The following is a 40,960-nucleotide window of genomic DNA, read 5'->3' as shown; positions in this document are numbered from 1 at the left end:
TAATGTATAATCTTTGCGAACAACAAAACCTTGTTCCGTGAGGCTATTTGTAATCTTATTCATAGCTACTTGTTCAATTCCGCCGATAATTTCTGACATTCCTAGTTTCATAATTAAAACTCTCCTATTCTAATTGTATCGAGTGATATTTCTGCTACTTCAAATAATACTATATTTTCCTCTTTGTTCTCGTGATATTCATTGAAATCGTTGTATACTTCTGGAGGCATATTAGTTGCATCAATTGTAACAAAATCAAATTCTTTGAGTTCCAATATAATAGCAGATCTTTTGATGATTAATCGATCATCTTTATATATTACTCCCGAGAATGAATCTACAATTGGTTTGCTAAGATTATCCACATCAGGTATAATTCCGGGACGCAATTGATGTACATAAACTACACATGATTGAAGCGGTCCCTTTTCAATTGGTAAATTATTATATAACTTAGCATACTTTTTATTGAATTCATCGCGAAATAATTGTTTATATTTTTCATGTGAAGCAGATTTGTTATGTGATAGAGGTTTTCGATTTGTTACATAAAAAATGTGCATAATAATCTCCAATGTTTCTAAAACTTTATGAAAAAAGCAAGCACCAATTTATTGAATGCTTGCTTTTTCGTGGTGGACCTGGTGGGATTCGAACCCATGACCTCCGCGTTGCGAACGCGGCGCTCTCCCAACTGAGCTACAAGCCCTTGTCAAATGTATGAAATTGTGGGGTGTGTAAGGATGTCCTTCGGGCTCCCAACTGAGCTACAGGCCCAAATTGCCGCCGTTTTTCAGACGGCAAGAGTTAATATACCACATAGCGAAGAAAAAATCAAGAGCGAATTTCAATTTTCAGCAAAAAAATCTCAATAACGGCGTTCCGGCATAGCCGGCCCGGGCAAATCCGCGCCGGAAATCCGCCCTATTCTTCCCAGTCGGGAATCATCCGCTTCGGATTTTCCCTTATTCCGCGCTTTTCAGCGCTTCAACCATATCTATTTTCCTGTTCTTACGCGCTACCATCCACCCGACAAGTATCGATACTCCGAACGTCAGCAAAATGGATACCGAATACGTCAACGGCCCGAGCATCAGCTTCAGTTCGTATTCGGACGCGAGCGCCGTCAGCAGCCATTGAAGCGTTCCCAGACCGGCTGGAAGTCCGAGTATCACACCGATAACGGTCAGCCAGACGTTCTGAGAAATCAGCAGGTGCCCGATCTTTTTGCTTCTGAAACCGAGCACCTTCAGCGTGGCGAGTTCTCTGGAGCGTTCGACGTAGCTCATTACGCCGAGGTTGTACAGCACCACTATGCCGAGTATGATCGCGGCAATGACGAGTATTAATACCATTCCGTCCATGATCTGAACGAAGCTTGAAAAGCTGTCCATAAGCTGGCGTTTGTCCTGCTTGCCGGAAATCAGTTCGGACGGCGGTATTTCGCTCGAGCTCTTTTCGGTATAAACGGCGGAAACGCCGTACACGATGCCGAGTTCGTCCGCGAGTCTGTTGGTCATGGTAACGCTCTCGGTCATAATAGAGCGGTTGTATCCGACGACCTTCACCCTGTACGTTTTTTCACCGCCGTAAGGCGAGAACTCGACGTACTCCCCTATCTTCGCTTTATCGGCAAGACGCAGGCAGAGATAAACGCCGTCGTCCCGCAGGTCTATCGGTTCGTTGTCTTCGTCGATAACGCTGAAGCGGCCTTTTTCGTTATGAACGATATCGAGCGTCGCGGTATCCCCGTCCATACTTATACCTGAATAGCTTTCCCAATCCGCATCGAGGTCGGATATAAGTCCGGCCGCTTCTTCAAGCCCCGCGTTCTCGACAATGTTGACCTTCGTGGCGTAGTGGGAAACGCCGTTATCGAGCAGATCGAGAAAGCCCGCCATGGTGTCGCGCATACCGAGACCGCCGACGAGAAGGATCATACATCCGATAATACCCACGAGAGTCATAGCGAAACGGCTCTTGTGGCGCATAAGATCGCGTACGTTCCATTTGGTCGCGAAGTTCATCCTGCCGAAGAACGGGAGCTTTTCAAGAAGCGACTTTTTCATTTTTCCGGGCGTATACGGACGCAGGGCGTCAGCCGCGGTGCCGCGCAGCTGCGCGCGCACCGAAAGAAAGCTTATCAGCGCAAGCAGCAGGACCGCGCACGCAATCACGGGATAGCAGAACGCCGGGGTATCCGCCGTCCAGTCCGGCATATCGAAGTACGTTCCCATCATTCCGTTTTCGCTCATTACCGCCTTGCATACGAAGTATCCGAGGACGGCGCCCAACGCCGAGGCCGCGAGTCCTATGAAAAGACCGTAAAACGAATAGTGCAGCAGGATGGTGCGGTTTTTGAAGCCGAGCGCCTTCAGTACTCCTATCTGAGTTTTTTCTTTTGTGGCGATACGGTGCATCGTCGTGACCATCGTAAGCACGGCGATCGCGAGGAACAGCACCGGAAGAATTGAGCCCATCGCTTTTCCCTCGTCCGCTTCTCCCATCGCCTCTTTATAGACGACGTGATCGTCCTTCGGAACGACCATAAGCGTTTTGCCGAGCTTTTCCCTGACCGCGTCCTCCAGCTCCGTTTTTTCCATACCGGAGCGCAGATTGATCTGCGAGAAGACCTTGTCCTTCGCCGCTTCGAGCATCTCGGCGGGCGCGTTCGCGGGAAGCTTTTTCAGCAAGATGCCGTCGAGCTCCGCGGGAGAGATATACGCGTACCCGAACGTCGTGAAATCGGGCATCACCTGATTGCTGTCGGCAAGACAGATCATATGCTCGCCGGCTTTTATGAGACCGACGACCTCGATATCGATCTCCGTTCCCTGAAACTCGAGGGTAAGAATATCCCCCTCCGCGATACCGTTCAGCCTTGCGAATTTGTCCGAGAGCCAGAGGCCTTCGCCGTTCGCGTCGTACTCCCTGCCGCTCATCAGCACGAAGGTCGAAACGGTGTAGTTTTCCGAAGAGCGCGCCCGCGATCATCGCGATGAACGGAAGCTTCGCTCCGCAGGGAATGAAGGTGGTCGTCATTATCGTCATACGGCGGTCGCGTTCGTTTTCGATCGTTCTGGACGCCATGATCCCGGGGATGCCGCAGCCGGTGCCGACGAGCATCGGGATAAAGGATTTGCCGGAGAGGCCGAATTTCCTGAATATACGGTCGAGAACGAAGGCGATACGCGCCATGTAGCCGCAGCCCTCGAGGAACGCGAGCAGCAGGAACAGAACGAGCATCTGCGGCACGAAGCCGAGCACCGCGCCGACGCCTGCGACGATACCGTTCTGAATAAGTCCGTAGAGCCACTCGGGAACGCGCGCGTTTCCGTCCGCGTCGAGCAGGACTTTGTCGAGCAGCCCGGGAATGCCGGGCACCCATACGCCGTCGTCCGCCGGATCGGGCTCCTCAAAGCCCTTTTCGCCGAAATACGCGACGGCTTCCTTAAAGGTCATGCCGTTGGTCGCTTCTTCGTCGGCGTCATCGGGCACGGAGTCGTAATAGACGGTCAGAGTCGAGACTTCAAGCGTTTCGTCGTCGGTGACCTCGGTCTCCGCGGACGCCTGATCCGTCGTGAAGCTCTTTATTTCGGCGGCGAGCGCGTCGGCGTCGAACTCTTCGTCTTCGAGATCGAATTCGAATCCGTAAGCGGCGAGCGCGTTCGCCGCGGCTTCGTAATTCTCCGATTTTTCCGCGTAGGCGCTGCTGCCGATTCCGAGCAGATGGTAGCCGTCGCCGAAGAGTCCGTCGTTCGCCCAGTCGGTCGCCGCGCTGCCAACCGTCACCATCGAGATATAGTAAACGAGGAACATGATGACCGCGAAGATCGGGAGTCCGAGCCATCTGTTGGTGACGATCTTGTCGATCTTGTCGCTCTTTGTGAACTTTCTCGCGGTCTTCTTTTTGTAACACCCCTTGATGACCTCGGCGATATATATGTATCTTTCGTTCGTGATGATGCTTTCCGCGTCGTCGTCAAGCTCGGCCTCCGCGGACTTTATGTCCTCCTCGATGTGCGCGAGCACGTCGGGCGCGAGGTTCAGCGATTCGAGAACTTTTTCATCGCGCTCGAAGATCTTGACGGCGTACCACCTCTGCTGCTCTTCCGGCAGGTCGTGGACGACCGCTTCTTCGATGTGCGCGAGCGCGTGCTCGACCGGTCCGGAGAAGCTGTGCTGCGGGATCGTTTTGCCGTTTTTCGCGGCTTCGATCGCCGCTTCGGCGGCTTCGGCTATGCCCGTTTCCTTCAAAGCGGAAATCTCGATGACCGGGCAGCCGATCTGGCGCGAAAGCTCGGCGACATTGATCTTGTCGCCTTCTTTTTTGACGACGTCCATCATATTGATCGCAACGACGACCGGTATGCCGAGCTCGGTCAGCTGCGTGGTAAGATAGAGGTTTCTCTCGAGGTTCGTGCCGTCGACGATGTTGAGTATCGCGTCGGGGCGCTCGCCGATAAGATAGTTTCTCGCGACGACCTCTTCCAGCGTGTAGGGAGAGAGCGAATAGATGCCCGGAAGGTCGGTGACGATAACGCCGTCGTGCTTCTTGAGCTTGCCTTCCTTCTTCTCGACCGTAACGCCCGGCCAGTTTCCGACGAACTGATTGGAACCGGTCAGCGCGTTGAAAAGCGTCGTTTTGCCGCTGTTCGGATTGCCCGCAAGGGCGATTCTTACGTCCATGATAAATGCTTCCTTTCTGCTCTGACGAGCTTTGAACGGTTAGCCAACGCTAACCGCCGGCTGAAAAAATAAGCAGTCTTTATTCCACTTCTATCATTTCCGCGTCTGCTTTACGGATAGACAGTTCGTAGTTCCTGACGGTGATCTCTATCGGATCGCCGAGCGGCGCGACCTTGCGCACGTATACGGGAGTGCGTCTGGTAATGCCCATATCCATGATGCGGCGCTTTACGGCGCCTTCGCCGTGGAGCTTGACGACGGTGGCGGTCTCCCCGATCTTTACGTCTCTGAGTGTTTTCACTTTGTATTCCTCCTTGTATAAAATACTAAACCATTATTTTACGCGCAAGCTCGTCGCTGATGGCTACGCGCGATTCTTTGACCTTAACGATGATGTTTTCGCCGAGAGAATTGACTATCAGCACCTCTCCCCCGACGTTGAAGCCGAGATTCTCGAGATGCAGCTTGACTTCCGGATTTCCGCCGATCCTTTTTATGATAAGCGGCTCCCCTTTTTCAGCTAAACAAAGCGGTATCATATTTCCCTCCGCGTTAGCAACTGCTAACTATTCGCCAAAAATATCGGTTAGCTTCCGCTAACCGTATAATATTATAGTTAGCGTCCGCTAACTTGTCAAGAGGTTTTTGGAACTTTTTTGAGTTTTTTATAATCTTTCGGATTCATCTTGAAAAATCGTGTTTTTTACGCTATAATAGTAAGCAGTCAATACCGACAAGCGAGGAGTGAAGAAGATGGCGATGCGCGAATCCGGCGAAATGTACCTCGAAACGATACTCGTATTATCACAAAAGAACGCGAACGTCCGCGCGGTCGACGTGGGAGAGCATATGGGCTTTTCCAAACCGTCCGTAAGCCGCGCTATGGGCCTGCTCAAAAAAGAAGGACACGTTGAAACCGACGCGCAGGGCTACATAAGGCTGACGGAATCGGGAAAAGCGATAGCTAAGAGGATATATGAGAGGCATACGCTCCTCAGCCGGCTGCTGATAAGTCTCGGAGTCGATGAAAAGACCGCGACCGAAGACGCCTGCCGCATCGAGCATTATCTCAGCGACGAAACCTTCGCCGCGATAAAGAAGCACGCGAGCGAATACGGCGGATAATAATCGCGATATGCAAAAACAAGCGTCCGAAGGGGTGCCTTTCATAAAGCAGGTTTTACCTGCCGAAAAAAACAAAAGGAGTACGAGCGTTTTGTTCGTACTCCTTTTCACGCGCCTTGCTTACAAGGTATAGTGTGTTACACCTTTCAGATGAACTGTCGGGCGACAATGAGCCTCCCTTTACACAAGGGAGCCTTTCTTTTTGGTCATCTATAACTTGTCAATTTTCCTGACAAGCACTGCTTTTGTGGACACAAAAGCCATTTGCTACATTTGGTTGATTGTTGTGCGTTTTATTCTCCAAAGCAGAGAAATGATAGAATATCGCTCTGTTGACTCTACTGTTGGTTTCGTGTATAATCTAGTCACAAGCTCCGGAACTTGAATTTTTTCGAGAGGTGAAAAATATGTACGAATGTAAGATTGCAGAAAAATTGGTGGAGCTCCGCACATCAAAGGGAGTAACACAAGAAGATGTGGCACAAAACCTATCTATTTCAAATAAAACGGTGTCCAAATGGGAGAATGGTGCCTCGACACCTGATCTCCCTACGGTTATAGAACTCGCAAAATATTATGGTGTCACTACTGACACGCTTCTCGGACTTTCCGAGGATAAAAAGCAAAGCACGACGGAAGAAATCCGCTCTTTGTTTGAAGGGCTTGATCGCCGCGAATCTGTGCTAAAAGCATTTGAAGCGGTAAGAGCACTTATTCCGGCTATGTATGGAACAGTTTCCCAATATAGTGATGATATATATGATAGAGAAAATGTTTTTCCGCCTGAGATATCGCATTTTTATCGTTCTAACATATCGCTTCATGAGTTTTTTGAGTTCGTAGCAAGCTCCGAAAATGCAAACGTGGCGGTAATGATGCTCCGCAACAAAGCTGATTTTGCATGGATGAACAATTCGAATAAGCAAAAAGAAATCGTTAAAATCTTCAAGTTCTTGTCGAGTGAAGATGCTTTGCCCGTTCTTTATTATGTTCATTCCACCGCATGCTCTGAAAGTTTCACGGCAGACTATATTGCAAAGAATACGGGCGTAAAGGAAGAACGAGTTTCCGAAATTCTCGATGAATTCTGTTCTGTAGGAGCATGCCATTGGGTAACAGCGCATCTTGCCGAAGGAGATGTGAGAGTGTATGAATGCCACGGAGACGGTCTTGTTCTCTCCTTAATTTCCTTGGCATTTGAAAGAATGTGCGGTAGAGAGTCCTACGAATACAACTTCAACGGAAGATGCAAAATGATCGGAGGTAAATAACTATGAGTTTATCAGCTAATATCAAAAGATTGCGTCTTGAAAAGGATATGACACAAGAACAGCTCGCTACAAAGCTCGGCGTATCTGCGCAAGCAGTATCCAAGTGGGAAACGAGCGAAACCTATCCAGACGGAGCACTTCTTGTGCCACTTGCCAACGAGCTTGAGGTATCTCTTGACGAGCTTTTCGGGAATGAATCGGTTACAATGGCAGATATTTCGTCCAAAATCGTGAAATTGATTCATGCAACAGAAGCAAATGAGCGTTTTAACGTTGCGCGTGATATCGGTTGGCAGATCGAGCGCGGTTTGTTTAACTGTCGTATGGAAATCGAAAAGAAGTATGATCCCAACGAAATCAAAAATCAGAAAAACGCATCCTATATTCTTGACGATAACGGATTTACAATCGTTTCTAATGGAATAGAACCTTTCTTCTCGGTATTTCCACAACCGACAGAGGGGTACGGACATTTTCTGAATGATAAGGACGACCTGCAAAAAATCTTTGCTGCACTGTCGCATACGGATACAATGAACGCTTTGATCTATTTGTATCATAAAACGGAGAATTATGTTTTTGAGAGCGCAGTGCTTGAGCGAGATTGCGAAATTGCAAGTGATCAAATCAATGCGGTAATAGATGATCTGTTGACGCTAAAGCTAATATGGAAACAGGAGCTTACAATTAACGGTAAAAAATGTGTTCTGTATTATTCTCGACCGAGCCACAAATTGCTTGCCGTATTGTTGATGACAAGAGAGATTGGCTATAAGGGAGCATACAGCCTACAATCACATATCAGAAATACGCCGTTTATTAAAGAATAATGAACCACCGCCGAGAGTAACCGTTTGGTCGCTTTCGGCGGTGGTTTTGTTTGGCTTATAAACCTGCTTTATCGCAGGTACGCCAAGGGCGCTTGTGTTTTGTTTTCGTTTTTGTTTAATCGGCTTCGCTCCCCCGCTCCGCTACAGCTTCGCGAGCTCGGAGGCGGTCTTCGCGGCGAGTGCGGCGTTGTTCAGCACGAGCTTGATGTTCGCTTCCAGACTGTCGCCGCCGGTGATGTCCTTTATCTTCGCGAGCAGGAACGGCGTCGTCGCTTTGCCGTGTATGCCGAGGGCTTCCGCTTCCTTCACCGCTTCGTCTATCGCGCCGTTGATGCAGTCGGGATCCATCGAGTATTCCTCGGGTATCGGGTTGGTGACGAGCATTCCCCCGCGAAGCCCCATATCCAGCTTCGCCTTGAACGCCGCGGCGAGCTCCGCCGGCGTATCGAGGCGGTAGTCCACGCCGAAGCCGCTCTTGCGCGTATAGAACGCGGGCAGTTCGTCAGTGCCGTAGCCGATGACGGGCACGCCCTTCGTCTCGAGGTATTCGAGCGTAAGGCCGAGGTCGAGAATGGATTTCGCGCCCGCGCATACGACCATGACGGGCGTTCCCGCGAGTTCCTCAAGGTCGGCGGAAATATCCATCGTCGTTTCCGCGCCCCTGTGTACGCCTCCGACGCCGCCGGTGGCGAAGACTTTTATCCCCGCCATCGCCGCGATTATCATCGTCGTAGCGACGGTGGTCGCGCCGTCCGCGCCCTTCGCAACGAGCACGGGCAGGTCGCGGCGGGACGCCTTCGTTACTCCCGCGCCGGTCTTGCCGAGGTATTCTATCTCTTCGGGAGAAAGCCCCGCCTTCAGCCGTCCGCCGATCACCGCTATCGTCGCGGGCACGGCGCCGTTGTCGCGGATCGTCTTCTCGACGGTAAGCGCCGTTTCAACGTTCTGCGGATACGGCATACCGTGCGATATTATAGTGGATTCGAGGGCGACGACGGGCTTGCCAGCGTCGAGCGCCGCCTTAACTTCGGGCGAGATATCGAGATATTTATTCATGGGAACTACCTCCGTTTGTTATTTCAGCTTCAATTCCTTTGCGGACATCGCGGCGCTGACGGCGGACGGGCTCTCAAGCGTGAGCTTCGCGGCGCGCAGGCCGCATTCCGCGGAAGCGCGCAGGTCCGCGCCCTTGCCGGAGGCGTAGACAATCGCAGCGATGAAGGCGTCGCCCGCGCCGGAAGCGTTGACCACGGAAGCGCGAGCGGCGGGAAGCACGAACGCTCCGCTTCCGTCCGCGCAGCAGACGCCGTCCGCGCCGAGCGTGATATACACGCGTTCCGCGCCGAAGGAACGCAGCCGCATCGCCGCTTCTTTCGCGTCCGCTTCGTCCGCGATCTCGCCGCCGGCGAGCACGCCGGCTTCGGTCCTGTTCGCTTTCAGCGTGAAAAGCCGGCAGCCGCCGCGCTCAAGCGCGCGCTTCAGCTTTTCGGTCTTCTTGCCGGATACGCAGTCGACGAAGGTCGGCCCCGCGGAGTTTTTCATCAGATACTCCATCGACTCTTCCGTGAGGTTAGTATCGAAAACGACCGCGTCCGCGTCGTTTATATGCTCCAGCTCGCGCTTCAGGTATTCGACGGTCACCGCTTCGCAGATGTCCATATCCGCGATACCCGCGACGAGCTCGCCTTTTTCGTCGTTTATGCATAGGTATATCGAGCTGCGCAGGTCGGGGCGGTAAAGCGCGTGAGAAAGGTCGATTTCCAGCATCGCGCAGTCCTTCGCGATCGTTTCGGCGTATTCGTCGCCGCCGATGGCGGTGAAGAACGATACGTCCGCGCCGAGCAGACGCAGGTTATGCGAAATATTCCTGCCGACGCCGCCGAGCGATTTCGTCACCGCGCCCGGATTCGAGTCCCGCGGCGCGAAGCGCGACGCGGAACGGCCGGAAATATCAATATTCGATGCGCCGATCACCGATACTCTCATTTCAAACACTCCCTGCCGCTATTATAACACCGCCGCGCGATCATGTCAACCGACGATTCGGCGTTGCGCCGGCGGCGAAACAGTGGTATAATTCAGATATAAACGCGAAAGGAGGCGCGCCGTGGACAGCCGGGAATTCATCTTCAGCGATAACGGGAAACGCTATCACACGTACGATTACTACCTGCGGAACCGCTTCGGGCGCAAGGCCGCGAAGCTTTCCGTCGACGGCGGCTTCACCTGCCCCAACCGCGACGGGACGAAGGGAACGGGCGGCTGCGCCTTCTGCTCCGGCAGCGGAAGCGGCGACTTCTGCGCCTCCGGCAGCGTCACGCGCCAGCTCGAAACGCAGCGCGAGGTCATGCGTGCAAAGTGGGAGGTCGACGCCTTTATCCCCTATTTTCAGGCCGGGAGCTGCACTTACGCGCCCCTGCCGCGTCTGCTCGCGCTCTGGGACGAGGCGTTGAACTTTCCCGGCGCGGTCGGACTCGCGGTCGCGACGCGGCCGGACTGCCTGCCCGACGACGTCTGCGACGCGCTCGCGGAGATTTCGCGGCGCACGTTTCTCACCGTCGAGCTCGGTCTGCAGACGGTCAACGACGGCGTCGCGCTGAAACTCGGACGCGGGCACGGCTTCGCGGAATTCACAAGCGGATTTGAAAAACTGCGTGCGCGCGGGATCCCCGTATGCGTCCACGTTATAAATGGCCTGCCCGGCGAAACACGCGAGGATATGCTGAAAACCGCATCCGTTCTCGCCGCGATGAAGCCCGACTTTATGAAGATACACCTGCTCCACGTTCTGAAAGGCACTCCGCTTGCGGAGTTTTACGCAGGCGGCGCTTTCGAGGCGATGACGAAGGAGGAGTACGTTTCGACCGTCGTCAGCCAGATTGAGCTGTTCCCGCCGGAAACGGTGTTCGAGCGCGTCACCGGCGACGGCAAGGGCGAAGACCTGATCGCGCCGCGCTGGAGCCGCAGAAAGCGCGAGGTCCTCAACGCGATCGACGCGGAATTCCGCCGCAGAGGGACGTTTCAAGGAGCCGGATATCGCGGGTGACGATTCGCGGAATTTGCGTATACAATAGTAAAGGCAAGCCGTTCGGCTTGCCTTTCGCGTTTATTCGGCTTCATGCGGTTTTTCGTTTTCCGCGACTTCCGACTCCGCCGCCGCGGTTCCTTCGACCGGTTCGGTTTCCGTTTCGTCAAACGGCGGATACTCCATCTCGTGCGACTCCGGCGGAGGCACGTCCTTCAGCATTATCATGTCCTGGAGGCGAGTTCCGTAACGCATCACCGAGCTCATTATCATCAGAGTTACGCCAGTCGCCATTCCGCCGACGATCCCTATGCTCTCCGCCTGCGCGACCGAAAACGACTCGCGCAGTATCACCGCCGCCATTTCCGTGGCGAGCGAAACGAAGAAATACAGAAGGCCGAGCGCCTTCGTTCTGCCCGCTCCCTTTTCGGAAAAAGGAGTGCCTTCCTTCAGCTCCGCGCGAAGGCAGCGCACTGTCGCGACGAGCAGCACACCGATCGCGAAGAAAGATATCGCGTCCATAATGAACAGACCGAGCGTAACGCCACCGCCCCCGAAATCGAGCGCCTCCGCGATGCGCGACAGAAAGCCGCCGCCGTTGGCTATATAAGCTTCGCCCTTTATACCCCACATCACCGCCGCCGACGCGGCAAGCAGCGCCAGAACAAAGCAGATCACCGCGAAGAAAACGAAAAGCAGCTTCAGTCTTCGAAATATTTTTTGGATCCTCAGCAGTTCAGTCATCAGTTAACCCCATAATCCTCGCTCATCATTCTGGAAGCACTCATTGACACGCATTTGCCATCGTATCCCACAATAATGTGATCAATAAGATGTATGTGCATCTCGTCGAGCAGACGTTTTATCCTCCTCGTTATATCCACGTCTTCATAAGACGGTCGCGCGTATGACGCCGGATGATTGTGCGCAAGTATAACGCTGCGCGCCTTATGCTTCGTGACGCTGTCTATTACGAACGGAATGGTAACGTTCGAGTTTGTAGCCGTTCCGGATGAGTGCTTTTCGCAGCAGATCACCTTGTTTCGTCCGTCGAGGCAGATTATGTAAAACGACTCGACGCTGTCTCCTATAAACAGACCGGATACGTAATTCGCGGCCGTCTCCATATCGTCCAGAACAACGCCTTTTTTCTGTTTGGACATAGCATACCTTTTACCGACTTCGGTGAAAAGGCGTATCAGCACCGCGGAATTATAGGAGATCCCGGGCACCTCCATAAGCCGTTCTACGCTCGCCTCAAATACTGCTGGAAGTGAGCCGAAATGCTTAATGAGACGGTGCGCGAGCTCATTTGTATCCCTGCGCGGCACTGAGTAGAAAAGCACGAGCTCAAGGACGTTGTGGTCTGCAAAGGAGTCGAGTCCCGTTTCGCAAAAGCGTTCTCTCACTCTGTCTCTGTGGCCGGAATGTATGTTTTTATCTTTCGGCATTAGAATCACCGCTTCCATTATACAACAAAACCGCAAAAATGCAAATAATACTTTCATTTTCGCCTAAAATGTGATAATATTTTATCGTTAAAAACACCTGACGGCGCTTGTACGATCGGAGGCAGCATGAAAGAGCTCGTTATCGGCAAAAACGACGCGGGACAGCGTCTTGACAAGTTCATAAGCAAGGCGTTCCCTTTTATGCCGCAGTCGATGCTCTACCGCGCCGTCCGCACGAAGCATATAAAGCTGAACGGGAAACGCTGCGAACCGTCCGACCGCCTCGCCGAAGGCGATACGGTTACGGTTTATCTCAATGACGACGTTTTGACGAAAAAGGTGCGCGCCGTTGCCGACCTCCCGCCCGTAGACGTCGTTTATCAAGACGAGAACATCATGCTCGTAAACAAGCCGGTAGGACTATCGGTACATGACGACGAAAGCGGCGATCCCGATACGCTCATCGCGCGCGTGATAAAGATGCTTGCCGACAGCGGCGAATACTCGCCCGAAGCAGAAAACTCATTTATTCCCGCGCTCTGCAACCGCATAGACAGGAACACCTGCGGCATCGTCATCGTCGCTAAAAACGCCGAGGCGCTGCGTATAATGAACAAGATGATCGCGGACAGGCGCGTGAAAAAGCGTTATCTCTGCCTCGTCCACGGCGTTCCCGAGCCGAGAAGCGCAACTCTCAAGGCCTTTATCCGCAAGGATGAAGAGAAAAAGCGCTCCTTCGTTACGGACGAGCCGGCAAAGGGCGCTTTGACCATGATAACGAAATATGAAGTTTTAAAGACGGACGGCGATATTTCCCTGCTCTCAGTCGATCTGCTGACCGGACGCACGCACCAGATACGCGCGCATATGGCACATATCGGGCATCCGCTCGTCGGCGACGGAAAGTACGGCAGCAACGCGCTTTACCGCAAAAGCGGAAGACGCTGGCAGGCGCTCTGCGCCGCCTCCGTCACCTTCGATTTCGGCGGCGAAGGCGAGGCGCTCGACTACCTCGACGGCAAGACCTTCTCCGTTCCCGACCCCGACTTCGTCGGAGACGTCAGACAACGATAAGCTGCTTTTTGGAACCGGTGAAGTTGCGAAGTCCCGTTTCGGTCACGAGCACCATATCCTCGATGCGTATGCCGAATTTGCCCTCAAAATACACGCCCGGCTCTACGGTCACCACGTGACCGGCCTTCAGAATATCCTTAGATACGGTGCTCTGGTAGGGACTCTCGTGTATTTCAAGTCCCACGCCGTGCCCGAGCGAATGGCCGAATTCCTTCGCCCAGCCGTAAGAAGCCAATACGTCGCGAGCCGCCTTGTCCATCATGGCGGCTTTTTCACCGGCTTTTATGGCGTTCAGCGCGACTTCCTGCGCCGCGAGGACGGCGTTGTAGGCCTCCACGGCTTCGTCCTTTATGTATCCGAGCGCGACGGTGCGCGTCATATCGGAGCAGTAACCGTCGAACATACTGCCTGTATCCATGAGTATAAGGTCGCCGGTGCGAAACTCTCTGTCGCCGGGAACTCCGTGCGGGCGGGAGGTATTCTCGCCGGAAAGCACGATGGATTCAAACGCGTTTCCGTCCGCGCCGTTATTGATGAAGAAAGAGTCAATCTCGTTGCGGAGCTGCCTTTCGGTCATTCCTGTGCGAATGATGGAAAGCGCGTGCATGAACGCTTTGTCGGTTATCTCCTGTGCCTTCGCCATACGCTCGACCTCAAACGGCTCCTTTACCGAGCGCTCCTGCGTGAAGAGCGCCGAAACGCCGACGTATCTGTATTTACCGAGCGCGGCCTTAAAGTTTTTGAACTGCGCGACGGTCATGAATTCTTCTTCGTAGCCGACGGTACTGACGTTCAGCTCGTCAAGCAGCTTAGCCAGACTTTCAAGCTGCTTATCATACATAAACACGTCTATGCCGGCCGCTTCTCCGGCTTTTTTCGCGGCCTCGATATAGCGGAAATCAACGCCCAGGAAGCAGCGCTCGGGCGTTACGACAACGTAGCCGGCAGTGGATTTGAAATCGGTCAGCCAGCGGCGGTTTATCGGCGAGAACGCTACTACGGCGTCTACCTGCCCTTTGATACGCTCAGCAAATCTCTTGTAGGTATTCATTTCTCTTTCCCCCTGTTATCTATCTTCGTGTATGCGTTTCATTTCAAGCGCGTCCTCGTCCTGCATTCCCGCGGACTCGGAGATTATCACCGGCTCGGCGCCGCGTTTTTCAAGCGCGCGGCAGAGGGGCTCGAAATCCGGACCGAACCGTCCGTCGCGGAAGTTGAGGTGGCGTTTTTCGCCGCCGGCGGTGAACTCGATGTGCGAAAAGTGTATGTGCAGGTTTCTCATCCGTTCCGTGCCGAGCGCGTCCGCGATCTCGTCGAGGACGGCGAGCGACGCTTCATAGCCCTCGACTTCGCCGAGCGAACGGGCGTAAAGATGGCCGAAGTCGACGCACGGTATCAGCCGTTCGTCAAGCCGGCAGAAGCCGCATACCTCGCCGACGGTGCCGAGCTGATTCTGCTTGCCCATCGTTTCGGGGCAGATCGCGATATGGCCGAGCCCCGCTTCATCGAGCGCGCCGATCGCCTGCTTCAGCGTCTGCGCCGCGATCGCGACGGCTTCTTCGCGCTCCATGCCGGAAACGCTGCCGGAATGGACGATTATTCTGCCCGCTCCCATAGCGTCCGCGGCGACGGCGGACTGCATTATGTAGTCGATGCTGTTGAGCCGCTTCTGCGGATCGACCGAGCTCAGCGAAATGAAATACGGCGCGTGGAGCGAAAGGCGCACTCCGTGCTTTTCCGCTTCCGAGCGGATGCCGTACGCCGTTTCCGGCGAAACGCGCACTCCCCTGCCGCACTGGTATTCAAACGCGTTAAGTCCTTTTTCCTTCAGCCATGAAACGTATTCGACGGAGCTTTTTCCGTCATATCCGTCCGGCGTACCCGCGGTGCCGAAATACCACATAGCTACTCCTCTTTTTCTCGCTGCTTCAGCTTCGCCACCGAGGTGACGAGTATTACCTTCATATGCGCGAGGCGCGCGCCGACGACGTCGTTCCAGACCTTGTCGCCCACCTTGCAGACCTCGCGGCGTTTGAGCCCCATTTCGCGCGCGGCGCTGCGCAGTTTGAAGGCAAGCGGTTTCAGTGCCCAACGTTTCCACGGCACGCCGAGCGCGGCGGCGTAAGCCGAAACGCGCTTCTTATGCGAATTGTTGGAAACGATGCCCAACGGAAAACCGGCGGCGGCAATCCCTTTCGCCCACTCGATGACGTCGGGAGGCGGAAGCGGATCATCGTAGCCGCCGAGAGTATTGTCAAGGTCAACGATCACGCCCTTTACGCCGAGGGCGCGGAGAACTTCCGGGGTTATTTCAGTTACTCTTTCCTTGCGGAGATCGGGTGTAAACAGATTCAATGGTCGCTCCGTTCAGCCGCTTGCGCGGCGGTAAAATACAAACAAAAAAGCGGGGACGGCTCCCCGCTTTTTATTCGTGTTGGAACCCGAAAGCGTATGCCTTACTTGAACTTTCTCTTGCGGGCAGCTTCCGACTTCTTCTTCCTTCTCACTGAAGGTTTCTCATAATGCTCTCTCTTACGCACTTCGGAAAGGATACCATCCTTCGCGCAGGAACGCTTAAATCTACGCAGGGCATTATCCAACGATTCGTTGTCCTTGAGCTTAATTTCTGACATTAACTTTTCCCTCCCTTGCGTAAATCAAAATCCTACTAAATAACATAGTAATATTTTTATTATAATTATAATCCCGTTTTTGTCAAGAGTTTTTTTCAAAAAAGTCGATTTTTTATCTCGCGACTATATTCACGAGTCTGCCCTTGACGAAAATCTCCTTGATGATCTGCTTCCCTTCGAGCTCGGCGGCTATCTTTCCGTTCGCTTTCGCGGCGGTGATGGCGTCAGCGTCGGAGGCGTCGGCGGGGATCGCGACGGTGCCGCGGAGCTTACCGTTTATCTGCACGGCAATCTCGACGACGTCGTCGGCTAGCTTGCTCTCGTCATACGCCGGCCAGCTTTGCTGATGGATGTAACCGCCGAAGCCGTTCTGCTCCCAGAGCTCCTCGGTAATGTGCGGAGCGAGCGGATTGAGCAGGATCAGGAAGGTCTTGAGTCCGTCGGCGGTTATTGCCTTCTCGGCGGCGATCTCGTTGAGAAGCTCCATAAGCGCCGCGATTGCGGTATTCGCCTTGAGAGTCATTATATCCTCGGAGACCTTCTTTATCGCGCGGTTAAAGCTCTTCTCAAGCTTGCCGTAGCCCTCGCCTTCGACGAGCAGCTCCGGAAGCGAATAAACGCGGTCAAGGAAGCGTTTGCAGCCCTTTATGCTCTGCGAGGACCAGGGCGCCGCTTTCTCAAAGTCTCCGATGAACATCTCGTAAAGGCGCATGGTGTCCGCGCCGTATTCGTTCACGATATCGTCCGGGTTGACGACGTTGCCGCGGGATTTGGACATCTTCTCCCCGCCTTCGCCGAGGATCATTCCGTGGCTCGTGCGCTTGGCGTACGGCTCCTTCGTCGGCACTACGCCGATGTCGTAGAGGAACTTATGCCAGAAGCGCGAGTAAAGCAGGTGCAGCGTGGTGTGCTCCATTCCGCCGTTGTACCAGTCGACCGGAGTCCAGTAGTCCAGCGCTTCTTTTGACGCGAGTTCCTTGTCGTTGTGCGGATCGCAGTAGCGCAGGAAGTACCACGACGAGCCGGCCCACTGCGGCATGGTGTCGGTCTCGCGCTTCGCGGGGGCGCCGCACTTCGGGCAGGCAGTGTTTACCCAGGAGTCTATCTTCGCGAGCGGCGAAGAGCCGTCGTCGGAGGGCTCGTAGCTCTCCACCTCCGGCAGACGCAGCGGGAGTTGATCCTCCGGCAGCGGCACGTAGCCGCAATGCTCGCAGTGCACTATCGGGATGGGCTCGCCCCAGTAACGCTGGCGCGAGAACACCCAGTCGCGAAGCTTGTAGGTGACCTTCTCCTCACCTATTCCCTTTTCGGCGAGCCATGCGACGATCTTCTTTTTCGCCTCTTCAACGGGAAGGCCGTCGAGGAATCCGGAGTTGACCATTATGCCGGTCTCGCAGTCGGTGAAGGCGGCTTCTTCAATGTTTCCGCCCTTGACGACTTCGATTATCGGAACGTTGAACTTCTTGGCAAACTCCCAGTCGCGCGTGTCGTGGCCCGGAACAGCCATTATCGCGCCGGTGCCGTAGGAAATAAGCACGTAGTCGGAGATAAAGATCGGTATCTTCTTGTTGTTGACGGGGTTGATCGCTTCTACTCCGTCGAGCTTTACGCCGGTCTTGTCCTTGGCGACCTCGGTTCGCTCGAAATCGGACTTCCGCGCCGCTTCGTCGCGGTATGCGGAAACGGCGTCAAAGTTGGCGATCTTTTCGCGCCACTTGTCGATGAGCGGATGCTCCGGCGCAATGACCATATAGGTAGCGCCGAAAAGCGTATCGGGGCGGGTCGTGAATATGCGAAGCGTATCGCCCGCGGTGGTCGTGAAATCGACCTCAGCGCCCTTGGATCTGCCGATCCAGTTGCGCTGCTGCGTCTTAACGCGCTCTATGTAGTCGACGTCGTCAAGGTCGTTCAGCAGGCGCTCGGCGTACTCGGTTATCTTCAGCATCCACTGGCTCTTGGTCTTGCGGATAACCTCGCTGCCGCAGCGTTCGCAGACTCCGCCGACGACCTCTTCGTTCGCGAGGACGCACTTGCAGGAGGTGCAGAAGTTTACCGCCATTTCCTTTTTGTACGCAAGTCCGCGTTCAAAAAGCTTCAGAAAAATCCACTGCGTCCACTTGAAGTAATTCGGATCGGTGGTGTTGATCTCTCTGTCCCAGTCAAACGAAAGGCCGAGCGATTTGAGCTGACTCTTGAAACGCGCGATGTTGTTGCGCGTAACGATCTCGGGGTGGATCTTGTTCTTTATGGCGTAGTTCTCGGTCGGGAGGCCGAAGGCGTCCCAGCCCATCGGATACAGGACGTTATAACCGCTAAGACGCTGCTTGCGCGCGATGACGTCGAGCGCGGTGTAGGAACGCGGATGCCCGACGTGCAGTCCCGCGCCGGAGGGGTACGGGAACTCGACGAGCGCGTAAAATTTCGGCTTCTCGCTGCCGGTGACGGCTGCAAATGGCTTGAGCTCGTCCCATTTATCCTGCCATTTTTTCTCTATTGCTTTGAAATCGTATCCCATTTTGAACTCTTCTCTCTTACGGATCATTTATCCTCTATTTCCATTCTCGCGCCCTCGCTGTAAAGGCGTTCGAGACTGTAAAACTCTCTTGCTTCCGGGTGGAAAACATGGACGATGACGTCACCGTAATCCATAAGTATCCACTGCGCCGTGGGGTAGCCCTCGACACGCTTAGGGGCTGTTCCATGCTCGGCCTTAATCAGTGCTTCCACCTCGTCGACGAGGGATTTGACATGGATGTTGCTGGTGCCGCTGGCAAGAATGAACCAGTCGGCTATGTTCGTCAGCTCCGAAACGTCGATGACTTCTATGTCGACGCCCTTCTTTGCGTTGAGCGCCTTGACGGCGGTCTCGACGATCTCGTTCTTTTCTTTCATTGCATTCGCTCCTTTGCAGTTTGTTTTATTCATTTGTTGATGAAGATGAGGATTCCTCTTCCTGTGATGAAGAGCTTTCGTCGATAACATCGAAAGAGGACGGATCCTCCTCGGACGAACTCGAATCGTCGTCCTCCTCGGACGAATCGTCTCCGGAGTATGAATCGCCGCTGTCGTCGCTGTTATCCTCACTTGAAGGTCTGGCATAATCTCCGGGATCGTCAAAATCCACTCGAGAACTTGTCAGTTTCTCCTCGTAGGGATTGAAGTATTCGTTGAGCAGTTTGCGAGTCTGCTCTGAATAACCCTGATAATACCACGTCTTATTGACATACTTATAGTCGCCCGGGAGAGTGTGGAATTTTACGTTCTCAACACCGATTTCCATACCATAGTGCGCAAATGTTGCCAACTCGGCGATCGAAAGGTTGGTGTTCATATGCTCGATCATCTGCGTGACGATATTCAGCGCCTTCGCGGGATCGTTCGCACAGGTGTCTATGCACTTCTGCATAAATACGGTAAGGAACTGCTCCTGACGCTTCTGTCTGCTCTCGTCGCTGCCGTCGCCTCCGGAGCCCTTGCGGTAGCGCACGAACTGCTCCGCCTTGTCGCCGTCAAGCAGTTGGAATCCTTTCTTCAGGTTGATATTCAGCCCCTGCGTCGGATCGGAGTAGCGCATATCGAACGGGACCTCGATCTCAACTCCGCCGATTATATCGACTATATTGCGAAACGCCTTGAAGTTCAGCGTCACATAATAATTCGGGTATATACCCATGCGGTTATAGATTATCTGGCGGATCCCGTCGCTCTTTTTGCGGGCGTAGAAGCTGTTGATTTTGTAACTCTTGCCGTTCATATGAACGAAAGTGTCTCGCAGGATGTGCAGCACATTCGCCGTCTTCTTGTTCATGTCGAGCGTCACGAGCATTATCGTATCGGCGCGGAACTCGTCGATGTCTATGCCGCAGCAGACGAAGGTGTAAACATTCTCGCGCTGGACGCGTCCGTCATTCATATCCTCCGGCGTCCGAATATCTATATCCGTCCACTCGCCGTTATCGTCGATCGGGAGGGCATTGCTTCCGTCGGGTATCTTCTCCTTGAAAACGGAGCCGGTCATAAGCCACGTCAACAGCAATCCGACGCAAATCGTCAGCACGACTATCACGGAGACCATTATGATAAGCAGGCGCTTATCTTTTTTGTTCATACTCTTCTTGCCGCTCTTGGTTTTTGTTTTGAGGTGCGCGCCTTTTTGCTCTCTTTTCTTTTCGGCAAAATAATCCTTACTCTTCTTGGTGCTCATCAGTTATACAGAATCCTTTCGCAACTCGCGGTGTTCGCCGCATTCTTTTATCAGTTTTTTACCGCGTTACTGAAAAACGCTATCGCATCGGCGGTGTACGGATGAAGGTACGCGCCGTTTCTGTCAATTTTTTCTTTTGTTTTTTCCAGCGAGATCAGCATCGCTCTGTCTATGTCGCCGATCGCGGCGTTTCTGATCTCGTCAACGCCATCGAATGTACGCCCTTCCTCGATACCGTCGGCAAGAAAAATTATCTTTTCGAGCAGGCACATCCCGGCTCTGCCTGTCGTGTGGTAGCGTATCGCGTTGAGCAGGTCCGGGTCGGAAATGAGGAATCTGTGCTCCGCGTATGCGGCGGCGGTAAAGGCGTGGGCGACCTTCGGGCTTTTCTCGAACTCGTCGGCTCCGGGAATGCCGTATTCGCGCGCCATCGCCATTTGTTCTTCATGCGGTTTGCGCTTCGTGACGTCGTGAAGCAGCGCCGCGGCGCGCGCCTTATAAACGTCGGCGCCGTAACGCTCGGCGAGCTCGATTGCGGCCTTCTCGACGCGCAGGATGTGGTTGAAGCGCTTTTCCTCGACGAGCCGCTCGGATTCGCGCCGGTAAAGCGCGAGCCGGTATTCGTCCGAACGGTAAACGCCCGTGTCGTCGATTATGCTGCGAACTGCCCGCGGAATTCGCGAACCGACGTTTTCGCCGCGTTCAAGCGCGGAGCGCAGCTCCGTCGACGAAAGATCGACGTTTGCTCCTCTTATGAAGCGCGTTTCAACGCCGAAATCGCGTTTCAGGCCTTCCGCATAAGCGCGTATCCGCTTCGCGCTGTGTTCCCTGTCGTAGACGCATGGCTCGCAGAGAGTCATTATCTCGGCGGCTTCCTTCCATTCGCGCAGCGTCAGGAACATATCCGCGCCGACCGCGAGGAGTATGTTGCGGTCGGGGTATTGTTTCTTCAGTTCGCGCAGGGTCTCGACGGTGTAGCTGACGCCGTCTTTTTTCAGCTCGAAGTCGGAAACCTCGATTTTTTCATCCTCCGCGAACGCGGCGCAAAGCATACGGAATCGCGCTTCGTCTCCCGCGCCGGAGGCCTTCTCTTTGTGCGGCGGTACGCGGCACGGCATCACTATGAGCTTTTCCGGCTTCATCTGCCGCAAAAAAGCGCGCGCGACGCGGACGTGGCCCTTGTGGACGGGGTCGAAAGAGCCGCCGTAAAGTCCGATATTCAGTTTTCCCCGCTTATCAGACAATTATTTTCGGCTCCTTCTTGCGTTTCCTGTAAAGGACAAAGCGCGTGCCGATGACCTGAACGACGTCCGCGCCGGTGCTTTCGGCGGCGAAGTCCGCCGCTTCACGCACGGTCACGGGCGCGGTCTCGAGCAGCTTGACCTTGATGAGCTCGCGTGCTTCGAGCGCTTCGTCGACGGCCTGAACGAAGTTCGCGCCGAGGCCGTCTTTTCCTATTATGACGACGGGATCGATCCCGTTCGCCATCGCGCGCAGCTTTGCGCGCTGACTGCTTTTAAGCATCGTTATCCTCCAGAATGGGTATCAGTTTCTCTTTCAGAAGCGCGAGCGAACGGCCTCTGTGACTGTATTTCGCTTTTTCCTCGGGCGAGACCTCGCCGAAGCATTCGCCCGCCTCGGTGCAGAAAAATATCGGATCGTAGCCGAAGCCGTTGGTACCGCGCTTTTCAAGGAGTATCTCGCCGGGGCATTCGCCGCGGGCCTGTATGACCGTTCCGTCTGGAGCGCAGTACGTCGCGACGCTTACGAAACGCGCGGCGCGGTCGGTCACTCCCTCGAGCTCGCCGAGAAGCTTATCCATCTTTTCGCCGTCCGAGGCGTCTTCACCGGCGTAGCGCGCGGAGTAGACGCCCGGTCTGCCGCCGAGCGCTTTCACCTCGAGGCCGGAATCGTCCGCTATGCACGGAAGTCCGGTTTCCTTTGAAAACGCGGACGCTTTGATGAGTGAGTTTTCCTCAAAGGTCGCGCCGGTTTCCTCCGGCTCGAGCGTAAGCCCGAGCGCCGCGGGAGTCACCAGCTCGACTCCGTATTCGCCGAGCAGCGCCTGCAGCTCCTTGAGCTTCTTTTTGTTGTTGCTTCCTATCAGTATTCTCATTCTTCTATCAGCGCTTTCGCGAACATTTCGGGATCGAACGGCATCAGATCGTCGATCTGCTCGCCGACTCCGACGAACTTGACGGGCACGCCCGTTTCAAGCTTGACCGCGCAGACGATACCGCCCTTCGCGCTGCCGTCCAGCTTGGTCAGCACGATGCCGGTAAGGTGCGTGACCTTCGAGAACTCGCGCGCCTGGATAAGCGCGTTCTGCCCCGTTGTCGCGTCGATGACGAGCAGGTTTTCCCTGTCGCAGCCGGGCGCCTCGCGCTCGATTATGCGCGACATCTTCTCCAGCTCGTCCATGAGGTTCTTTTTGTTGTGAAGGCGGCCGGCGGTGTCGCAGATAACGATATCGCAGCCGTTGGCCTTCGCGTAGGTGAGCGTGTCGAAAACGACGGACGCGGGGTCCGAGCCCTCGGCGCGCTTGACGATGGCGGCGCCTGCGCGTTCCGCCCAGATCTCAAGCTGAGATACCGCGGCCGCGCGGAAGGTATCCGCCGCGCCGACGACGACCTTCTTGCCCTGCGCCGTGAACATTGCGGCGAGCTTGCCTATCGAGGTCGTTTTGCCGACGCCGTTGACGCCGATGACAAGTATGACGGACGGCTTGGTATCCGTTTTCAGCGCGATATGCTCATCCTCCATCATCTCGGTCATTATCTGCTTCAGCGCGCCGGTAACGTCGGCGGGGTCTTTCAGACCCTCTGCCTTTATCTTTGCGCGAAGCTCGGTCATAATGTGCTCCGTCGCGGGCATACCGAGATCGGACGTGATGAGTATTTCTTCCAGCTCTTCCATCAGGTCTTCGTCTATTCTCGTGAACGACTTGAGCATCGAGCCGATGCCGGAGAGCAGCGATTCCTTAGTCTTTTTCAGACCTTTTTTGAGTTTATCGAATAATCCCATTGCTTATTTTTTCTCCTTGAGCTGCTTTTCGAGCTCCCTCATATCCAGCGAAACGACCTTCGAGACGCCGGGCTCCTCCATGGTGACGCCGTAGAGGACGTCCGCGACCTCCATAGTGCCGCGGCGGTGGGTGATGACGACGAACTGTATATCCTTCATCTGCGTCAGGAAGTCGGAGAACTTGCCGACGTTGGCCTCGTCAAGCGCGGTGTCGATCTCGTCGAGCACGCAGAAGGGCGACGGATGGGCGCGGAGTATCGCGAAGTAGATGCAGATCGCGACGAGCGCCTGCTCGCCTCCGGACAGCGCCGAAAGGTTCTTGACGACCTTGCCGGGCGGCTGCGCCTTTATCTCGATGCCGGAATCAAGCGGCGAATCGGCGTTGCTCAGCTCCAGAGAAGCGTTGCCGCCGCCGAACATTTCGGTAAACACCTCGCCGAAGTTCTTGTTTATGACGGCGAACTGCTCGTTGAACATATCGCGCATCGACTCGGTGCATTCGCCGATGATGCCGAGCAGCTGTTTCTTTGACTCTTCGCAGTCGCCGACCTGCTCGTCGAGGAATTCGTAACGCTCGGAAACCTCCGCGTACTCCTCTATCGCGCCGACGTTTACGTCGCCGAGGGCTTTGATGCCGCTCTTTATTTCGTTCAGGCGGCGCTGCGCCTTGCCGATCTCTTCGGGGCGCTTGCCGACGGTTTCCGCTTCGTTGCGGGTAAGGCCGTATTCCTCGTAGAGCTTGTCGAGTATGTTCTTGTATTCAACGTCTATATTCGCGCGCTTGCTCTCGAGCGTGGTCAGCTCGCGGATGACGCCGTCGCGCTCGGATGAAACGCTGTCTTTGCGGCGGCGAAGCACGCTGATGCTCTGCTCGCGGCTCTCGCGTTCGGAAAGCATCGCGTCCGCTTTCGCGCGGTTTTCCTCGGCCTTTCTGCGCAGCTCGGCGATCTCGCCGCCGACGTCCTGCGCCTTACCCTGCGACTGAGCGGTGCGCTCGGCGATCTCGCGGAGCTCGCGCTCGTAGTTGTCTTTCGCGTTGTGCAGCTCGGCGATACGCGCTTTCGTGTCGTTTATGCGGCTCTGCTGCGCGGAGGCGGTTATCTCCGCTTCGCTGACCTTGAGCTTCAGCTCGTTGACCTTGTCGGTCAGCTCGCGGCGGCGGCCGTCTATGCCGCTCCTGCCCTCGGTGAGCGAAGCGAGCTCGGCGCGGAGGGATTCGCCGTCCTTCTCGGCGGCGGCGATGCCCTTCTTCGCGGCTTCGGCCTGCGCCTTCAGCTTCGCGGCGTTCGCGTCGCCGTTCTCGCGTTCGGACGCGATATTGTCGAGCACCTGGCGTTCCGCTTCAAGCGCGGAGGCGTGGAGGTTGACCTCGCCTTCGGCTTTGAGGATGTCTTCACGCAGAGCGGTCTGCTCGGCGCGCAGCGCGTCGTATTCCGCCTGCGAGGTCGCGAGCGCGTTGCGCTGCTCCTCGGCAACGGCGGTGAGTTCGTCGGCGGTTTTCTTCGCGGTCAGCAGTTCTTTTTCCAGCTTCTCGATCTCGCCGCGGCGGGAAAGTATGCCGCTGTTTTTGCTCTGCGAGCCGCCGGTAAAGCTGCCGCCGGCGTTGATGACCTGGCCGTCAAGCGTGACTATCCTGAATCTGTATCCGTATTTCCTGGCGATCTCCGTTCCCTTGTCGAGATCTGCGGCGACGACCGTGCCGCCGAGCAGGTAGGAAATGACGCCTTCGTATTGCTTGTCATAGTTGACGATATCCGTGCCATAACCGATGAATCCGGCGCATTTGTCAACCCCGGCTTCGTTGAGCTTTCTGCCCTTGACGGAGGTCAGCGGAAGGAAGGTCGCTCTGCCGAGCCCCTCGCGCTTCAGCACGTCGATGGCGCGTTTCGCGGCTTCCTCGTCACTGACGACGACGTTCTGGAGCCCCGCGCCGAGCGCGGTTTCGACCGCTACGGCGTACTTCTGCTCGACCTTTATGAGCTCCGCGACGGTGCCGATAACGCCCTTGAGGACGCCCGCTTTCGCGCGGTCGGCAACGCTCTTGACGCTGCCGGAGAAGCCCTCCATGTGCTTTTCCATATCGCGCAGGGTATCTGCGCGGTGCTTCAGCGTATCGCATCTGACGAGCGCCTGCTTCTGCTCTTCCTCGGTGCGCGCAAGCTTGGCGCGCTTCGCCTCGAGCAGCTTATCGAAGCCCATACAGGAGTTGATATTCGCGCGGAGCTTCTTATCGCAGGTCTCCTTCTGCTCCGCGGCGGCATCGTAACGCTTCTCGGCTTCGGCGAGTTTCTCTTTCGCTTCCGCTTCGCGCTGAGCGAGCTGCTCCTCGCGCGGCTTCGCCTCGTCGAGCAAACGCTCGCAGCCGCTGAGCTCGATGCGAAGGTCGGTAAGCTCGATCTCCTTCGCGGAAAGGCGGCTCTCGAGTTCGTTTATCTCGGCGCCCGCCTTCTCGTCGTCACTGACGACGGAAGCGAGCTCGGCCAAAACGGTTTCTATCTGCGCGGAAACGCCGTCGCGGTCGGCGTATATTTCTTTCAGCTTGGCTTCCTGCTCGTCGACGGAGGCGAAGAGCTCCTTCGCGCGCTCCTCGGCGGCGGCGATCTCGGATTTCAGCTTTTCGGACGCTTCGGCGCTCTTTTCAGCGTCGTAGCTCAGCAGCGCCGCCTGCTCGCGCAGCTCGGCGGCCTTCTCGTCAAACGCCGTCGCCTCGCGGCGCAGGGTATCCATATCCGCGGTGATGCGGTTCATATCGTTGAACGCGTCGTCGATCTGCTTGTCGAAATCCTCGTCGGACTTGATTATGCTGTCGTAACGCTCTCTGACGACGGCTATCTTGCCGTCGTAATCCGCGGTATTCTTCTTCGCCTTGTCCATCCAGACGAGCCAGAGCCCTATTTCAAGCTCCTTTTTCTCATCGCGGAAGGCGTTGTACTTTTTCGCTTTTTCCGCCTGCTCCTTGAGGGGCCCTATGCGCCCTTCAAGTTCGGTGATTATGTCGCGCAGACGGACGAGGTTATCCTCGGTGCGCGCGAGCTTGCGCTCGGCGTCTTCTTTGCGGTAGCGGTATTTGGAGATACCGGCGGCCTCCTCGAATATCTCGCGGCGGTCGTCGCTCTTGGCGGCGACGATCTCGGCGATCCTGCCCTGCCCTATCAGCGAATAGCCGTCTCTGCCGAGTCCGGTATCCATGAACAGCTCGTAAACGTCCTTAAGGCGAACGAGCTTTTTGTTTATCAGGTATTCGCTCTCGCCGGAACGGTAGTAGCGGCGGGTGACGTTGACTTCGTCGTCGTCGACGGCGAGCTCGCGGCCGGAATTATCCAGCGTGAGCGTGACTTCCGCGAAGCCCTGCGCCTTGCGCATCGGCGCGCCGTTCGGACGGCGTGTGCCGTTGAAGATGACGTCTTCCATCTTCACGCCGCGGAGGGACTTTGAGGACTGCTCGCCGAGGACCCAGCGGATCGCGTCGGAGACGTTGCTCTTGCCGCTTCCGTTGGGGCCGACTATCGCGGTCATTCCCTTCCCGAAGCCCATCGTCAGCCGTTCGGGGAAGGATTTGAAGCCCTGTATTTCGAGTTGTTTCAGCTTCATTCTTTTTCTCCGCCGCGTTGCGCGGCGCTCCCTTTCTCAATCTGTTTATATTCGTCTTATCGCGCCCTCCGGAAACGTTCCGGAGACGTCCGTTTTTATCTTTACGCCGAATTCACCGGCGAGGCGGGCAAAGTTCCTGCGGTTCTGCCCGACGAAGAGCGACACGCTGCCGCTTCCGCATGAGACCGTGTATTCGCCGCCTTTTTCGGGCGGGTTCGCCGCGAAAAAGCGGCGCATATCGGCGTATTTCAGCTCGCCGTAGACAAGCTCGCCGAAGGCGGGATGCCACGCGCCCGCGACGACGTCGCTTTCGCAGCTTTCGGTACGCTGCAGGCCGAGGCGGATTATTTTAACGCCCGCTTCGTCGAAGACACGGACGAGCTTTACGCAGAGCTCCACGGCTTCGCCGACCGTCTGCGGACGGTATTCGCCCGACGCGTACATACGCGCAAGCGCGGTGTTTTTCAGCACTACGGTCGGATATATCCGCACGCATTCCGGAGCGAGTTTCACAATTTCGTTCGCTGTGAAAAGCGCGCCTTTGTCGTCATCGCCCGGCAGACCTGTCATCATCTGCAGACCGAGGCGTATGCCCTTCGCTTTTATCAGCGCGGAGGCGCGGCGCGTGTCGTCCACGGTGTGCCCTCTGCCGCTTTTGAAAAGCACTTCGTCGCGCATGCTCTGCGCGCCGAGCTCGATAATCGTAACGCCCGCGGCTTTCAGCTCGCCGAGCACCTCTTCGTCGATACAGTCGGGACGGGTGGAAAGCCGTATGCCCGAGAAACCGCCTTTATCGAGTTCTTCCCGCGCCGCATTAAGCAGCGAACGCATATATCCGCGCTCTATCGCGGTGAAGCTTCCGCCGAAAAAGGCGATCTCGGCGTTCTCCGCGCCGGCGTTTCTGACGCGACGGGCGGCGATATGCACGTCCTCCGGCGTCGCGGGAACTGTGACGCCCGCTATCGCGCGCTGGTTACAGAAGACGCAGTCGTTCGGGCAGCCGAGATGCGGCACGAACACGGCGGCTCTCGCTTCAGTTTTCATTCGAGTAGTTTCTCAGCGCCTCGGCGGCGGCGTTCTGCTCGGCTTCCTTTTTGCTGGTCGCCTCGCCGCGCCCCGCGAGCTTGCCGTTGACGTAAAGCTCTATCCGGAAGCGCTTGGCGTGGTCGGGGCCCTCTTCGCCCGCGAGCACGTATTCGATACGGCTCCCCTTCTTGCGCTGGACGAACTCCTGCAATGCGGACTTCGCGTCTTCGCGTCTTATCTCGCGCCTGCGGAACCCCTCGGTAATAAAGGGCAGGACGAACTCCTTAGCCGCCTCCATACCGCCGTCTATGAAAATCGCCGCGATAAGCGCCTCGAACGCGTCGGAGGTCACTGATGGACGCGTTCTGCCGCCTGTCGCCTCCTCGCCGCTGTTGAGGAAAAGCTCATCGCCGAGCTTTATCTGCGCGGCGTATTCCGCCAGCGCCTTCTCGTTGACGAGCGCGGCGCGAACGCGGGTAAGCAGTCCCTCGCGGCTGTCCGGCAGCGCGGAATACAGAAACTCCGCAGTTATCACCGACAGCACGGAATCGCCCAGAAACTCCAGGCGTTCGTTGCATTCCGCGCCCTTGTGCTCGTTCGAGTAGGACGAATGCGTGAGCGCTCTGAAGAGCAGACTCTCGTCTTTGAATTTATATCCTATTCTGTTTTGCAGATCGGTTTTATCGCTGATATTCACGTTGCTATTCTGCCTCTTCTCCGTCCATACTCTCTTCGATTATTCCGATAACGTTGTTCTTCTTATAAAGCACCGCCTGCCTGACGGCGTTGCAGATCGCGAGCGCCTTGGAGCTGCCGTGCGCCTTGATAACGGGCTTTTTCATTCCCATCATCGGCGCTCCGCCGACAGAAGAGTAATCCATCGCGCTGTTGACGGCGCGAAGCCCCTTGGAGATCATCAGAGCCGCGCCCTTGGTCATAAAGTTCTTGCCGAACATATCCTTCAGATAGTGCTTCGCCATGAAGCCCATTCCTTCGGTGACCTTCAGCACGACGTTGCCGGTGAAGCCGTCCGCGACGGCGACGTCGCAACCGCCCATCGGGAGCTCTCTTCCCTCGATATTGCCAATGAAGTTGTACTCCGACGCCTTCATCATCTGATACGTCTCGCGGAGCAGGTCGGTGCCCTTGTTCTCCTCGGTGCCGATGTTGACAAGGCCGACTCTGGGGTTCTCGCGTCCCTCGACCTTCTCCATATAGATGCTGCCCATAAGGCCGAATTGCGTAAGCACTTCGGGGCTGACCTCTATGGTCGCACCGCAGTCGAGCAGCAGATAGTTGCCGTCGACACAGGGCACAAGTGTGGCGAGCGCGGCTCTGCGGATGCCTCTGACGCGCTTGACTATGAGGGAAGCGCCGAGCATCATCGCTCCGGTGTTTCCGGCGGAAACGTATGCGTCTCCGTCTCCGGCGGCGAGCATGCTCAACCCCTTGACGAGCGACGTCTCCATGCCCTCTTTGACCGCGAGAGCGGGATTGCCGTCCATCGGGAAGACCTCGTCCGCGTTCGCGATTTCGGCGCGCTTGCCGGAGATCTGGTTCTTCTCCATAACGCGCTTTATTTCATCCTGCTTTCCGACGAGAATCACGTCGACATCGAACTTCTCGGCACCCATTACGGCGCCTTTGATTATCTCCAGAGGAGCGTTGTCTCCTCCGAACGCGTCGATTATTACCTTCATTCGTCTTTCCTCCCTATCAGATGTCGTTTTCGGAAATATATCGTTTCAGCGCCGCGGCCGATCTTTCGGAAAGCCGCCTGCGCTTTTCTTTTTTGTCTCTTATGTGCTCTTCCGTATCCGGAAGTATGCCGAAGTTGATATTCATCGGCTGGAAATCGGCGTTTTCGGACGAAATATACGCCGTCAGCGCGCCGATACCCGTTTCACGCGGGAACGGCGGGAGCGTTTCGCCGTTCAGCCGCTTGAAGCACGCAATTCCCGCGACGAGTCCGCTCATCGCGGATTCGATGTAGCCCTCGACGCCGGTCATCTGCCCTGCGAAATATATGCGCGGATCGCTTCTCAGCGAAAAGTCGCGATCGAGCAGCCGCGGCGAATCGAGGTAGGTGTTTCTGTGCATCACGCCGTAGCGGACGAATTCCGCGTTCGCGAGCGCCGGTATCATCGAGAAAACGCGCTTCTGCTCGCCGAATTTAAGGTTTGTCTGGAAACCGACGAGGTTGTAAAGCGTGCCTTCCGCGTTATCCTGCCGCAGCTGGAGCACCGCGTAAGGGCGGCGTCCGGTCGCGGGATCTACGAGCCCGACGGGCTTGAGTATCCCGAAGCGGAGAGTGTCCGGCCCGCGCTTCGCGGCTATCTCGACGGGCATACAGCTCTCGAAAACCTTGCACTCCTTCTCGAATTCGTGCAGCGGAGCGGTCTCCGCGGCGACGAGCTCGCGCCAGAACGCCTCGTATTCGTCTTTTGTGAGCGGGCAGTTGATGTAATCGTCGCCGCCCTTGCCGTATCTGGCGAGGCGGAAGCTTTTGGAAGCGTCGACGCTTTCGGCGGTCACTATCGGCGAAGCCGCGTCGAAAAAGTGCAGTCCTTCCCCGCCGGTCAGCTCCTCGATCTTTCGCGCCATCGCGTCGCTCGTAAGCGGGCCGGTGGCGATTATCACTTCACCCTCCGGTATTTCAAGCGCTTCCCTGCGGACGACGGTTATATTGCCGCATTCGGATATCCGCTTCGTGACCTCGGCGGAAAATGCGTCGCGGTCGACCGCCAGCGCTCCCCCCGCGGGAACGGAGGTAACGTCCGCGCAGGAAAGCACTATCGAGCCGAGCATACGCAGCTCCGTTTTCAGCATTCCGGAGGCGGTGGCGGGATCGTCGGATTTCAGCGAGTTCGAGCAGACGAGCTCGGCGAAGTTTTCGCTCACGTGTGCGGGCGAAAACCGCTCCGGTTTCATCTCCCGAAGCTCGACTTCGACGCCGCGCCGCGCGAGATAATACGCCGCCTCACAACCGGCGAGGCCGGCTCCTATCACGGTCGCTTTCACTTTTTATCTTCCTTATCCGCGGACTTCGCGCCCTTGTTGAGCTTTTCGTAGCCGCAGCCATCCTTCAGACAATGCACGCCGACGCGGAATCTGAAGTTGCGCTTGACAAAGAGCGTGCTGCCGCATTTCGGGCAGGTCTCCTTGGTGGGATCGTCCCAGGTCATGAACTTGCATCCCGGATAGTTGGAGCAGCCGTAGAACTTCGCGCCCTTCTTGCTTCTGCGCGCGACGATCTTGCCTCCGCATTCGGGACAGCTGCCTTCGGCGTCCTCGGTAAGCGGCTTGGTGTTGCGGCATTCCGGGAAGCCGGGGCAGGCAAGGAATTTGCCGTTCCTGCCCATCTTGATGACCATATTTCTGCCGCACTTGTCGCAGATGACGTCTGTAACTTCGTCCGGCACCTTGACGCGCGTGTCGCCGAGTTTTTTCTCAGCGTCGGTCAGTTCGCTCCTAAATCCGTCATAAAAGTCCGCTACTACGTTGTTCCAGACCTTTTCGCCGTCGGCGATCTCATCGAGTTTTTCCTCCATGCCGGCGGTGAACTCGGTACTGACTATATCGGAGAAACTATCCTCCATCAGCTCAGTGACCGCTTCGCCGAGCGGCGTCGGCTCGAAGAACTTGCCGTCCTTGCGGATATAATCGCGCTTGCTGACCGTGCTGATAATCGCGGAATATGTGCTCGGTCTGCCGATCTCCTTATCCTCAAGCTCCTTGATGAGTGTGTTTTCGGAATATCTTGCCGGCGGCTGAGTGAACTTCTGCTCGGGAATGAGCTTCACAAGCTCAGCGATCTCGCCCTCGGACATTTCGGGCAGCTTCTTGTTGTCCTCTTTGTCCTCCTTCGCCTCCATCCACACGGACATATAGCCGGGGAACTTGACGGTGAAGCCGTTCACCTTGAAGACGCTGTGGTTGGCGGTGATATCTATGCTGACGCTGTCGAGCAGCGCGTTTGTCATCTGGCAGGCGATGAAGCGCTCCCAAATGAGCTTGTAAAGGCGGTACTGATCGGAAGAAAGACTGCTCTTTATTTCGGCGGGCACGAGGTAGGGATCGGTAGGCCTTATCGCTTCGTGCGCGTCCTGAGCGCTCTTTTTGGTCTTATACACCTTCGGCGAGGACGGCAGATACGCGGAGCCGAAACGCTCGCCGATGAAGTTTCTGGCGGAGTAGATGACCTCGCCGGAAAGGCGGAGCGAGTCGGTTCTCATATACGTTATCATACCGACGGTGCCGCGGCCGGCGATGCTTACGCCTTCATAAAGCTCCTGTGCGATACGCATTGTGCGCTGTGAGGTGAAGTTGAGGCGCTTGGCCGCCTCCTGAAGCAGTGTGGACGTCATAAACGGCGGCAGCGGAGCGCGGGACTTATCGACGTGCTTGATGGAAGCGACCTTAAAGTCCGCTCCCTTGACGTCCGCGAGGACGGCGTCGGCGTCGGCCTTGCAGGTAAGATCCTTCTTCTTGCTGGCGGTGCCGTAATACTTGGCGGTAAACGGCTTCTTGCCCGCGGTGAGCAGGTAGGCGTCTATCGTCCAGTACTCCTCCGGCTCGAAAGCGCGGATCTCGCGCTCACGGTCGACAATCAGCTTGACGACGACGGACTGCACTCTGCCGGCTGAAAGACCGGGCTTTACCTTCTTCCAGAGGAACGGGCTGATCTTGTAGCCGACGATGCGGTCAAGGACACGTCTCGCCTGCTGGGCGTTGACAAGGTCCATGTTTATGCTGCGGGCGTTGCCCATTCCCTCTTTGATCGCGGTCTTGGTGATCTCGTTGAAGGTCACGCGAACGTCCTTGTCGGGATCGAGCCCGAGCAGCGTGGCGAGGTGCCAGCTGATCGCTTCGCCTTCGCGGTCCGGGTCGGGAGCAAGGTAGACTTTATCAGCGCTCTTCGCCAGCTTCTTCAGATCGTTGATGACCTGCGCCTTGCCCCTGATGGAAATATACTCCGGAGCGAAGCCGTTGTCGACATCTATGGCGAAGCGGGATTGCGGCAGGTCGCGAACGTGGCCGACGGACGCGGCTATGATATAGCCCTTGCCGAGATACTTCTTGATTGTCGCCGCCTTGGTCGGCGACTCGACGATTACGAGTTTTGTCATGTATTGATCCTTCCTCCGGGTCACTCCGGTAAGCTCCTTGGAGCCGGATTATTAACGTGTTAAAGCGAAAATTTCTTCATCGGGAGAGACTTGCATCTTCCTTTTATCTCGAGCATCGAAAGCGCGGAAAGCGCCTCCTGTACGCTCAGTCCGGTCTTAGCGAGGATATCCTCAAGCGATACCGGTTCGGTCGCGAGCGCGGAAAGCAGCAGCTTCTCACGCTCGCCCAGTTCCGCGTCGTCCGCGCGGCGCGGGGTTTCTTTCTTCTCCGCCTTCTTCCCTATCTGCGGGAAAAGCTGGACGTATTCTTTGACTATGTCATCGACGTCTGTCACGGCGACGGCGCCGTCTCTTATCAGTCTGTTGCTGCCTACGCTTTCGTAGGAATTGATGTTGCCCGGAACGGCGAAAACGTCTCTGCCGTATTCGAGCGCGTAGTTTGCGGTTATAAGCGCTCCGCTGTTCTCCGGCGCCTCAACGACGAGCGTTCCGACGGAGATGCCCGCCATTATGCGATTCCGCAGCGGGAAGTTGCCTTTGCTGATCTTGCTCGTCGGAGCGTATTCGGAGATTACCGTTCCGCGCTTCATCATCGCACGGCGGAGACCGAAGTTCTCGGCGGGATAGTTCTTCGCCAGCCCGCATCCGAGCACGCCGACGGTGCTTCCGTCCGCGCGGACGGCGCCGGCGAGAGCCGCGGCGTCGATGCCTACCGCGAGACCGCTGACGACGCAGAAGCCGCGCGCGGCGAGTTTACCCGCGATAACGTAGGCGGCTTTGCGGCCGTATTCGGTGCAGTCGCGCGTTCCGACGATTGATATGAGCGGACGGGAGTCCGCGTCGAGCGGCTCGCCCTGCGCGTAAAGCAGCGCCGGCGGCGCGTATATGTTCGCCAGGCGTTCGGGATACTCCTCGGAGCCGTACGGAATCACGCGTATGGTGAGACGTTCGCAGCGCGCGAGCGTATCCCCGGCGGATTTCAGATCTTTATCGAGAAGCGCTTTGAGCGTCTTCTCGTTCGTGACTCCGGCGGCGAGGTAGTCGTTTTTTCCCGCGGCGTAGACGGCTTCGCAGCCGCCGAACTCCTTAAGGAGCGCGTCCATCGTCCGCGTGGCGGGAGTTACTCTTTCAGAGAGCCAGACCGCGCACTTTGCTTCCATTCGGACACCTCCCACATCAGTATGCCTCCCGCGACGGCGGCGTTGAGGGACTCCGTGCCCTGCGCCATCGGAATGCGGACGGTTTCGTCGCACGCCGCGACTGTTTCGGCGTCGAGGCCGTTGCCTTCGTTGCCTATGAGAAGCAGCAGCTTATCCGCGAATCCGACGCTTTCGAGCGAAACAGCGTGCGCGTTCAGCGCTGCGGCGTATGCTTTGAAGCCCGCCCCGCGCATTTCGCGCACGAAACCGCGCAGGTCGGCGACCTGGACTACGGGCAGTCTGAACGTAGCGCCCATCGCACCGCGCAGCGCCTTGACGGAGTACGCGTCCGCACAGTCGGCGGAAAGAACTATGGCGTCAAAGCCGAAGGCGGAAGCGCTTCTGATGAGCGCGCCGACGTTGCCCGGCTCCTGTACTCTCTCGAGGCAGAGGTATCTGCGGCCGTTCTCGGACAAACCCGAAGATTTATACGCAAAAACCGCCGTAATGTCCTGCGGCGTTTTGCTTTCTGTTATTTTGTTCATTATCGGCCGCGTCACCGCGTAGACGGTGCCGCTGACCGACGGAAAAAGCGCTTCGTACGCGCCGAGCGCGTCCTTGAGCACGAACAGCTCGAGCAGCTCGCAGCCGCCGGCAAGCGCCTCTTCCACGAGCTTTCTGCCCTCCGCGACGAAGGCGCGGGCTTCATCCCTTGCCTTCTTTGAGGAGGACAGCTTAGCGATGGATTTGACCGCCTCGTTGCCCGGGGCGGTCACGGTCAGAAGCTTCTTCAACCGTTTCACCCCGCTGATTCGCGACGTTCTTTTCTATGCCGAAAAATGCCGAAAAGGCCTCGAAATTACTTCGAAACCTTTTCTATCAGCGCGGAAAAGCCTTCTTTATCGCTTATGGCCATCTCGGAAAGCATCTTTCTGTTCAGCTCGACGCCGGCCTTCTTGAGATCGTTCATAAACGTGGAATAATTGGTGCCGTTCGCTCTGCATGCGGCGGAAATACGCGCGATCCAAAGCTGACGGAAATTGCGCTTCTTCTGCTTTCTGCCGATATATGCGTAAACGAGTGACTTTGTGACTGCCTGGTTAGCTGTCTTGAACAGCTTCGATTTCGCGCCTCTGTAACCCTTCGCGAGTTTCAGGATCTTTCTCCTTCTTTTTCTGGTGGTTACTGCGCCCTTAACTCTTGCCATTGTAAACTCTCCTTTATTGTTCGGCGGTTACGCCTTTGATTCTTATTTGTAAGGCATCATTTTTCTGAGGTTCGCCTCGTTGGCGGGTGTAGCTATGGTGGGCTTCCTCAGGTTTCTCTTCCTCTTGGTCGACTTCTTGTTCAGAATGTGCGACTTGTAGGCGTGGAACATCTTGACCTTACCGTTCTTCGTAACCTTAAAGCGTTTCGCCGCTCCTCTGTGCGTCTTGATCTTAGGCATGGTAATTCTCCTTTATGTTAGTTTTGTTCTGACTCCTGTGGTTTCTTGGCTTTTTCGGGCTTGACGGGCTTGGGGGTAAGGAACATCATCATGTTGCGCCCCTCGAGCTTCGGCGCGCGGTCGACCGACGCCAGCTCGGAAAGGTTCGCGGCGAAGCGTTCCATACGCTCCTGCCCCAGCGCGGTATGCGCCATCTCGCGGCCGCGGAAGCGGATCGAGACCTTGAGCTTGTTTCCGGCGGAGAGGAACTTCTTCGCCTGATTGAGCTTGGTGTCGAAATCGTGCACGTCGATGTTGTACGACAGACGGATCTCTTTCAGCTCGATGGTCTTCTGATTCTTGCGCTGGTCCTTTTCCTTTTTGGCCTGCTCGAACTTGTACTTGCCGTAGTTCATAATGCGGCAGACGGGCGGAGTCGCGTTCGGGGCGATCATAACGAGATCGAGCCCTTTGCCGACCGCGATATCCAGGGCCTCCCTGCTCGACATAATGCCGAGCTGCGTTCCGTCGGAATCGACGACGCGGAGTTCAGCCGCTTTTATCTGCTCGTTCAAAAGCATCTCCTTTGCGATATCAAACACCTCCAGTATAAAACAAACCTTGCGCAAAACAGCCGTCTGCACAAGGTCCATCGTTCCTATGGTCCGTATGGCCGCCGCGAATCGTGTCACGGCCGGCGAGAACTTCCGGCGGTTCTGCTTTCCGGAACGGTTGCCCGTCCCTTTACCCGACTATTATATCATCCGTTTCGGTTTTGTCAAGCATTTTTTTGAAATATTTTTCTTTTCTCATCAGTATCATAAAAACAAAAACCACTTGACGAAACACTCCGTAGGTGGTAAAATGTATATCATTATACAGGCGGTGCGCCGCCAAAGCATATTACGGTAAAACAAAATATCATAAAGGGAGATGTTACAATGGGACTTATTAAAGCGGGCCTCGGCGCCCTGGGCGGAGTTCTCGCCGATCAGTGGAAGGAGTTTTTCTACTGCGAGGCACTGCCGGAGAACGTCCTCGTCACGAAGGGACAGAAGGTCGTCAACGGCAAGCGCAGCAGCAACACCAAAGGCAGCGACAACATCATTTCCAACGGCTCGAAGATCGCCGTCAACGAGGGTCAGTTCATGATCATCGTCGATCAGGGCAAGGTCGTTGAGTTCTCCGGCGAGCCCGGCGAATTCATCTACGACTCCTCCACCGAGCCGAGTCTCTTCGCCGGCAAGTTCGGAACCTCGCTGAAGGAGACCTTCAAGCTCATCGGCAAGCGTTTCGCGATGGGCGGCGACACCGGCCACGACCAGCGCATCTACTTCTTCAACACGAAGGAGATCATGGGCAACAAGTTTGGCACCCCGAACCCCATTATGTTCGACGTCGTCAACAAGGACATCAACATGAGAAGGACCGTTCAGGTCAGATGCAACGGCGTGTATTCCTACACGATCACCAACCCGCTTATCTTCTACTCCAGAGTCTGCGGCAACGTTGAGAGCGACTACACCCGAGACCGCATCGACCAGCAGCTGAAGACCGAGTTCATCGACGCGCTGACCCCGGCGCTCGCCTCGATGTCCGACCTCGGACTGCGTCCGGCGCAGCTCCCCGCGAAGTCGGTCGAGCTGAAGACCGCGATGAACCAGGCGCTCCAGAACGAATGGGTCGACGCCCGCGGCATCACGGTTGAAAAGATCGCGCTGAATCCGATCACCCTCACCGAAGAGGATATGAAGAAGATCAACGAGATGGAAGACGCCGCGACTATGGGCTCCAACGCCTTCATGATGGCCGGACGTATGACCAACGCCACCGCTACCGCGATGGAGAACGCCGCGAACAACCCGAACGGCGCCTTCACCGGCTTCCTCGGCATGAATATGGCGGGCGGCGCCGGCGGAAACGGCGGCGGATTCGCCGCGGCTCAGAACTTCTACGCCGCCGGCGTTCAGCAGCAGCAACAGCAGATGGCTCAGCAGCAGGCGCAGCAGACCGCGGACGCGTGGAAGTGCGAGTGCGGCGCGGAGAACACCGCGAAGTTCTGCTCGAACTGCGGCAAACCGAAGCCGGCTCCCGTTCAGGGCTGGACCTGCGAATGCGGCGCCGTCAATCAGGGCAAGTTCTGCGCCGAGTGCGGCAAGCCGAAGCCGGCCGGAGCGAAGCTCTATAAGTGCGACAAGTGCGGCTGGACCCCCTCAGATCCGGAGCATCCGCCGAAGTTCTGCCCCGAGTGCGGCGACGTCTTCGACGACAAAGACGCGCAGTAATAAACAGCGCGCAAACGCAAACATATCAAAAGGAGCGTTCCCGACCGGGACCGCTCCTTTTTTAATATAATGATAGTTAAAACAGCCCGACGGAAATTTCCGCCGGGCTGTTTCATTTGCGCTTCCGCAATGATTATTCGTAGAGTTCCTTGAGCTTGAGGAGGTGCTGATACTTCTTCGCGGCGTTTTCCTTCGCCTTGTTGAAGAGCTCTTCCGCTCTCTCGGGCGACGCCTGCATGAGGCGGGTGTATCTGGTCTCGTTCTTGATGAACTCGATGTAGTCCGCGGTCGGCTCCTTGCTGTCCAGCGTGAAGGGGTTCTTGCCCTCCGCCTTCAGCGCGGGGTTGAAGCGGAACATCTGCCAGTAACCGGCCTCGACGGCCTTCTTCATCTCGGACTGGCTGTTGGTCATGCCGCCCTTGACGCCGTGCATTTCGCAGGGCGAGTAGCCGATGATGAGGGACGGGCCCGGATACGCCTCGGCTTCCTGCAGCGCCTTGATGGTCTGGTTCATGTCGGCGCCCATCGCGATCTGCGCGACGTAGACGTAGCCGTAGGACATCGCGATCTGCGCGAGGTCCTTCTTGCCGATCGCCTTGCCGGCCGCGGCGAACTGCGCCACCTGGCCGATCTGGCTCGCCTTGGAGGCCTGGCCGCCGGTGTTGGAGTAGACTTCGGTATCGAAGACCATGACGTTCACGTCTTCGCCGGAGGCGAGAACGTGGTCGAGGCCGCCGAAGCCGATGTCGTAAGCCCAGCCGTCGCCGCCGAAGATCCATACGGACTTCTTGGAGAGGTAATCCTTCTCGGCGAGGATCTTCTTGCCGAGCTCGCAGTCGCACTTCTCGAGCATTTCGACGAGCGCCTTCGCGGCGGCGTCGTTGGCCTTGCCGTCGTTGACGGTCTCGAGGTAGCGGTCGATGACCGCCTTCTTATCGGCGTCTTCGACCTTCTCGGCGAGCTCCTTGACGTAGCCGATGAGGCGCAGTCTGATGGTCTTCTGGCCGAGGTACATTCCGAGGCCGTGCTCGGCGTTGTCTTCGAAGAGACTGTTCGCCCACGCCGGTCCCCTGCCGCTGTCGCGGTTGACGGTGTAAGGCGTGGCGGGCGCGGAGCCGCCCCAGATGGAGGAGCAGCCGGTCGCGTTGGAGATATACATTCTCTCACCGAAAAGCTGGGTGATGAGGCGCGCGTAGGAGGTTTCGGCGCAGCCGGCGCAGGAGCCGGAGAACTCAAGCAGCGGCTGGTTGAACTGGCTGCCCTTGACGGTCGTGTCGGCGAAGGGGGTCTCCTTCTTCGTCACGTTCGCGACGGCGTAGTCGAACGCCGCCTGCTGTTCCTTCTGGCTCTCCTGCGGGACCATCTTAAGCGCTTTTTCCTTCGCGGGGCAGATGTTGACGCAGAGTCCGCAGCCCATGCAGTCGAGCGGGCTGACGCTCATGGTGAAGACATAGTCCTCGCAGCCCTTGCCCTTCATCTGCGCGGTCTTCGTGGAGGCGGGAGCCGCGGCGGCTTCTTCCTTGCTCATCGCGAAGGGACGGATGGTAGCGTGCGGGCAGACGTAGGCGCACTGGTTGCACTGCAGGCAGTTCTCGGGGATCCACTCGGGGACGTCCACCGCGACGCCGCGCTTTTCGTAAGCGGCGGCTCCCTGCGGGAAGGTGCCGTCGACGTGAGGCACGAACTTGGATACCGGCAGGCTGTCGCCGTTCATCTTGGAGACCGGAACGACGATGTCCTTGACGAACTTGACCAGCTCGGGGCGCTTGCCTTCGATGGCGACTTCCTGCGGCTTGACCTCGATGGTCTTCCAGCTCTCGGGAACGTCGACCTTGACGATGGCGTCGACGCCGGCATCGATGGCCTTATAGTTCATTTCGACGACCGCTTCGCCCTTCTTCATATAGGACTTCTTGGCCGCTTCCTTCATGAAGGTGACCGCCTCGTCGATGGGCATGATGTTCGCGAGCGCGAAGAACGCGGACTGCAGGATCGTGTTGGTGCGCTTGCCCATACCGATCTCTCTCGCCTTGTCGATGGCGTTGACGGTGTAGAAATGGATGCCGTTCTCGGCGATGTAGCGCTTCGCCTCGGCGGGCAGGTGCGTTTCGATCTCTTCGGGAGTCCACTGGCAGTTCAGCAGGAAGATTCCGCCGGGCTTGACGTCGTTGACGATCTTGTAGCCCTTGACCATGTAGGACGGGTTGTGGCAGGCGACGAAGTTCGCCTTCGTGATGTAATAAGGAGACTTGATGGGGCTGTCGCCGAAACGCAGGTGCGAGATCGTGACGCCGCCGGTCTTCTTGGAGTCGTACTGGAAGTACGCCTGGATGTATTTATCGGTATGGTCGCCGATGATCTTGATGGAGTTCTTGTTCGCGCCGACGGTGCCGTCGCCGCCGAGGCCCCAGAACTTGCAGGAGATCGTGCCGGGCGCGGCGGTGTCGGGCGCGGGCTTCTCCTCGAGGGAGAGACCGGTCACGTCGTCGACGATGCCGACGGTGAAGCTGTGCTTCGGCTTGTCGGCCTTGAGGTTCTCGTATACCGCGAAGACGCTGGACGGAGGAGTATCCTTCGAGCCGAGGCCGTAGCGGCCGCCGACGACCTTGCCGGTGTATCCGTTCATGTTAAGCGCGGCTACGACGTCGAGGTAAAGCGGTTCGCCGAGGGAGCCGGGCTCCTTCGTGCGGTCCATGACGGCGATCGCCTTGACGGTCTTCGGGATGGCGGCGAAGAACTTGTCCGCGACGAAGGGTCTGTAAAGGCGGACCTTCACGAGGCCGACCTTCTCGCCCTGCGCTAGCATATAGTCGATGACTTCTTCGGCGACGTCGCAGAAGGAGCCCATCGCGACGATGACTCTCTCCGCATCCGGAGCGCCGTAGTAGTTGAAGAGCTTATAGTCGGTGCCGATCTTGGCGTTGACCTTGTTCATATACTCCTCGACGACGGCGGGGAGCTCCTGATAGTACTTGTTGCACGCCTCTCTGTGCTGGAAGAAGATGTCGCCGTTCTCGGCGGAGCCGCGGAGCACTGGG

37 protein-coding genes and 1 tRNA gene are annotated in these 40,960 nt (G+C 56.5%); 6 read left to right on the top strand and 32 right to left on the bottom strand.

Annotation, left to right across the window (positions count from 1 at the left end; genetic code table 11):
• Positions 1–113: 113 nt before the first annotated feature.
• The 5 genes from IJL83_00190 to IJL83_00170 all read right to left on the bottom strand — a co-directional run bounded on the left by IJL83_00190 (position 114) and on the right by IJL83_00170 (position 5,228).
• Complete coding sequence (locus IJL83_00190) at positions 114–563, bottom strand: RusA family crossover junction endodeoxyribonuclease (protein ID MBQ6552031.1); 450 nt, start codon at positions 561–563, stop codon at positions 114–116.
• A 70-nt stretch (positions 564–633) separates the two neighbouring features.
• Positions 634–709: transfer RNA gene (locus IJL83_00185), tRNA-Ala, on the bottom strand.
• A gap of 256 nt (positions 710–965) precedes the next feature.
• Entirely contained in the window at positions 966–2,693 is a 1,728-nt protein-coding gene (locus IJL83_00180; GenBank protein MBQ6552030.1) for an ABC transporter permease, read from the bottom strand.
• A gap of 2,075 nt (positions 2,694–4,768) precedes the next feature.
• On the bottom strand, positions 4,769–4,990 hold the full coding sequence (locus IJL83_00175) for a ferrous iron transport protein A (protein ID MBQ6552029.1): 222 nt from the start codon (positions 4,988–4,990) through the stop codon (positions 4,769–4,771).
• 25 nt (positions 4,991–5,015) lie between these two features.
• Positions 5,016–5,228: a ferrous iron transport protein A gene (locus IJL83_00170; protein ID MBQ6552028.1), complete on the bottom strand. Its 213-nt coding sequence runs from the start codon at positions 5,226–5,228 to the stop codon at positions 5,016–5,018.
• Between the two features lie 214 nt (positions 5,229–5,442).
• Here IJL83_00170 and IJL83_00165 point away from each other — a divergent pair, with 214 nt between their 5' ends.
• The 3 genes from IJL83_00165 to IJL83_00155 all read left to right on the top strand — a co-directional run bounded on the left by IJL83_00165 (position 5,443) and on the right by IJL83_00155 (position 7,915).
• Entirely contained in the window at positions 5,443–5,814 is a 372-nt protein-coding gene (locus IJL83_00165) for a metal-dependent transcriptional regulator (protein ID MBQ6552027.1), read from the top strand.
• Positions 5,815–6,221: 407 nt separating this feature from the next.
• Complete coding sequence (locus tag IJL83_00160) at positions 6,222–7,085, top strand: helix-turn-helix transcriptional regulator (protein ID MBQ6552026.1); 864 nt, start codon at positions 6,222–6,224, stop codon at positions 7,083–7,085.
• Positions 7,086–7,087: 2 nt separating this feature from the next.
• Positions 7,088–7,915: a helix-turn-helix transcriptional regulator gene (locus IJL83_00155; protein ID MBQ6552025.1), complete on the top strand. Its 828-nt coding sequence runs from the start codon at positions 7,088–7,090 to the stop codon at positions 7,913–7,915.
• A 141-nt stretch (positions 7,916–8,056) separates the two neighbouring features.
• On the opposite strand, the gene IJL83_00150 is transcribed toward IJL83_00155, so the two are convergent.
• Together IJL83_00150 and IJL83_00145 are read right to left on the bottom strand one after the other, a co-directional pair.
• Positions 8,057–8,971, bottom strand: coding sequence for a pseudouridine-5'-phosphate glycosidase (locus IJL83_00150; GenBank protein ID MBQ6552024.1), 915 nt, complete (start codon positions 8,969–8,971; stop codon positions 8,057–8,059).
• An 18-nt stretch (positions 8,972–8,989) separates the two neighbouring features.
• Positions 8,990–9,901, bottom strand: coding sequence for a carbohydrate kinase family protein (locus tag IJL83_00145; GenBank protein MBQ6552023.1), 912 nt, complete (start codon positions 9,899–9,901; stop codon positions 8,990–8,992).
• A gap of 121 nt (positions 9,902–10,022) precedes the next feature.
• Between IJL83_00145 and IJL83_00140 the strand changes: the two genes are divergently transcribed.
• Positions 10,023–10,961, top strand: coding sequence for a TIGR01212 family radical SAM protein (locus IJL83_00140; GenBank protein MBQ6552022.1), 939 nt, complete (start codon positions 10,023–10,025; stop codon positions 10,959–10,961).
• A 60-nt stretch (positions 10,962–11,021) separates the two neighbouring features.
• Here IJL83_00140 and IJL83_00135 read toward each other — a convergent pair whose 3' ends face one another.
• Together IJL83_00135 and radC are read right to left on the bottom strand one after the other, a co-directional pair.
• Positions 11,022–11,684, bottom strand: coding sequence for a hypothetical protein (locus IJL83_00135; protein MBQ6552021.1), 663 nt, complete (start codon positions 11,682–11,684; stop codon positions 11,022–11,024).
• Entirely contained in the window at positions 11,684–12,391 is a 708-nt protein-coding gene (gene radC / locus IJL83_00130; protein MBQ6552020.1) for a DNA repair protein RadC, read from the bottom strand. The genes IJL83_00135 and radC overlap by 1 nt, the downstream gene beginning before the upstream one ends.
• Positions 12,392–12,517: 126 nt before the next feature.
• Here radC and IJL83_00125 point away from each other — a divergent pair, with 126 nt between their 5' ends.
• Positions 12,518–13,465 (top strand): RluA family pseudouridine synthase, encoded by a 948-nt coding sequence (locus IJL83_00125; protein MBQ6552019.1) that lies wholly within the window; start codon positions 12,518–12,520, stop codon positions 13,463–13,465.
• Here IJL83_00125 and IJL83_00120 read toward each other — a convergent pair.
• The 22 genes from IJL83_00120 to infC form a co-directional block, all read right to left on the bottom strand.
• Positions 13,452–14,516, bottom strand: coding sequence for an aminopeptidase P family protein (locus tag IJL83_00120; protein MBQ6552018.1), 1,065 nt, complete (start codon positions 14,514–14,516; stop codon positions 13,452–13,454). The genes IJL83_00125 and IJL83_00120 overlap by 14 nt on opposite strands.
• Positions 14,517–14,531: 15 nt before the next feature.
• Entirely contained in the window at positions 14,532–15,368 is an 837-nt protein-coding gene (locus IJL83_00115) for a TIM barrel protein (GenBank protein ID MBQ6552017.1), read from the bottom strand.
• 2 nt (positions 15,369–15,370) lie between these two features.
• Positions 15,371–15,820, bottom strand: coding sequence for a YqeG family HAD IIIA-type phosphatase (locus IJL83_00110; protein ID MBQ6552016.1), 450 nt, complete (start codon positions 15,818–15,820; stop codon positions 15,371–15,373).
• Positions 15,821–15,921: 101 nt separating this feature from the next.
• Positions 15,922–16,098 carry a 30S ribosomal protein S21 gene (locus IJL83_00105; protein ID MBQ6552015.1) on the bottom strand — a complete coding sequence of 59 codons (177 nt, stop codon included), beginning with the start codon at positions 16,096–16,098 and terminating at the stop codon, positions 15,922–15,924.
• 112 nt (positions 16,099–16,210) lie between these two features.
• Positions 16,211–18,613: a leucine--tRNA ligase gene (locus IJL83_00100; protein MBQ6552014.1), complete on the bottom strand. Its 2,403-nt coding sequence runs from the start codon at positions 18,611–18,613 to the stop codon at positions 16,211–16,213.
• 23 nt (positions 18,614–18,636) lie between these two features.
• Complete coding sequence (gene rsfS, locus IJL83_00095; GenBank protein ID MBQ6552013.1) at positions 18,637–18,990, bottom strand: ribosome silencing factor; 354 nt, start codon at positions 18,988–18,990, stop codon at positions 18,637–18,639.
• A 25-nt stretch (positions 18,991–19,015) separates the two neighbouring features.
• Positions 19,016–20,206, bottom strand: coding sequence for an LCP family protein (locus tag IJL83_00090; protein MBQ6552012.1), 1,191 nt, complete (start codon positions 20,204–20,206; stop codon positions 19,016–19,018).
• Between the two features lie 146 nt (positions 20,207–20,352).
• On the bottom strand, positions 20,353–21,546 hold the full coding sequence (gene nadD, locus IJL83_00085) for a nicotinate (nicotinamide) nucleotide adenylyltransferase (protein ID MBQ6552011.1): 1,194 nt from the start codon (positions 21,544–21,546) through the stop codon (positions 20,353–20,355).
• Positions 21,539–21,826 (bottom strand): YhbY family RNA-binding protein, encoded by a 288-nt coding sequence (locus IJL83_00080; GenBank protein MBQ6552010.1) that lies wholly within the window; start codon positions 21,824–21,826, stop codon positions 21,539–21,541. Before IJL83_00080 ends, nadD begins: the two co-directional genes overlap by 8 nt.
• Positions 21,819–22,418, bottom strand: a complete 600-nt coding sequence (gene rdgB, locus IJL83_00075) for an RdgB/HAM1 family non-canonical purine NTP pyrophosphatase (GenBank protein ID MBQ6552009.1) — start codon at positions 22,416–22,418, stop codon at positions 21,819–21,821. Before rdgB ends, IJL83_00080 begins: the two co-directional genes overlap by 8 nt.
• On the bottom strand, positions 22,415–23,326 hold the full coding sequence (gene ftsY, locus IJL83_00070; protein MBQ6552008.1) for a signal recognition particle-docking protein FtsY: 912 nt from the start codon (positions 23,324–23,326) through the stop codon (positions 22,415–22,417). Before ftsY ends, rdgB begins: the two co-directional genes overlap by 4 nt.
• Before the next feature lie 3 nt (positions 23,327–23,329).
• Positions 23,330–26,917, bottom strand: a complete 3,588-nt coding sequence (smc, locus tag IJL83_00065) for a chromosome segregation protein SMC (GenBank protein ID MBQ6552007.1) — start codon at positions 26,915–26,917, stop codon at positions 23,330–23,332.
• Positions 26,918–26,962: 45 nt separating this feature from the next.
• Positions 26,963–27,961, bottom strand: a complete 999-nt coding sequence (locus IJL83_00060) for a radical SAM protein (GenBank protein MBQ6552006.1) — start codon at positions 27,959–27,961, stop codon at positions 26,963–26,965.
• The gene (gene rnc, locus IJL83_00055; protein ID MBQ6552005.1) at positions 27,951–28,634 is read right to left on the bottom strand and encodes a ribonuclease III; all 684 of its coding nucleotides are present in this window, start codon (positions 28,632–28,634) and stop codon (positions 27,951–27,953) included. The genes IJL83_00060 and rnc overlap by 11 nt, the downstream gene beginning before the upstream one ends.
• 10 nt (positions 28,635–28,644) lie before the next feature.
• Positions 28,645–29,643: a phosphate acyltransferase PlsX gene (gene plsX / locus IJL83_00050; GenBank protein ID MBQ6552004.1), complete on the bottom strand. Its 999-nt coding sequence runs from the start codon at positions 29,641–29,643 to the stop codon at positions 28,645–28,647.
• A gap of 16 nt (positions 29,644–29,659) precedes the next feature.
• Entirely contained in the window at positions 29,660–30,964 is a 1,305-nt protein-coding gene (gene trmFO, locus IJL83_00045) for a methylenetetrahydrofolate--tRNA-(uracil(54)-C(5))-methyltransferase (FADH(2)-oxidizing) TrmFO (protein ID MBQ6552003.1), read from the bottom strand.
• Positions 30,961–33,072, bottom strand: a complete 2,112-nt coding sequence (gene topA, locus IJL83_00040) for a type I DNA topoisomerase (GenBank protein ID MBQ6552002.1) — start codon at positions 33,070–33,072, stop codon at positions 30,961–30,963. Before topA ends, trmFO begins: the two co-directional genes overlap by 4 nt.
• 59 nt (positions 33,073–33,131) lie before the next feature.
• Complete coding sequence (gene dprA, locus IJL83_00035; GenBank protein ID MBQ6552001.1) at positions 33,132–34,232, bottom strand: DNA-processing protein DprA; 1,101 nt, start codon at positions 34,230–34,232, stop codon at positions 33,132–33,134.
• On the bottom strand, positions 34,193–35,005 hold the full coding sequence (locus IJL83_00030; protein ID MBQ6552000.1) for an RNA methyltransferase: 813 nt from the start codon (positions 35,003–35,005) through the stop codon (positions 34,193–34,195). The genes dprA and IJL83_00030 overlap by 40 nt, the downstream gene beginning before the upstream one ends.
• 65 nt (positions 35,006–35,070) lie before the next feature.
• A complete protein-coding gene (gene rplT, locus IJL83_00025; GenBank protein ID MBQ6551999.1) occupies positions 35,071–35,418 on the bottom strand; it encodes a 50S ribosomal protein L20 in 348 nt (115 codons plus the stop codon).
• 42 nt (positions 35,419–35,460) lie between these two features.
• Entirely contained in the window at positions 35,461–35,658 is a 198-nt protein-coding gene (rpmI, locus tag IJL83_00020; protein ID MBQ6551998.1) for a 50S ribosomal protein L35, read from the bottom strand.
• Positions 35,659–35,675: 17 nt separating this feature from the next.
• Positions 35,676–36,290: a translation initiation factor IF-3 gene (gene infC / locus IJL83_00015; GenBank protein ID MBQ6551997.1), complete on the bottom strand. Its 615-nt coding sequence runs from the start codon at positions 36,288–36,290 to the stop codon at positions 35,676–35,678.
• Positions 36,291–36,578: 288 nt separating this feature from the next.
• On the opposite strand from infC, the gene IJL83_00010 reads away from it, so the two are divergent.
• Positions 36,579–37,922 (top strand): SPFH domain-containing protein, encoded by a 1,344-nt coding sequence (locus IJL83_00010; GenBank protein ID MBQ6551996.1) that lies wholly within the window; start codon positions 36,579–36,581, stop codon positions 37,920–37,922.
• Between the two features lie 133 nt (positions 37,923–38,055).
• Here the strand turns inward: IJL83_00010 and nifJ are convergent.
• On the bottom strand, positions 38,056–40,960 hold a 2,905-nt coding region (gene nifJ, locus IJL83_00005), incomplete at its 5' end, for a pyruvate:ferredoxin (flavodoxin) oxidoreductase (protein ID MBQ6551995.1).

It is taken from the genome of Clostridia bacterium, assembly GCA_017438525.1.
Lineage (GTDB): Bacteria > Bacillota > Clostridia > Oscillospirales > RGIG8002 > RGIG8002.
This window is presented reverse-complemented; position numbering and strand designations above follow the sequence as displayed.

Coding starts and splice junctions, on each gene's coding strand:
- IJL83_00080 (MBQ6552010.1), bottom strand. CDS start 21,826: ATGCTTAAAAGCAGTCAGCGCGCAAAGCTGCGCGCGATGGCGAACGGG.
- smc (MBQ6552007.1), bottom strand. CDS start 26,917: ATGAAGCTGAAACAACTCGAAATACAGGGCTTCAAATCCTTCCCCGAA.
- dprA (MBQ6552001.1), bottom strand. CDS start 34,232: ATGGAAGCAAAGTGCGCGGTCTGGCTCTCTGAAAGAGTAACTCCCGCC.
- IJL83_00165 (MBQ6552027.1), top strand. CDS start 5,443: ATGGCGATGCGCGAATCCGGCGAAATGTACCTCGAAACGATACTCGTA.
- rplT (MBQ6551999.1), bottom strand. CDS start 35,418: ATGGCAAGAGTTAAGGGCGCAGTAACCACCAGAAAAAGAAGGAGAAAG.
- rpmI (MBQ6551998.1), bottom strand. CDS start 35,658: ATGCCTAAGATCAAGACGCACAGAGGAGCGGCGAAACGCTTTAAGGTT.
- IJL83_00115 (MBQ6552017.1), bottom strand. CDS start 15,368: ATGTGGTATTTCGGCACCGCGGGTACGCCGGACGGATATGACGGAAAA.
- IJL83_00160 (MBQ6552026.1), top strand. CDS start 6,222: ATGTACGAATGTAAGATTGCAGAAAAATTGGTGGAGCTCCGCACATCA.
- IJL83_00155 (MBQ6552025.1), top strand. CDS start 7,088: ATGAGTTTATCAGCTAATATCAAAAGATTGCGTCTTGAAAAGGATATG.
- infC (MBQ6551997.1), bottom strand. CDS start 36,290: ATGGACCTTGTGCAGACGGCTGTTTTGCGCAAGGTTTGTTTTATACTG.
- IJL83_00145 (MBQ6552023.1), bottom strand. CDS start 9,901: ATGAGAGTATCGGTGATCGGCGCATCGAATATTGATATTTCCGGCCGT.
- IJL83_00090 (MBQ6552012.1), bottom strand. CDS start 20,206: ATGAACAAAAAAGATAAGCGCCTGCTTATCATAATGGTCTCCGTGATA.
- topA (MBQ6552002.1), bottom strand. CDS start 33,072: ATGACAAAACTCGTAATCGTCGAGTCGCCGACCAAGGCGGCGACAATC.
- IJL83_00135 (MBQ6552021.1), bottom strand. CDS start 11,684: ATGACTGAACTGCTGAGGATCCAAAAAATATTTCGAAGACTGAAGCTG.
- plsX (MBQ6552004.1), bottom strand. CDS start 29,643: ATGAAGGTAATAATCGACGCGTTCGGAGGAGACAACGCTCCTCTGGAG.
- IJL83_00105 (MBQ6552015.1), bottom strand. CDS start 16,098: ATGTCAGAAATTAAGCTCAAGGACAACGAATCGTTGGATAATGCCCTG.
- ftsY (MBQ6552008.1), bottom strand. CDS start 23,326: ATGGGATTATTCGATAAACTCAAAAAAGGTCTGAAAAAGACTAAGGAA.
- IJL83_00190 (MBQ6552031.1), bottom strand. CDS start 563: ATGCACATTTTTTATGTAACAAATCGAAAACCTCTATCACATAACAAA.
- IJL83_00125 (MBQ6552019.1), top strand. CDS start 12,518: ATGAAAGAGCTCGTTATCGGCAAAAACGACGCGGGACAGCGTCTTGAC.
- rdgB (MBQ6552009.1), bottom strand. CDS start 22,418: ATGAGAATACTGATAGGAAGCAACAACAAAAAGAAGCTCAAGGAGCTG.
- IJL83_00060 (MBQ6552006.1), bottom strand. CDS start 27,961: ATGAAAACTGAAGCGAGAGCCGCCGTGTTCGTGCCGCATCTCGGCTGC.
- IJL83_00150 (MBQ6552024.1), bottom strand. CDS start 8,971: ATGAATAAATATCTCGATATCTCGCCCGAAGTTAAGGCGGCGCTCGAC.
- IJL83_00170 (MBQ6552028.1), bottom strand. CDS start 5,228: ATGATACCGCTTTGTTTAGCTGAAAAAGGGGAGCCGCTTATCATAAAA.
- IJL83_00010 (MBQ6551996.1), top strand. CDS start 36,579: ATGGGACTTATTAAAGCGGGCCTCGGCGCCCTGGGCGGAGTTCTCGCC.
- rsfS (MBQ6552013.1), bottom strand. CDS start 18,990: ATGAAAGAAAAGAACGAGATCGTCGAGACCGCCGTCAAGGCGCTCAAC.
- IJL83_00120 (MBQ6552018.1), bottom strand. CDS start 14,516: ATGAATACCTACAAGAGATTTGCTGAGCGTATCAAAGGGCAGGTAGAC.
- IJL83_00100 (MBQ6552014.1), bottom strand. CDS start 18,613: ATGGGATACGATTTCAAAGCAATAGAGAAAAAATGGCAGGATAAATGG.
- radC (MBQ6552020.1), bottom strand. CDS start 12,391: ATGCCGAAAGATAAAAACATACATTCCGGCCACAGAGACAGAGTGAGA.